Here is a 57,671-nt window from a genome sequence, read left to right on the forward strand (position 1 = left end):
TCAAGCCTACATTGGTCGAATCCATCAGTCTTACGACCGTGTACTTGGTAATAACAACGTCCATGTCATCAAAGGATTTGCCAAATTTGTTGACGCTAAAACGGTAGAAGTAAATGGTGAGCACTATACCGCTGACCACATTCTTATCGCCGTTGGTGGTCGCCCAAGCATTCCAAACATTCCTGGTGCAGAGCACGGCATTGATTCAAACGGCTTCTTTGAGCTTAACGAACAACCAAAACGCGTCGCAGTGATTGGTGCTGGTTATATTGCCGTTGAAATCGCTGGCGTATTGCACGCACTAGGCACAGAAACGCATTTGTTCTGTCGTAAAGAATCCCCACTTCGCAGCTTTGACCCTATGATCATTGAAACCTTGGTTGAGGTAATGAACACTGAAGGTCCAACACTGCATACGCACTCTGTACCAAAAGAAGTCGTCAAAGAAGCCGATGGCAGCCTAACTCTCCATCTAGAAAACGGCAACACACAGAACGTTGATCAACTTATTTGGGCCATTGGCCGTCACCCAGCCACCGATGCCATTAACCTAAGTGCAACCTGACGTGGCAACCAATGACCGCGGTTACATCAAAGTAGATGAATACCAAACCACTAATGTTGAAGGCATTTACTGTGTCGGCGATATTATGGAAGGCGGTATCGAGTTAACTCCAGTGGCAGTAAAAGCTTAGTCGTCAATTGTCTGAGCGTCTGTTCAGCAACAAGCCTGACGCAAAAATGGATTACGACTTAGTGGCAACCGTGGTCTTTAGCCACCCACCTATTGGCACCATCGGTCTGACCACACAAGAAGCGGAAGAGAAGTACGGCAAAGATAACGTTAAGGTGTACACCTCTGGCTTCACAGCAATGTACACCGCAGTGACGAAGCACCGTCAGCCATGCAAAATGAAATTGGTCTGTGCAGGCCCTGAAGAAACCGTCGTGGGTCTCCACGGTATTGGTTTTACTGTCGATGAAATGATTCAAGGTTTTGCCGTTGCGATGAAGATGGGCGCAACCAAAGCGGACTTTGATGCGGTAGTAGCTATCCATCCTACGGGCTCGGAAGAGTTCGTTACCATGCGTTAAGCAACGCCTCTATAGCAGTTTTAAAGCCCAGCATGCTGCTGGGCTTTTTCGTTTTTGAAGCACCCCTCATCATCAAGCAATTATCTAAATCATCATTCAGTAATGCCTTGAGATGCCTCGCAAGGCGTACATTCGAAGCACAGAAATAATGGTTTTCACAGTTACTCGCACATAGCCTTTTCTGAAGAGTTTTGTGCTGACTATTTCTCATTGGTCAGCATGAGACTCTAACTTTTAGCGTCAACCCACTAATTAGAAAAGGAACATCATATGAACCTCCCTCACTGGTTACTCACAGTAGGTGCTGTAAGTACTAGCTTCACGTCTCTCGCCGTCACCCCCCAACCCGACCCACAAAACCCAACCGGATACGTATTACTGCGCTCTGAAGTGATAGCCAGCGAACAAGCACAAACGTCCGACCCTATGTATGCCGTGTGGGCGAATGCGTTAGCCACCGCGCCAAATAGCGCGGTCGACCTTATTGATGCTGGTGCGGCGAATAACCCAAGCAACGTAAAAAGAGCAGAACGCGTATTCCCTCGTAGTGAGTGGGATTTTTTAACCCAAATGGCAGCACCGGAATATACCTATCAACGCTTCTTACAAGCGATTGGTAAGTTTCCTGCTTTCTGTGGTGACTACACTGACGGGCGTAATGCGGACGCTATCTGTAAGCGCTCGATTGTGACCGCCTTTGCGCATTTTTCTCAAGAAACAGGCGGGCATATCGCCATTGATAATACTTGGGATAACCCACTAGCGCTGGAGGAGTGGCAGCAAGCTTTAGTCCATGTGCGCGAAATGGGCTGGTCAGAAGGGCAACCTGGTTACACGACTGGCTGCGGCCAAAATGACTGGCAAAATAAGCGCTGGCCATGTTCGCCAAACCAAGGCTACTTTGGTCGAGGCGCTAAGCAGCTCTCGTATCACTTCAATTACGGGGCATTTTCTGAAGTGATGTACGACGGTGATGCGACGGTCCTATTAAATAATCCCGCTTTAGTGGCTGACTCATGGCTCAATCTTGCCTCCGCTATTTGGTTTTTCTTAACCCCTCAAGCACCAAAACCGGCAATGCTACATGTGATTGATCGTACATGGATACCTTCTCAACGTGAAGGTGATGCGGGTATTGGCTATGGTTTTGGTACCACCATTAACATCATTAATGGCGGTATAGAGTGTGGTGCACAAAACAAAGATAAAGGACAACCCGTTAATCGTATTCGCTATTGGGAGGGGCTATCTGCTCACTACCAAATTCCAATTGAAGCCGATGAAGCCAATACCTGCTGGCAGCAAACCCCTTACGGTAGCCTGAATCTCAATGGTGCCACAGATGTGCTGTACACCAACTGGGAAGCAAGCTGGAAATACCATGCAGACCGCCCTGGTGGCGTATCCTTTGAGTGTAACCTCGTCGGTTATCAAACCGCCTACTCGGCTCTAGTTCCTGGTGACTATGAAAAATGTGTCACCAACTTCTTTGGCTCACACGCCAACTGGCCTGAAGTTCGCATAGTTGATGTCATCGATGGTGGAACTGGTGGAGGAACCGGAGGAGGGACCGATGGCGGCACTGATGGTAACTCCGGAGACACGCCAGTCGGCGTCATCACCTGGGAAACAGGAATCACCAACGTAAATGTGGGTGAGACTGTCATCCATAATGGGAAATGTTTCACGGCTAAAAACGCTCCAGGCGTATGGGAAACCCCGACACAATCCAACTGGTTTTGGGATGAAGTAGCCTGTCCTTAGGCTGTTGTACGAGCAGTGTTTTTACACTGCTCGTATTCCCTCGACCTAATGTGTTCGCGACATGCTGAAAATAATCACACAACTTTTATCAAACACCCCTATCCGTAGCCACATATATTTCTTATAGTTTTCTTTATGCTGTAAGGAGCAATGAACTCATGGACAAAAAACATATCTTTTTCTTTGATGTGATGCGATGCGTTGCCGCGCTGGCGGTCATTATCATCCACGCATTGGGACCCTATCGCCACGAACTCGGGCAAATCCCTATGGGCGAGTGGATCACGGCGATTACCTTCAATGGGTTCAGTCGCTGGGCGGTACCGGTGTTTATTTTGATCACAGGGGCATTGATGCTCAATGACCGACGTCCGTTTGATTTGAAATATTACCTATCACGTCGCTTAGGAAAAGTACTCATTCCCTTTATTGCTTGGTCGTTGTTTTATGCGTATTTGTCCGGCTGGACGATTGCCGGGTTTGATGCGGCAACAGTGAAAAATGTATTGGCTGAGAGCTACCATCATTCCACCTACTACCACCTAGGTTTTTTCTACTACTTTATACCGCTCTACGCCGCGATCCCATTTTTACAAATTTTTGTGCGCCGCTACAACGATAGCGCCCTGTATGCGTTGACCGGTGTGTGGTTACTCACCACTTTGTTATTTTTAATGCGCATTGATGGACCTTGGAGCGAGCAGTTTTGGCTGTACATGGGGCTATTACCGCTAGGCTACATCTTATTCCAAAAGCTGCCGATCAATAACACCACGGTGGTGATCGCGCTTATTCTTGGCTTAGGCGGAATGGCATTGGGGACTTACATGGTGATTGAAAATAGTATTGCCGCAGACCGTTACTCGGTTGGGCGTTGGTTCTCGTACAAAACCACCAATACCATTCTTGCTGCCAGCATGATTTTTATTCTGGCAAAAGCCTATGCCGATAAGATCCATGGCTCATTCAAAAAAGTGATTAGCGTTGTCAGCCAACACAGCTTAGGGATCTATATCCTTCATCCGTTGTTTTTATGGCCAATGAATGAACTCGCCCTGTACCAAGGTCACCCCATCGTGATGATTCCACTCTGGGTTATTATTAGTGGCAGTGGTGCACTATTCACGAGCTGGCTATTGTCTCGCAGCGCGAAAACTCGCTGGTTACTACCTTAAACTATCGCTCTACGAGCACGTTAACAGCGCCTTATTTGCCGACGCAAATGACATTGAGCAAGGTATTACTTTTTAGGGGTGATACCTTGCCATTAGTAAATAACCCTTTCTGACCATCCCCCCAATATGGCATCTGCATTGGCCACTGATTTTTCTGCATCACTTTGGCATTGAGTAGCTTTTGCCATTCACTTGAGTTAACTAAATGCATATTGAGATCGCCACATACTTTAATGGCTGCGCTGTAATCCATTCGATTCCACGCTTTATCATGTTCCATATAAAACTGGTGCTGACTGCCCGCTAAATAAGGTACAACATAGCGCTGGCTGCCAAGCTGGGTTTGTCGCCGTACTGATAAAGATGGTGACACAGACTTGGCTAGAGGCTGAATCGGTTTCACCTTATTGACACTCTTAGCCTGTTTTACGGTGGGCGAACCTATTGCCTGTGCAATAGGCTTAGCCATCGCTTTCATTGGCGGTTTTGGTGTCGATTTAGGGTACTTTTTAGGTTCACTCGCAGCGTGAGTAGCTTGCGGCTTTGAAGGGCCTACCTGACGAATAAAGGCATCTTGGTATCCCTTGATTGATTTAATGTTCGACAGCTCTTTCTTTAACAACTCAACGTCATAATAAGGGCCAATGAGACACCGCTGAACTTCGCCCTCAGGCTTCATCCACACATCCGTTGAAATCTCAGCATACAAGACTTTGGCTGCGTTCAATGACATGGGTTCATCCAATATGCCACACTGAATCCAATACACCGCTGTCTCCGTTTTCGGTACCGTTTGGCTCCAAATCCCCCTCCCTATAGGGCAATCCTGACTGAGTATGGGTAATTGGGTAGAGGAAGGCTGAGACGCATCACACAACACACCTGTCGCAGCGGCAGGCGCTGAAAAGGTACTAACAACAAATAACAAGGTACTCATGATTGCGCTTACCGATAGGCAATGTGATCCCTTAACACCATTTAAAGAGCTCATATACATCCTCAGAACACTCTAGATAAGACTGGCTAGTTTCCATAAGCGGCACTAATAAAAAGAGCCGCACTTATGTGCGACTCTTAGTGTAGTGAGGATTGGGATTAAAAATCAATCTCTCTAGATCACCCTTTGTAGATTTTCGGGTTAAATACGTCTCTTAACCAGTCACCTAATAGGTTGACCACTAGAACTAACGTAATCAACACAATGCCAGGGAAGACCGTAATCCACCACGAACCGGAGAAGATGTAGTTAAAGCCGATGCTAATCAACGAACCCAGTGAGGGTTGGTCAACGGGTAGGCCTAGGCCTAAGAACGACAGCGCTGCTTCCGACATAATGGCGTTAGCAATTTGTACCGTCGAGATCACTAGGATTGGCGACAGACAGTTTGGCAAAATATGACGGAACATGATTTTAGGTGCTTTAAAGCCCATCACTCGCGCTGCTTCTACATACTCTTTCTTTTTCTCGGCCAATACTGAAGCACGAATAGTACGAGCATATTGAGGCCATTCGGCTACCCCGATGATCACCACCAACATGGTCACCGCATACTGGCTATAAAACTCGGTACCAAAACTGGCCTTGAATATCGCCGATACAATGATCGCCACCATCATGGTCGAAAACGACAACTGCACATCGGCAAAACGCATCAAGAAGCTATCAACACGACCACCAAAGTAACCCGCGGACAAGCCAATGATAATACCTAAAAATAGTTGTAGACCAACCGCAAGGAAACCAATCGTCAACGAAAGGCGTGAACCATAAAGGATGGTCGATAAAATATCACGACCTTGGTCATCGGTACCTAAGACGAAATTCGAATCACCATCTTCCATCCAAGACGGAGGAAGCTCTGAATCCATAATATCAATCGAACTGAGATCATAAGGGTCAGCGCGATTGCGATAAGTGGCGCGGCTAACGCCATCACCAAGAAAAACATAAAAATAGTAAAACTCGTCATCGCGACTTTATCGCGCTTAAAGTAGTACAAGAAATCTGATTGCTTAAAACGTTCCCAAGCGGAAGGAACTGTTGCTACATTTGCTTGGCTCATGACTACGCTCCTTTTCCAGTTAGGTTGACAGTTGGGTTAATTAATCCATACAGAAGATCGACGATGGTGTTCGTCACCACGAAGATCAAGCCAACAAAGATAACGTATGCCGTGATCAGCGGAGTATCCACACGGTTAATGGCTTCTAGGAAAAGAAAACCTGTGCCTGGCCACTGGAACACTGTCTCAGTCAAAATGGTGTATGCCACCATGGTGCCGATTTGGACACCACCAACCGTTAACACTGGTAACATGGTGTTTTTCAGAGCATGTTGGTAATAGATTTTGCGTAAAGGTAGCCCTTTGGCTTTAGCAAACTTAATGTATTCTGAACTCAGTACTTCCAGCATTTCAGAGCGTACTAGACGAATAAATAGCGGCAACATAATCGACGCCAATGCGACACATGGCAGGACCAAGTGCTTAATGCCATCAATCGTAAAGAAGCCTGACTGCCATCCAAGAACGTTAGCGGTTTCACCTCGACCAAATGAAGGTAACCAGCCTAATTCAATGGAGAAAACGTACATCAGCATAATCGCGGTTAGGAAAACCGGGATAGAAATACCAATACTACTCCCTGCCATCACGAGCTTTGTGAAAAAGCTTTTAGGGTGTATTGCTGAATAGACGCCTAATGGTATTGATAGGCAGATAATGATTAACGTCGCGCCGAACACCAGTTCGAGAGTCGCCACCAGCTTGTCAAGAATGACATCTACGGCAGGACGTTTGAAAAAGTATGATGTGCCGAGATCACCTTGCAGTGCCGCACCAATAAAACGTGTGTATTTTGTAACGAAAGGATCGTTGAGGCCTAACTCATCACGCAGTGCTTGACGCTCTGCTTCCGAAACCGACTGACCTACAAGCTCACGCAGCGGATCACCCAGGTTATCCTGAATGGCAAATGCCACCAAACTGATCACAAACATCACTATCAGTGCCTGAAACAGGCGCTTGACCAGAAACGAAAACATCCCTTGCCCCTTAACTATCCATATGTCTCTGTGACGAGAACTTATTCAGTCTTAAAATCCACTTAGTCCGACTGAAATAAAACTAAGCAGTATAAAGCGAACAAAGAGGGGAAGGCTTTCCCCTCTTATCAACGTGTACTAAACGAGATTATTCAACCACTAGGTCGCCAAAGTAAGGCATAACCATTGGGTTTACGATGTCTGCTGCTTTCACGTTAGACTTCGCGCCCCACGCTTCACTTTGCCAGTGAAGAGGAACAAATGCTGCGTCGTTATACAGTGTTGCTTCAACGCCTTTTAGCATTTCCGCACGCTTGGCAGGGTCAGTCTCTACGTTTGCAGCTTCAACCACGGCATCCATTTCTGGGTTTGAGTAGTGACCACAGTTGTATTGACCACGACCTGTCTCTTCGTTACGAGTCATTGTTAAGAACTCATTGAAGTTCGCAGAATCTTCTGTATCTGAGTGCCAACCGATCATCATCATATCTGCAGAACAAAGGTCAAACTCAGGCCAGTACTGTGCTTTTGGCAACGTTTTCAGATCAACTTTGATGCCAATCTTAGACAACATCGCCGCCGCCGCTTGTGCCACTTTAGCGTCATTCACGTAACGGTTGTTTGGCGCCATCATAGAAAGAGTAAAGCCGTCTTCGTAGCCCGCTTCTTTCATTAGCTGTTTCGCTTTTTTCACGTCGTAACGTGGAACCAGCGCATCATCATGACCCACGTAACCTGCAGGGCTTTGTTGACCAGCCGCTGTTGCGAAGCCTTTCATGATTTTCTTAACGATGCCTTCGTTGTTGATTGCGTGCACAATCGCCTGACGAACGCGCACATCTTTCAATGCTTCGTTGCTGTTTTGGTTCATTTGGAACGTGATGATACGAGTACCAGGAAGCGTCACAAGATCGATACCGTCAGCCGATGCCACACGTTTGTGGTCATTTGGCGCAACCGGGTGAATCATGTCAACACCACCAGAAAGAAGCGCAGCAACACGTGTTGCATCTTCTTTGATTGGCACCAGTGTTAGCTTATCAACGTTACCTTTTGTTTCGGTATCCCAGTAATCAGCAAAGCGTTCGAAATCAACTTTAACGCCTTGCTCACGTGCCGTAACAACAAATGGACCTGTACCTGATACATGCGTAGAAGCAAACGAGTTACCGTGCTTCACGAGCTCAGATTTGTCTTTACCATCTTCCGTTTTACCTGAATAGAACTTGCTATCCATTGGGAAAATGTACGTTGCTGTTTGCAGTACGAGTGGGTAAGGACCTTTTGTCACTAGATCGAATGTGTAGTCGTCAACCTTAACGATTTTTTCATATGGGTCGAAGATTGCTTTGAAATCTGGTGAATTTTGTAGACGATCGAACGTCCAAACCACGTCATCAGCCGTCAATGCATTGCCAGAGTGGAATTTAACACCTTTACGAAGATTGAAACGAACCGTTGTGTCGTTAACACGTTCCCAGCTTTCCGCTAGGCGAGGTTCAAAGTCCATTTCTTGAGTAAAACGAACCAGTGGGTCAAACACCATGTGTGACATTTGCAGTGTACCACCAGACAATTGCTCATGCGGGTCTAGTGAAACTGGGTCAGCAGCGTAACCAACCTTGATGTCTGCTGCTAGGGTATTAAAGCTTAGGCCTGCGGCCATTAGCGCCACTGCTAGTTTGCTTTTCATGGTTCTCATATTTGCATAACTCCTTCATGCGGGGATCCGGATCCCGTAATTGTTGTGTTTGCTTCTGTTATCAAGTCCCAATAGGGATTTTTTATTGGCTTACGCCATTTTTGCGGTGTCTTCTCTTAAGCCTTTAAACTCAGGCATTAAGGAAATCAAATGCTGGCTGTACTCATGCTGAGGAGCGGTAAAGAGTTGCTCAGTTGGGGCAACCTCAAGCAATGTCCCCATCTGCATCACACCTACCCTGTCGCACATTTGGCGAATAACAGGCAAGTCATGACTGATAAACAGCATGGTTAGATTGAGCTCTTGTTGTAAATCTTTAAGTAGATTCAAGATTTGAGCCTGAACGGATACATCAAGTGCCGACGTAGGTTCATCACAAATCAATAGTCTTGGACGGGTTGCTAGCGCACGCGCAATAGAAATACGCTGACGTTGGCCACCAGAAAATTCATGTGGGTATTTCAACCCTGCCATTTTCCCAAGCCCAACATGCTCTAGCAGATCTTCAACGATTTGCTTGGTTTCATTCTCATTCGCCGTCAGCTTATGAAAACGAATAGGTTCGGCAACAATGTCGAAGACTTTCATACGGGGGTTCATCGAAGTGTACGGGTTTTGGAACACCATCTGCATTTGACGACGCATCGGACGACGCTCTTTTTCAGACTTCAATCCTGTAAGATCAATACCCTCAAAACTGACCTTGCCTGAATTCGGTGCATATAGCCCTGCAATCACACGCGCAATGGTTGATTTACCAGAACCAGACTCCCCCACTAAACCAAACGTTTCGCCTTCATGCACTTCAAAGCTGACATTATTAGACGCTTGCACGTATTCACGACGGCTTTCAAACAACGAATCTTTGGTGATAAATCGCAAGTTGACGTTTTCTACGTTCAACAATGGTCCCGTATACTCTCGCTGATCCTGGCTTTGCCCTAACCAGTGGTTCTTAATATCAAGAGGCTTCATTTCTTTCGCGTCTTCGATATAACTCACCAGCGGGAAACGTCCCAACTTAATATCAGAACGTGGCACGGCTGAAATAAGACTGCGTGTGTATGGATGATCTGGGTCTCCCAATACTTTTGCTGTCGCGCCAAATTCCACTAAGTCACCACGGTACATAACGGCAACACGATCGGTCACGTTAGAAACCACACCCATGTCATGCGTTACCAACATACAACCCACGTTGTTTTTGATACACAAGTCGCGAATCAAACCCAAAATTTGGTCTTGGATCGATACATCCAATGCCGTTGTTGGTTCATCCGCAATAATAAGGTCTGGCTCACCAGCCAAAGCAATGGCAATAACAACACGTTGTCTCATACCACCCGAAAACTGGTGTGGAAACTGCTTAAGACGATTTTCTGGTTGCGGGATGCCCACTTGATTCATTAGGTTAAGCGAGCGCTGATATGCTTCCTCATCCGATACGTCCATATTGGCGTGGATGGTCTCTTTTAATTGTTGCTCAACCGTGAACAGTGGATTGAGAGAGGTCATCGGGTCTTGGAAAATAAACCCAATTTTTGAACCACGGACTTTGCGCATGGCTTCCGGAGAAAGCCCTGATATTTTTTCACCATCCAAGAAAACATCGCCAGCCGCGACAACACCTGGAGGAGAAAGCAGATCAATAACCGCGTTACCAACCGTTGACTTACCAGCACCGGACTCCCCAACCACACCAACTATTTCGCCACGTTCAACATTGAACGACAAAGATTTAACCGCGGCATGTACCCCGTGGCGGGATGGGTATTCGATACGAAGATTTTTTACTTCTAATAATGACATTACCAGACCTCTACTGCTTTGGCAGTTTTCTGCCCCTGTCTGCAAAACTGAATCCATTCGTAGACAGCATTTTCTGCTGACTATTTATAAGGGCATCAATTTGGCAAATCTTTCACAGAAAAGCAACAAAAATAGGATAAAAATTCGAGATCAAGCAAATACAAAGCAGCATGGATACATATATATGCACTTTAATTACATATAGTAGTGCTTCAAACCAGATGAAAAGTTGATACTAGCTCCGAAAAATGTGCGGCAAAACGAAAATAAAACGCCAAGCTTCACGTTATTAGCAATATTAATGACCATAACGTATCGCATAGTTATTCCGGCCAGAATTTAACACACTAGAAACATAAGTATTAAATCACTCCGTAATACAGTACTAAAACCTAGTTTAAGACAACGCTGTTACGCATTACAGCCTAAATAATTTCATAAATTAGCACTTTATTCCGCTCTTGTTTGCAACATATCACCCCATAAGTTTTTAAATAAAAATCTGTATTTCACACGGTTTACAGCGTTAACGGCTATTTCTCATCAAAAGAGAATCGCGTAAATGTTATTCACTTGATTAAAGTTCACACAAATGACTGATTATTTTCGCGAGTAAATGGCTCAATGCCATTAGCATCGGTCACTATCTCCAAGGTCATCTGCGAGCAAGCCACTGAGGTTCGGCGATGTATCAAAGGAAAAAATAGCCTCTAATTTTCCCCAAAGTTGCTCTCCCGCCATAAATAAAGCCACGATAAAAGTCACATCACAAATGGCGCCGATCACCTGCCTAGATTCAACCCAAGCTGGAGACAAGAAAGGCAAATAAAACAGTGCAATATTCATAATAGGTCCCACAATCATCATTAACGCTAATCCCGAGTAATAGCCTAATTTTGTCGACTTGCGCTGCGGTTTTAGCTTTAGCACCTTTTCTACGACCCAATTTTTGATAACAAGTAGTCGGTCTTTACCAAGTAACATCACCGCAGCAAGCGTCGCGAGCTCAGGCACTCCGAAAATCATGGATCCGCTAAGCAGCGCTTTTGAACCACTGCCTATTTTTAAAGTTGAGATTACAGGGATCAATAATGGGCTAGCACAGGCAATAATCAGCATCAGCATACCCAGAAATAACCGAGCACTATCGACAAACCGATCCCGATACGTCGTTATATGTTTCTTCATTGTCACCACCAAAATTGCTCCAGCTATACAACTGGAGCATCATGAAAGGTTAGTTAAGAAAGCTCTCGGCGAGTAACCGATATTTTACAGCGGATACCACCACACAATTTTGCATGGTATTTAAAGGGCACGGTCACAGGCGTAATACCTTTCTCCGCAAGTTGTTGACACAGTATTGGAGCTTCCTCAGGCACTAAAATATGTTGCTCATCAAGCACCACCGCACAAGGCCCCGTCGCGAGCGCTTCCGCTCTATTGACCCAAATAACATCAAAGTCGCGCATAAATTCAGGTAACCCATTTGGGAATGACTCTTCATAAGCAATGACCAATTTGGGCCCAGCAACACACATCACGGCGAATAGATGATGAATACCCACGTCAGGAAGGTTGATAATACAAACCTGATAGCCATCATGTTCGAGCATACGTTTGACCCATTCAGCCCCACGCTGATTGGTGGAAGAAGGGCCTGTAGATACCAAGATTCGTCCGTCACCCAAGTTAAGCACATCTCCACCTTCATAGGCATAATCTCGCGACATCGTCGGTCTCGGCGCTGTGTAGTGTAAGATATTGCTGTCGTTGTCGATGAATGGTTGATGCAGCTCTCTGACTGGCGCTATGCTTGCCCAAGCGATATCGCTTGCCCATACATTCTCTAGCACATTCCGCCCCACGACCCACAGCGGCTCCGCTGCGAATATTTGAGTAAACACCGTAGAATTTTGGCAAAATTGTATTTCACTTTCGGATACACCTCGAGCATGAAGTACGTTCACATCAAAGCGCTGTAGTGCTTTTTCCAGGGCTTCAGTTTCACTCTTTAAGCCTGCGAGATAGTCTGGGTAAGCATCCGATAATAGCTGCCCGCCCGCTTTATCACACATTTCAAATAACTCAGGTTGCATGACACTCTGGTACGTGGCCTTAATATCGTCGGTTAATTTAGGCAAGCGCATATTGTCACTGTGACCCAAAATAACCTCTCGCAGTTTCCCATAGAGGTTAAACTCGCCATAGCTATCGTGAGTTTCAGCTGGTACATGTACTTTTTGGCTTACGCTTGATTTGGGCATGCTATCTCTCCGAACAAGATGATTTTAAAATAGAGAGTCCCTTCTCCAATGAACGAGTTAAGCGTAACGAATCAAAGTCGGCTTCAAAAATCAGTGTCTGAAACAAAATGGAACCACGGCACCGAAAGTAACGCCTTTCATGGGAGAGGATTAGTAAGAGGAAGGCATATCCTTACGCACCACCACTTGATAGTGAATATTGCTTCCATGTTCATCACTGATTTCAACGCCAGCTTCACTATTCACTTCAGTGATCATTGTCGGTAAAACGAGCTGGTTTTGATCTTGTGGGTGGCTTAGTGACTGTTCGACCACGACAAAGTGCAATGTGGCTATATCGTCATTCACACTCGATTGACTATACAATATGACTTGTGTGGTCTCATTTTTCTTGATGACTTGTCTATCTTGTAGCCCTATCTCAACTTTGCCTTGATAAACACCGCGGATCATTAAATTCAATTCCGTGACATATTGAGCGTAGACACTAGGGGAAATAGAAACCACCATCATTACCGCTAAGCGTATAAGCCTTCTCGCCATAGTCACACTCCTTTTTCATTATGTGCCAAGTAAGAGTAAAGGGCTTTCAACGAAAGTAAATACCATATGTGTCATCACTTTATGACACTGGGGACTAGGTATTAAGCGCAAAAGACTGACTGACTTGCTGCATTTTTTCCACCAGCTTCAATTCAGTATTAGCATCACTTTGCCAGATCAATTGGTAACTTAGCTTCGTAGACACTCGCTCAGTAAGTACGAGTTCATGGCCCGCTAGAGCTTCCTCAACCTCCCCTTTTGGCAACCAACCAATCCCATAAAACTCACGCATCGCACTTAACATATCTTGAGGTCGATTAAACGAGATTGCATTTAACGAACTGTCGCTCTCTGAACACCATAACGGCCGCCCCTGACTTCCGTGCACAAACATCTGTCGATGAGCTCGCCCTGATTGCTCTGGCGCTTGTACCTCGACAAATTCACGCCAACCAACCGATTTATATTGAAGGTGAGAGGGTAAGTGCGTAAAAGGTTGAGTGATCGCTATATCGATTTTTTGTTGGATCAATAATTTCTGTATCGCATGTGTATCGACTCGAAATAAATCCAAACTACGCAATGGATTTTCTCGTAATAGCAGTAGCGAAATATCGACCACCTCATAAAAAGACAGACCATAGTCAAAACACACGCTCAATTTTTTGACACGACTTCGGCTAGAAAACGCGTCTGTTAGTTCCAAGATATTCACTAATTCCGTTGCCCGTTTTAAAAATCGCTCTCCAAAACGACTCAACTTTACTCTATCGACTTCCCTGAGCAAAGAGTTCACCGTCAAGACTAATCTCTAAGCGTCTAATGCTCGCAGTGATAGCTGGTTGAGATTTCCCTAAAGCACGTGCCGCGCTTCTCATGCTGCCATGATGGGCAACAGCAACAAACGTTCGGATCTGATCGATGGTCATTGCTGTGCCTCTTGTTGTTGGGATTTATGCATGGCCCAGCCATTGAGCTTTTCCAGCAATTCACTTTTCGCGAGGTGATCACTCCAGAACACCAAGACGCCCCATGCTGCCTTTAAATGAGGCTCATCCTTGACGCTCATTGTCTCTGTTAAATCTATATTGCCAAGAACTGACGATAAATGGCTGGGTACTTTAGCCAAAATAGCCGAAGCCAGATGGTAATCGCTGACTCGAATTTGCCATGGGCAAGGATAGTCAAAACGTTTATAAATAGGTACATCGACTCGATTGGGATGTGAAAGAGACAACTGTGGCAGACTCAATAGCAGACCACTGTCCAAGCGAAGTGGGCCATCAAAAGAGTCAAGCTGTGGACTATTTGTCACTAAATAGCTTTCTATGTGACCGATAGAAAAAAATTGCTCGTTTCAGGCCAAGGCAAATCCGCTAACGTCACAACCCAGTCTACACGCTGCTGATTAAATGCCGTAATTAGCTCATCACTTGGTAACGAATAAAACTGACAACGAATATCAAGATCCATCACGCTCCAAAGCAGCTCCTTCATCCAGTGCCGTGGCAACTGGCTATCAATCCCTATAGATACTTGACTCGGTGAGACCTGGACGGCGGAGTTCTTTAATTCATAATAACTCGCCACGACCGCCTCAGCCCAAGGCAGTAAGGCTTGCCCTTTTTCTGACAACTGTCGCTTTGCCGTATTTTCAACGAATAGCCTGCCCCAACGAGCTTCAAGGCTTTGAATAGCCAACGTAACCGGACCGTGAGTTTTACCTAACTTTTCTGCTGCAGCTACCACAGAGCCTACCTGAGCGACGGCGACGAAACTTTCTAACTGTTCGATAGATGCCAAGTGATAACCTTTTAAACCATAAACAATAGATATTAGTTTATCAAAGATAATTAACATACTCGCAGCTTTCAAGGAGTGGGCTTATTTTTGCTGAGATATCAGGTACGGAGCACTTTGATCATCTAGCACTGTAATAAACGAATTGAATAAGGGTCACCATGAACATTAATGCAATCAAAGCTTTTGTCATTACCACCGAACTTGGGTCTATCTCTGCGGCAGCCAAAGCCATGAACAAAGGTCGCGTCCAAGTCAGTCAATGGATAGCGAATCTCGAGCTCGACTGGGGAATTGAACTGTTTGACCGTGCGGGTCATGTTTGGCTCTTACCGAGCAAGGGCAAGCACTCCTAGATAAAGCATCATCAATCCTAAGACTGTCTGAAAAGCTTGAATCGCAAGTCGAGAAAATTAACGGCTCCGGTACGGATCGAATTCGACTTGGGATCACGACTTTTATCGACCCAAAGATAGTTTCTCTGCTTATTCACCAATTGCGCGAGATAGAACCTGGTATAGAGCTTCAGATTGAGTGTGCAACCTGTGATGACCTAATGGCTTCAGAGCAATACGACTTCATCATCAGCCACTACCCCTATAGTGGAATCGGACAGTGGGAGTTTATGAATGTTACCCAACGTCAGTTTGTTTCTGTCTGCGCACCAGGGCATCCAATAGCCCAACTCGACGAAGTATCCACAGATCAGCTTAGTCAGCACCTCGCGATTGTGATTACCCAACAACAAAATGAATCCGTATGGAGCAACTATAAGTTTGACCACTTGTCCGTCAATAACCTCACCACTGTCAAACAGTTAGCCAAAGACGGTATCGGTTGGATTAGCGTTGATCAGGATTCAATTAAAAATGAACTCAATAACAATGAACTGGTCATCATCAATCATCGCGAGGCCATTCAGCGCAACAAATTTGGCCTAGGATATCGCGATTCAGACCACTCACTCGGCATCCGAGAAATCATCTACAACGTACTCTGCCAGCATGTTTAGTGCCAGCCCCGTCTCCGTATCGAACCTAGACAGTGTCTGATTTTTGAATAACTGCACCTTTAAATATCATACGCATCGACATACACGATAAGGTCAACAGACCAAATTTAATGAGGAAAACATGAAAAAAGTAACGTTAAAAACCGCCACCGCCCTAGCTTTAGTCACCGCTATCTCTGCACCAGTCTTAGCATCAAGTGACTCTGGTTTCTATGTGGGTACGTATTTGGGTGCCATGTCAGCATCAAACACAGATACATCCACCATTAATCCACCTACCAACCCAGGCACAAGCACTGATTATAAAGTTAAAGGCAATTTTCGCTCACTAGGCCTTAAGGCCGGTTATGACTTTAACTCAATGTTTGGCGCCGAACTTCGCCATAGTCGCGACAGCGGTAAAATAGAGACAAATGGGCAAGGTTTAGCGGTTGATCATCAAACAGGTATTTACGGAAAAATGAAATTCAATGTCTCTGACAGCATTGAGCTCTATGGCCTTGCTTGACGTTAATAACATTCGCTTAAAACAAGCTGGCCTTGCCGAAAACAGCAATAAAAAAACCATTAACTCATTTTCTTACGGTGTGGGGGCTCAGTACAACTTCACTAATTCCCTTGGTGCCAATGTTGAATTAATGAAACTATCAAACCACAAGCATTTTGATGCCCAGTCCATCAATTTAGGTCTAAGCTACAAGTTCTAGCTTCCATTTAACTTACCAAGTTTGCACGGATGCAACTTGTTTCGTTTATAGCGGTATTTCCCACTGCCCAACAGCTACCAATCACGTTTCTTCACTCCGTAAAGTACCCCTACATTTAGCAAGAACACCGCAGATAGCTTCACACGTCTTCCAACCCCGATCAGAATGCAGCTTGTTTCTCGCTTCGTCATCAAATTTCAGACGAAAAAAAACCTCGTCTTTCGACGAGGTTTCTTAATGGTGGTCGGTGAAGAGGGATTCGAACCCCCGACCCTCTGGTCCCAAACCAGATGCGCTACCAAGCTGCGCTATTCACCGACAATGTTTTCTACGATAATATCGTAAGAGGAAGCGATGCTACCTAATTAATGGGGTGGCTAACGAGATTCGAACTCGCGACCACCGGAATCACAATCCAGGGCTCTACCAACTGAGCTATAGCCACCACTAATTTTGCTTGGTTAAAGCACTAAGCTTTAACTGAAATAGTGGTCGGTGAAGAGGGATTCGAACCCCCGACCCTCTGGTCCCAAACCAGATGCGCTACCAAGCTGCGCTATTCACCGACAATGTTCTTTCGAACGTTTCGTCCCGATTGTAACAATCGAAACTGGAAACCGAGGTTACCAAATAATGGGGTGGCTAACGAGATTCGAACTCGCGACCACCGGAATCACAATCCAGGGCTCTACCAACTGAGCTATAGCCACCATTATATCTTTCGCCAATTTGTTAATCCGGATGGCGCGCCTGAAAGGATTCGAACCTTCGACCTTTGGCTCCGGAGGCCAACGCTCTATCCAGCTGAGCTACAGGCGCATGCCCTATCGGCGGAGTGGAATAATACGGATATCACACTATGGCGTAAAGCACTTTTTTACTTTTTTTTATTGTTTGCCGTCTTTTTCAGCAGTTATTGGCTTAAAAGAACCAGTATGCGATGTGATTCACCCCGTGAAGCTGAAAACTTGTTGTTTATTGCAACAAGTTAACAGGATATAATCACCCAATATTTACATTGATTTAACAGCCGTTAAGTCTCAATGCAGAATAAACCTAGAATCATAATAAACCCAAGCAAGCTACGACTTGCCACCTTTGGATAGTAAAGTGAGTTTAATGGATATGTCTCGTCAAATCTTAACGGTGTTGTGCGCCGCTCTAACTTTTTCTACCGCTAGCTTTGCAGCGGATGTCAACCAAGCTGAATACGATGCCATTGCTGAACGTATTAAGCCAGTTGGAAATGTATACCTAGCAGGCAGTGAACCTGTAGTAGCAGAACCAACAGGACCTAGGGACGGTGCCGCTGTTTATGGCATGTTCTGTACCGCTTGCCACTCTACAGGCATTAGCGGCGCCCCTAAAACGGGTGACGCTGCAGATTGGGCTCCACGAATCGCCCAAGGTAAGGATGTACTAAAAGACCACGCAATTAATGGTTTCAACGCCATGCCAGCGAAAGGGTCATGTATGGACTGCTCAGATGACGAGATTGTCGATGCAATCGAACATATGATTGCTGGTTTATAGGCAAAATAAAAAGGCAGCTCCACGGAGCTGCCTTTTGCTTCTTGATGCTCCCCTTTTTTGTCAATAAGGGAAGCCATGCTATTTTTTGTTAAACATGGCCCGAATGTTGGCGATGTGTGTTTGACCTTTTTCCATTCTTTCTTCTTGTGATACAGGCTTTTTGGTTTGCTCCCAGTCCACATCGTCAAAAGGCAGCTCGTCAAGAAAACGGCTGTGTTCTGGTTTAATGAGCTCTCCATACTGCCGTCTTTCTTTACACAACGAAAACGTCAGTTCTTTTTGCGCTCGAGTAATACCGACATACATCAAACGACGCTCTTCTTCGACATTCTCTTCATCAATACTGGTTTGGTGAGGCAAAATACCTTCTTCTGTACCCAGTAAGTAGACGTAAGGAAATTCGAGTCCTTTCGATGAATGCAATGTCATTAACTGAACCGCATCGCTGTCATCGTCATCTTCACCACGCTCCATCATGTCTCGCAGAGTTAAGCGCTGCACCACTTCTTTCAGCGATTTCTCTTCTTTGTCATAGTTGTCCCCTTCTAGGTCAGCGACAATCCACGAGTAAAGGTCAGACACGTTCTTCATGCGCATTTCTGCAGCCTTTGCACTTGAGGAGGTTTCATACAGCCAATCTTCGTATTTAATATCACGCACCAGTGATCGAACCGCTTCAACCGTATTCCCTCGCTCAGCATTATCACTAATCTTCACTATCCATTGAGTAAAGCGGCGCAGATTTTCTAGCCCTCGCCCTGACAAGTGATGTTCCAACCCCAGTTCAAAGCTTGCCTCAAACAAGCTTTTGCCACGCATATTGGCGTAACTGCCTAGCTTCTGTAGGGTAACAGGACCAATTTCACGTCGCGGCGTATTCACAATACGCAAGAAAGCATTATCATCAGCTGGGTTCACTAAAATTCGCAGATAAGCCATGATGTCCTTTATTTCTGCGCGTGCAAAAAACGACGTGCCGCCTGAAATTTTGTATGGCACCCGGTTTTGCATCAATACCTTTTCAATCAGTCTCGATTGATGGTTTCCTCGGTACAAAATGGCATAATCTTTATAATTGGTTCGATTGACAAAACGATGACCAATCAACTCACCCGTGATGCGCTCTGCTTCATGATCTTCATTTTTAGCTTTTAATACTTTTAGCTTTTCACCATCAGGAATTTCGGAAAATAGCGATTTATCAAAAATATGCGGGTTATTCGCAATTAAGATATTCGCCGCACGCAAGATTCGACTCGTTGAACGATAATTTTGCTCGAGCTTGACTACCTTTAAGCTCGGAAAGTCTTTACTCAATAAGATAAGGTTTTGTGGTTTCGCCCCTCGCCAAGAGTATATCGATTGGTCGTCATCACCCACGACAGTAAACCGAGAACGCTCACCTACCAGTAATTTCACCAATTCATATTGGCTAGTATTGGTATCTTGGTATTCATCCACTAAAAGATACTGGATTTTTCTCTGCCAACGCTGACGCACTTCTTCATTATTTTTTAACAGTAGAACGGGCATCGCAATCAGATCATCAAAATCCAATGCGTTATATGCTTTCATTTGTTCTAGATACATTTCGTAGCAAAAAGCAAAGAGTTGCTCTTGCTCTGAGCGAGCGGCTCCTTTGACATGTTCTGCCGATAACATGTCATTCTTCCAGTTTGAAATAGCACTCATCAGGGAACGTAACAGATCTTTATCACCGTCAAGCTGCTGCTCTGTGAGCTCTTTCAATAGTGCGAGCTGATCCTGATCGTCGAATAACGAAAAACCGGCCTTGAGACCCAGCGCTTTGTACTCTCGACGAATAATGTTGAGACCCATGGTGTGAAAGGTCGACACGAGTAACCCTTTGGACTCATTTTTCCCCAACGTCTGGCCAACTCGCTCTTTCATTTCTCGAGCCGCTTTATTGGTAAAGGTCACTGCCGCGATATTTCTCGCCTTGTAACCACAGTTTTGTACCAAATGAGCTATCTTATTAGTAATCACACGAGTTTTACCCGAACCTGCGCCAGCAAGAACGAGACAAGGTCCAGAGACGTATTTTACAGCCATATCTTGCTGTGGATTCAGCTTCATTATTGCACTCACTACTACGGATTTGTAACGGGCACATAATAGACCGCTGTAAGATAAGATGCCACGCTATGTCTGTCTTTCTTTGATTTTATAGAACATAGCTTAAAAATAAGTTGCATAAATATAGGGCAATTGCTTTATAATGAATGAACGTTCATTCACTAATTGCGGATGATTGATGAGCATAATGAACCAAAAAGACAAACGGCTACAAATACTAGAAGCGGCGCAACGAATGGTCGCAGAGGTTGGCATCCAAGGCATATCCATGCAAAAACTTGCCAACGAGGCTGGCGTCGCTGCGGGAACGATTTATCGCTACTTTAATGACAAAGATCATCTGCTTGATGAACTTCGTCTTCATGTCGTTTCTTGCATGGCTGAAGCCGTACAAGTTGGCGTTGAAGCCGATAAACCACTCAAGGTGCAATATCGAACCATGTGGTTAAACATATGGCGGATTGCGGCCTCAAATAACGATTCACTGCAGACTCGTGCCCAATACGATTCTATTCCTTCAAAGAATAATCAGGCAACTCGGGAACAAGAACGAAAATTGTTTGCCCAAGTAGACAACCTATTCACCGATGGAAAGAAACAAGGGGTTTTCAAAGACCTCGATAATGAAATCCTTTCGGGGTTAAGCTTAGAAGCCAGCGTTTCGCTTGCAAGAAAGCATGCTCTCGGATTATATCAACTGGATGACAACGCACTAGAGTCCGCGATTGAAGCCAGTTGGGATGCAATAATAAAACACTAATTTGGAGTTTTCGTCAGAATGAAAAAGTGGACATTTTTCATGCTTCTTATCGCCGTACTACTGTTCGGTAGCGTGATAGGATTTAACATGTTTAAGCAACAAAAAATTGCCGAGTACTTGGCTAACCGACCGGAGCCTGAGTTCCCTGTCACAGCAACCACCGTCAAGCCTGTTGATTGGGTTCCTGTTATTGAAGTCATCGGCTTTGTTGAACCAAACCAAGGTGTCACGCTAACGACAGAAACAAGCGGTGTGATCGACAGTATTTCATTCACATCGGGCTCTCAAGTTGAAGTTGGCCAAGAGCTATTGAAACTCGATTCTGATGTTGAGAAAGCCAACCTGAAAAGCTCTGAGGCTCGCTTACCAAGCAGCTCAAGCTAAATATAAACGCTATCAAGGCCTTTATAAGAAAGGGTCTATTTCTCGAGAAGCGTATGATGAAGCGGAAGCGAACTACTATTCACTTTCGGCTGACATTGAAAGCTTAAAGGCATCCATTGACCGCCGTGAAATCAAAGCACCATTTGCTGGTGTTGTCGGTATCCGTAATGTATTCCTCGGTCAATACCTGCAACCAAGTGACAAAATTGTTCGCTTGGAAGATATCAGTGTTATGAAACTACGCTTTACCGTGCCACAAACTGACTTTTCAAGAATCTCAATTGGACAAGATGTCGATATCTTTGTGGATGCATACCCTGATCAAGCCTTTAAAGGCTCTATTAGCGCGATTGAACCTGCGGTTAGTATTCAAAGCGGTTTGATTCAAGTGCAAGCTGACATTCCGAACAATGACGGTCGTCTACGTAGCGGCATGTTTGCTCGTGCCAACATCATTTTGCCAAAACTAGAAAACCAAGTCACTCTGCCTCAAACCGCGATTACTTTTACGCTCTATGGTGACAATGTCTACATTGTTGAAGACGTCGACGGTGAAAAGCGCGTTAAGCAGCAAGTGATTGAAGTGGGTGAACGCACTGGTGATATCGCTCATATCCTTGAAGGGGTGAAAGCCAATGACGTTGTGGTCACCTCTGGCCAAGTTCGCTTGAACAATGATGCTAAAGTTCGCATTGTTGAAAGTGACGCAACCGTTCCCCCTGCTAAAACACCGATGCTGTAATTGGAGGCAAAATGCGTTTTACTGATATTTTCATAAAACGTCCTGTTCTTGCGGTATCTATCAGCTTTTTGATTGCCCTGCTTGGCTTACAAGCAGTATTCAAAATGCAGGTACGTGAATACCCAGAAATGACGAATACCGTAGTCACTGTGACAACCAGTTACTACGGTGCAAGTGCCGACTTAATTCAGGGCTTTATTACGCAGCCTCTGGAGCAAGCCGTCGCGCAAGCCGATAATATTGACTACATGACATCACAGTCTGTATTGGGTAAATCCACCATTACAGTCACGATGAAACTCAATACTAATCCCAATGCAGCGCTGTCTGATATCTTGGCGAAAACCAACTCGGTTCGTTCCCAGCTCCCGCGTGAGTCTGAAGATCCAACCGTCACCATGTCTACCGGCTCTACAACCGCGGTACTCTATATTGGTTTTACCAGTGATGAGCTTGCATCAAGCCAAATTACCGATTACCTAGAGCGAGTGATCAACCCTCAGCTCTTTACGGTAAATGGTGTGTCTAAAGTCGACATGTACGGTGGTATGAAATACGCGTTACGCGTTTGGCTGGATCCGCTAAAAATGGCGGCGCTCAAGCTAACCGCAACGGACATCATGAACGTCCTTAACGCGAACAACTACCAGTCGGCTGCAGGTCAAGCGACTGGTGAGTTTGTACTTTACAACGGCAGTGCCGACACCCAAGTATCGAATACTGAAGAGTTAAGTAACTTGGTCGTCATGGCTGACGATGGTGAAGTAACTCGTTTAGGCGATATCGCTAAGGTGACGCTAGAAAAGAGTCACGATGTCTATCGTGCGAGTGCTAACGGACAAGAAGCGGTGGTTACCGCTATCAATGCCGCGCCAAGTGCTAACCCAATTAACATCGCTGCAGATGTGCTGAAGCTTCTTCCTGAACTCGAGAAGAACTTACCAAGCAATATCAAAATGAACGTCATGTACGATTCAACCGTGGCCATTAACGAATCCATTCAAGAGGTAATAAAGACTATCCTTGAAGCGGCGTTAATTGTTTTGGTCGTTATTACATTGTTCCTAGGTTCATTCCGCGCGGTATTGATTCCAATCGTGACGATTCCACTATCGTTGATTGGTGTGGCTATGATCATGCAAGCTATTGGGTTCTCATGGAACTTGATGACGCTACTTGCGATGGTGCTTGCAATCGGCCTGGTGGTTGATGATGCGATCGTTGTACTAGAGAACGTCGATCGACACATTAAGCTTGGTGAATCACCTTTCCGTGCCGCGATCATTGGTACACGTGAAATTGCGGTACCCGTCATCGCAATGACATTAACACTAGGTGCCGTATATGCCCCGATCGCACTGATGGGTGGTATTACTGGTTCCTTGTTTAAAGAATTTGCTTTGACTCTTGCTGGGGCAGTATTCATTTCAGGGATTATCGCGTTAACCCTATCGCCAATGATGTGTTCTAAGCTACTAAAAGCCAACGAAACCCCAAGTAAGTTTGAGCAAAAGGTGCATCATGTTTTAGACAAGATGACTGCACGCTACGAAAAAATGCTGTCGGCGGTAATGCTACATAGACCTGTCATCATTGGTTTTGCGATCATTGTATTTGCTAGCCTCCCGTTATTGTTCAAGTTCATTCCTAGTGAACTGGCACCATCGGAAGATAAAGGCGTAGTCATGTTGATGGGTACTGGCCCGTCTAACGCTAACCTCGACTACTTGCAAAACACCATGAACGACGTCAATAAGATCTTAACGGAACAGCCTGAAGTTCAGTTTGCCCAAGTATTTACCGGTGTGCCTAATTCAAACCAAGCATTTGGTATCGCTTCCATGGTTCCTTGGAGCCAACGTGAAGCGAGTCAGGCAGAAGTAGCGAACCGTGTAGGTCAACTGGTCAGCAATGTTCCTGGAATGGCGGTGACTGCCTTCCAAATGCCTGAACTGCCTGGTGCAGGCTCTGGTCTGCCGATTCAGTTTGTCATTACTACGCCAAACAGCTTTGAGAGCCTATTTACCATCGCTTCTGATGTTTGGACTGATGTTCAACAGAACGCTCAGTTCGTATATTCAACGCTAGATCTTAACTATGACTCTGCCACGATGAAAATCAATATCGATAAAGATATGGCAGGTGCCTATGGCGTAACGATGCAAGATATTGGTGTAACGCTGAGTACAATGATGGCTGATGGATACGTTAACCGTATCGATTTAAATGGTCGTTCGTATGAAGTTATTCCACAAGTAGAGCGTAAATATCGTCTAAATCCTGAATCGATGAACATGTACTTTGTTCGTTCTGCTGACGGGCAAGCTATTCCTCTAGGAAGTCTTATTTCCATTGATGTCGTTGCCGAGCCTCGTTCGCTTCCTCACTTCAACCAACTAAACTCCGCAACGGTGGGCGCTGTTCCGGCTCCAGGTGTAGCGATGGGGGATGCCATTACTTGGTTTGAGTCAGTAGCAGAGAACAAGCTGCCAAATGGTTACAGTCATGACTATATGGGTGAAGCACGACAATACGTAACTGAAGGTAGCGCACTGTATGCCACCTTTGGTCTTGCTCTTGCGATCATCTTCCTAGTGCTTGCCATCCAATTTGAGTCCATTAAAGACCCGTTCGTTATCATGGTTTCAGTACCATTAGCGATTTGTGGGGCCTTGATTGCGCTTGCTTGGGGTGCTGCAACAATGAATATCTACTCCCAAGTAGGTCTCATTACTCTTGTCGGCTTAATCACTAAGCACGGTATCTTGATTTGTGAAGTAGCAAAAGAAGAGCAACTGCATAACAAACTCAACCGTATGGATGCAGTAAAAGAAGCAGCAAAAGTGCGTCTACGTCCAATACTGATGACGACTGCAGCGATGATTGCTGGCCTTATTCCACTCATGTATGCAACAGGTGCAGGGGCAGCACAACGCTTCAGTATCGGTATTGTTATCGTATCTGGATTGGCTATCGGTACGCTGTTTACTCTGTTTGTTCTTCCAGTAATTTATACGTACCTTGCAGAGAAACACAAACCTCTACCGACATTTGTTGAGGACAAAGATCTAGAAAAGTTAGCTCGTGTTGATGAAGCGAAAGCCGCTCATCGAGAACTTGCTGACAACAAATAGTCTTCTCTACAAATGACCAAACTCTAAAAGGCCACATTGTGGCCTTTTTTATTGCCTAAATTGGCGACAATCTTAACTTAATTACATAAAATGTTGAGTAACTGCAAAGGAGCTAATTGAAATGTTTGACCCAAAGAAACTAGAACAAATTGCCAGACAGATCCACGACTCTATGCCTCAGCCTGTCAAAGAGCTCGGCACCGATGTTGATCAAAAAGTTCGTCAGGTTATTCAAGGCCAACTCAACAAGCTTGATGTTGTAAGCCGTGAAGAATTTGATGTACAAACCCAAGTATTGCTACGCACTCGCCAAAAACTTACCGAAATGGAACAGAAGCTTGCAGAGTTAGAGCAAAAGCTATCTGAAAAATAACATCACTGTCCGAGCTATCGATGCCATCTCTGTGGTTTCAGATAAATAAAAAAGGCTTACCTCTCGGTAAGCCTTTTTTATTACTTAATACTAGGTAGTCACTTAACCACCAACAGCAATACGCTTCATGTCAGTCATGTAACCACGTAGCTCTTCACCAATGTATTCTACTGGGTGATTACGTACAGCGTCATTTACTTCAATCAGCTTGCCGTTGTCCACTTGGTTAGATGCTTCACCTAGACCACGACCAATTACATCCGTTTCTACGCTAGGCATGAACTTCTCGCGAAGTAATGGTGTTGCAACGTTGGCAAATAGGTAGTTGCCATATTCTGCTGTATCAGAGATAACAACGTTCATCTCATACAGACGCTTACGAGCAACAGTATTAGCAATAAGTGGTAACTCATGTAGCGATTCGTAGTATGCAGACTCATCAATAATGCCCGACGCTGTCATCGCTTCAAATGCAAGCTCAACACCAGCACGAACCATCGCTACCATCAAAATACCGTTATCGAAGTACTCTTGCTCTGAAATTTCAATATCGCTTGATGGGTAGTTTTCAAATGCTGTTTCACCTGTTTCTTCACGCCAGCCAAATAGATTCGCATCATCATTTGCCCAGTCTGCCATCATCGTGCTAGAGAAGTGACCAGAAATAATGTCGTCCATATGCTTGTTATACAATGGGCGCATTAGGTCTTTAAGTTCTTCTGATAAATCAAAAGCTTTTACTTTTGCAGGATTCGACAGACGATCCATCATGTGAGTAATGCCGCCAAACTTAAGGGCTTCTGTAATAGTTTCCCAACCATACTGTAGCAACTTACCCGCGTAGCCTTCTTCGATGCCATCTGCGATCATTTTTTCATAACAAACAATCGAACCATAGCTTGAAGCATGCCACATAGGATAGTTTGCTCACCCATAAGGTCAGATTTAACTTCAGCAACAAAAGAAGACTCAAGAACACCTGCACGATGTCCGCCTGTTGCCGCAGCCCAGGCTTTAGCAATCTCTAGACCATCACCTTGAGGGTCATTCTCAGGGTGAACAGCAATAAGTGTTGGAACACCAAAGCCACGCTTATACTCTTCACGAACTTCGGTACCAGGGCATTTAGGTGCAACCATTACTACCGTCAAATCTTCACGGATCTGCATGCCTTCTTCAACAATATTAAAACCGTGAGAGTAACCTAGAGAAGCACCTTGCTTCATAAGCGGCATCACCGTTTCAACGACGTTAGAGTGCTGTTTGTCTGGTGTTAGGTTCACCACGAGGTCTGCTTGAGGAATAAGATCTTCATAGCTACCAACAACAAAGCCATTATCTTTCGCATTCTTAAACGACTGACGCTGTTCATCAATCGCGGCTTGACGAAGAGCGTAAGAAACATCAAGCCCAGAGTCACGCATGTTAAGACCTTGGTTAAGACCTTGCGCACCACAACCGACAATAACTACTTTTTTACCTTTCAGGTAATCCGCTTCAGAAGCAAATTCAGAACGATCCATGAAACGACAACGACCTAGTTGATCCAATTGTTGACGCAAGTTTAGAGTATTAAAATAGTTAGCCATAGTTGGGCTCTCCTGTTGAATTCTATCCATAGTGCCGATGCTTATCATCGAATAACTTCATACTAAAACAGACTTTGAGTTGCTTAAAGTGAAATATTCACAAGTTGTGATTGCAATTAATGCAACTACATTTATCCTAAGTAATATGAATATAAAAAGTCTCCAAGCTTTTATTCACCTCTGTGAAAGTAAAAGCTTTAGCAAAACCGCAACAGCAATGCACATCAGTGCATCGGCTTTAAGTCGACAAATTCAAAAGCTAGAACAAGACACACATCAAAGCCTATTCTTGCGTGACAACCGCTCGGTAGAACTGACACCAGCTGGCAAGAAATTATTGCCTATCGCCGTCAACATCGTGAGCGAATGGCAACAGTTTCAATCAGACAGCCAACATGGTGAACAAGAACTTCGCGGCAAGTTACGACTGTTTTGTTCAGTCACCGCAAGTTACAGCCATCTGCCCGAACTATTGGCAGAGTTCAGGCTGCTCTATCCCTACATCGAGTTTGAGCTCTCAACAGGCGATCCCGCGCAAGCAATAGACAAGGTCATGAATGATGAGACCGACATTGCTATCTCTGCTTTGCCCGAACTGCTTCCGGCACGACTAGAGTTTGAGACCATCAGTGAGATCCCACTATCCGCCATAGCACCAGCAGGAGTCAGCAGCTTTGGTTCTGAGCTTGCTGATGGCATGCCTGACTGGAGTAAGATCCCGTTTATCGTCCCAGAAGCGGGTACCGCTCGCGAAAGAGCTAATCTCTGGTTTAAAAAGATGCGCATTAAGCCCAACATCTATGCGCAAGTATCGGGTCACGAAGCCATTGTAAGCATGGTGGCACTGGGGTGTGGCGTGGGCATTGCACCAGAGGTCGTTATCGTCAACAGTCCGGTTAGAGACAAGATCCAGCGTCTGAAACTGGAGCCCATTAAGCCATTCAAGCTAGGAGTGGTGTGTAAACGTTCGAATCTCGATAACCCACTGCTTTCCGCATTCTGGAAAGTCGCAGAGAAGGTCTATATTCAACCTTAATAAGGCTCAGTGGGATAACACAGTTGGGATACTTTATTACCCAAGTTATCGATACTATATAGTTAGTTTTCTGCTCAATAGGCTCATTGTCTTATGCTCACATTCAAAAAAACAGTTCTCGCTTGTACATCCATAGTGCTAATAGGTTGTGCGTCTGCTCCAGATAGTGTGCCCTTATCTGAGAAGGACTATTGCGCAGAACTCTCCAACAAAGAGCACCTGCCGCTATCTCACTATACTCAACCTTTCGAGGCTGAAATAAAGAGCAGCACAGGTGTTTATGTCCTGGAGCAGGGGGCAGAAGCGATGATGTCTCGAGCTTGGTTGACCGAGCGGGCAGAGACTTCCATCGATGTGCAATACTTTATCTTCTCAATCGATAACGTCGGTTTAATTGCCACCGACTACCTTGTCAGAGCGGCTGAACGAGGTGTTAAAGTTCGAGTATTGGTGGATGACATCATGCTCGACGCTAAAGGGGATGAGCTACTCATGTTGGCTGCTCATGACAACTTTGAGATAAAAATATACAACCCTAACGTGAATATTGGCAAAAACATCGTGCAGAAGATGACGACAGTCTTAACTGATTTCCACGGTATCAATCAGCGAATGCACAACAAGGTCTTTTTAGTCGATGACCAAGTGGCCATTACTGGGGGCAGAAACATTGCTGACGAATACTTCGGCTTCGACCACGAGTATAACTTCCGCGATAGAGATGTGTTTCTCGCGGGCAAAGCGGTTGAAGAGATCGATACCTCCTTTGAGCAGTACTGGAGTAGCCCGCTCAGTGTCCCTGTCGAAGATCTATTCAAATCCAATCCCTATGACAGCAACCCAGACTTTTCACGGTTGCACTCCTATGCCTGTAATCCGAAACATTTTCATCCTGAGATAAGAGCTGAAATAGATAAGGTACCAGAGACCTTTAAGGCACTGTCTAAAGAGGGAAAATTCTTATTCGTTGATAAAGTTGAATACATCGCCGATAAGCCAGGTAAGAACGATCGTCAGACCTTCTTAGGTGGGGGTAGCATTACTCGCGACAAGCTAATTGATCTCGCTGAAAGCGCACAAGCATCAATTTTGATCCAAACTCCCTATCTGGTGACGACTAAAAAAGGATCGTGAGTTTCTACGCAGTTTGGTTGAAAAGGGCATTTCAATAAAGATCTTAACCAATAGCCTAGCTTCCAATGACAACCTCGCCGCGTTTAGTGGTTACCAGAGAAACCGGAAGCAGCTTTTGGCCACGGGTGTAGAGGTTTATGAGTTTAAACCTGATGCCGAGGTTAGGCAGCGGGTAATGACCGAGCATATGTACAAGAAACTGCCAACCACACCTATCTTTGGTCTCCACGCTAAAAGCATGACGATTGACGACACTGTTACCGTTGTTGGCACCTACAATCTTGACCCACGTAGCGCTCATTTGAACACAGAGAGCTTTGCTATTATCTACTCATCAGAAATCACCGAGCACGTGTCAAAAGCGATGAAGGTGGAAATGGAACCTGAAAATGCATGGCGGATAACGAAAGACTTTAACCCTGATAATGAAGTCAGCGTAACCAAAAGGGTTGGCGTAAAGCTGCATCGCATCGTTCCTAAGAACATTCTTTAGCTTTAGTATCGCTTGAAGGGTTAGAACGACATAGGGATAAAACAAAAAAGGCTCCAACCTAAGTCAGAGCCTTCACGCATTACAGATGCAAAAAAGCCTCGTCATTTGACGAGGCTTTAAATATGGCAGGGGTGGAGATATTTGACCGCGCTGGCGACCCAGCTCCCAACACATCGCTTTGAAAAAGTGAAAATAAAAAGGCTCCGACCTAAGTCAGAGCCTTTGAATATGGCAGGGGTGGAGAGATTCGAACTCCCAACACGCGGATTTGGAATCCGCTGCTCTGCCAATTGGAGCTACACCCCTAAACTGTTTCTAATCTATGCCAATTGACTCAATAAATCAACATGATAGATTCAAAAAAGCCTCGTCATTTGACGAGGCTTTTTTAATAAATGGCGGAGTGGACGGGACTCGAACCCGCGACCCCCGGCGTGACAGGCTTCGGTATTCTAACCAACTGAACTACCACTCCGCAGTGGCTCTATCTAAAAGTCTTACCTAAGTTGTGCTTCAAATAGATGTCTGTTCAAAGCCTGGCGATGTCCTACTCTCACATGGGGAAACCCCACACTACCATCGGCGCTACTGCATTTCACTTCTGAGTTCGGCATGGGATCAGGTGGGTCTGCAACGCTATGGTCGCCAAGCAAATTCTTAAAATTCGGAAAGCTTAATAAAAGTTCTTAATACACATTCAATCTGTTCTTGCTTTGAGTCCAATCAAAACCCTTTGGGTGTTGTATGGTTAAGCCTCACGGGCAATTAGTACAGGTTAGCTCAATGCCTCGCAGCACTTACACACCCTGCCTATCAACGTTCTAGTCTTGAACAACCCTTTAGGACACTTAAAGTGCCAGGGAAGACTCATCTCAGGGCTCGCTTCCCGCTTAGATGCTTTCAGCGGTTATCGATTCCGAACTTAGCTACCGGGCAATGCCATTGGCATGACAACCCGAACACCAGAGGTTCGTCCACTCCGGTCCTCTCGTACTAGGAGCAGCCCCTTCAATCTTCCAACGCCCACGGCAGATAGGGACCGAACTGTCTCACGACGTTCTAAACCCAGCTCGCGTACCACTTTAAATGGCGAACAGCCATACCCTTGGGACCGACTTCAGCCCCAGGATGTGATGAGCCGACATCGAGGTGCCAAACACCGCCGTCGATATGAACTCTTGGGCGGTATCAGCCTGTTATCCCCGGAGTACCTTTTATCCGTTGAGCGATGGCCCTTCCATTCAGAACCACCGGATCACTATGACTCTACTTTCGTACCTGCTCGAATTGTCATTCTCGCAGTCAAGCGGGCTTATGCCATTGCACTAACCACACGATGTCCAACCGTGTTTAGCCCACCTTCGTGCTCCTCCGTTACTCTTTGGGAGGAGACCGCCCCAGTCAAACTACCCACCAGGCACTGTCCGCAATCCCGATTAGGGACCAACGTTAGAACATCAAGCATACAAGGGTGGTATTTCAAGATTGCCTCCACACACACTAGCGTGCATGCTTCAAAGGCTCCCACCTATCCTACACATGTAGGGTCAATGTTCAGTGCCAAGCTGTAGTAAAGGTTCACGGGGTCTTTCCGTCTAGCCGCGGGTACACTGCATCTTCACAGCGATTTCAATTTCACTGAGTCTCGGGTGGAGACAGCGTGGCCATCATTACGCCATTCGTGCAGGTCGGAACTTACCCGACAAGGAATTTCGCTACCTTAGGACCGTTATAGTTACGGCCGCCGTTTACCGGGGCTTCGATCAAGAGCTTCGACCTAAGTCTAACCCCATCAATTAACCTTCCGGCACCGGGCAGGCGTCACACCGTATACGTCATCTTACGATTTTGCACAGTGCTGTGTTTTTAATAAACAGTTGCAGCCACCTGGTATCTGCGACTCCTAGTAGCTCCATCCGCAAGGGACTTCACCGCCAAGAGCGTACCTTCTCCCGAAGTTACGGTACCATTTTGCCTAGTTCCTTCACCCGAGTTCTCTCAAGCGCCTTGGTATTCTCTACCCGACCACCTGTGTCGGTTTGGGGTACGATTTCTTATAATCTGAAGCTTAGAGGCTTTTCCTGGAAGCATGGCATCAATGACTTCACTACCGTAGTAGCTCGACATCGTATCTCAGCGTTAGTAGCGGTCCGGATTTACCTAAACCACCCGCCTACGTACTTGAACCTGGACAACCATCGCCAGGCCCACCTAGCCTTCTCCGTCCCCCCATCGCAATTATAAGAAGTACGGGAATATTAACCCGTTTCCCATCGACTACGCCTTTCGGCCTCGCCTTAGGGGTCGACTTACCCTGCCCCGATTAACGTTGGACAGGAACCCTTGGTCTTCCGGCGAGGAGGTTTTTCACCCCCTTTATCGTTACTCATGTCAGCATTCGCACTTCTGATACCTCCAGCAAAACCTTACAGTCCACCTTCAACGGCTTACAGAACGCTCCCCTACCCAATATGATAAATCATATTGCCGCAGCTTCGGTGTATAGCTTAGCCCCGTTACATCTTCCGCGCAGGCCGACTCGACTAGTGAGCTATTACGCTTTCTTTAAATGATGGCTGCTTCTAAGCCAACATCCTAGCTGTCTAAGCCTTCCCACATCGTTTCCCACTTAGCTATACTTTGGGACCTTAGCTGGCGGTCTGGGTTGTTTCCCTCTCCACGACGGACGTTAGCACCCGCCGTGTGTCTCCCGGATATTACTTACTGGTATTCGGAGTTTGCAAAGGGTTGGTAAGTCGGGATGACCCCCTAGCCTTAACAGTGCTCTACCCCCAGTAGTATTCGTCCGAGGCGCTACCTAAATAGCTTTCGGGGAGAACCAGCTATCTCCAGGTTTGATTGGCCTTTCACCCCTAGCCACAAGTCATCCGCTAATTTTTCAACATTAGTCGGTTCGGTCCTCCAGTTGATGTTACTCAACCTTCAACCTGCCCATGGCTAGATCACCTGGTTTCGGGTCTATATCCAGAGACTGAACGCCCAGTTAAGACTCGGTTTCCCTACGGCTCCCCTAAACGGTTAACCTTGCCACTGAATATAAGTCGCTGACCCATTATACAAAAGGTACGCAGTCACCCAACAAGTGGGCTCCTACTGCTTGTACGTACACGGTTTCAGGTTCTATTTCACTCCCCTCACAGGGGTTCTTTTCGCCTTTCCCTCACGGTACTGGTTCACTATCGGTCAGTCAGTAGTATTTAGCCTTGGAGGATGGTCCCCCCATATTCAAACAGGATATCACGTGTCCCGCCTTACTCGTTTTCACTGATTATGATGTGTCGGTTACGGGGCTATCACCCTTTACTGCGGCACTTTCCAGAGCCTTCACCTGCATCATTAAAAGCTTAAGGGCTAGTCCAATTTCGCTCGCCGCTACTTTCGGAATCTCGGTTGATTTCTCTTCCTCGGGGTACTTAGATGTTTCAGTTCCCCCGGTTTGCTTCATTAACCTATGTATTCAGTTAATGATACGTGCTTATGCACGTGGGTTTCCCCATTCGGAAATCCCAGACTCACAGGTTATTACTACCTAATCTGGGCTTATCGCAAGTTATTACGTCCTTCATCGCCTCTGACTGCCAAGGCATCCACCGTGTACGCTTAGTCACTTAACCATACAACCCCAAAAGGTCTTATGTATGGCAAACAACCAAAGTCGCTATCTCATTATTTGAATGAGCGAGATAGCATTCGATTTTGCCGGACTCAAATATAAACGTCACAACCGAAGTTGTGCTGTTTCCAAGAACACTTGAATGTGTGTTGGTACCTACATCTTAAAGACATAGGATTTGAGAACTTTTATTTGAACAACATTAAATCAAATGTTGTTCGTCAGCTTTCCAAATTGTTAAAGAGCATGTGTTTACTTTAGTTAAAACTAATTAAACCATTTTTAAATACACTTCATAAATGTCTTTAAAGATGGTGGGCGATACCGGGCTCGAACCAGTGACCCCCTCCTTGTAAGGGAGGTGCTCTCCCAACTGAGCTAATCGCCCACATTAGTTTTAATTCCTTCGTGGGAAAGAATATTTCAAGAATGGTGGAGCTATGCGGGATCGAACCGCAGACCTCCTGCGTGCAAGGCAGGCGCTCTCCCAGCTGAGCTATAGCCCCGAGATCTTGAAATGGTGGGTCGTGCAGGATTCGAACCTGCGACCAATTGATTAAAAGTCAACTGCTCTACCAACTGAGCTAACGACCCAATGGTATCCCGTAGGGGAGTCGAACCCCTGTTACCGCCGTGAAAGGGCGGTGTCCTAGGCCTCTAGACGAACGGGACACTAAGTAGTAAGTGTTGGGCACTTACTTATCTCTTTGACATCATAAACCTAATCAATCTGTGTGAACACTCATCAAGACAATCTTTCGTATAAGGAGGTGATCCAGCCCCAGGTTCCCCTAGGGCTACCTTGTTACGACTTCACCCCAGTCATGAACCACAAAGTGGTGAGCGTCCTCCCGAAGGTTAAACTACCCACTTCTTTTGCAGCCCACTCCCATGGTGTGACGGGCGGTGTGTACAAGGCCCGGGAACGTATTCACCGTGGCATTCTGATCCACGATTACTAGCGATTCCGACTTCATGGAGTCGAGTTGCAGACTCCAATCCGGACTACGACGCACTTTTTGGGATTCGCTCACTATCGCTAGCTTGCTGCCCTCTGTATGCGCCATTGTAGCACGTGTGTAGCCCTACTCGTAAGGGCCATGATGACTTGACGTCGTCCCCACCTTCCTCCGGTTTATCACCTAAGCAGTCTCCCTGGAGTTCCCACCATTACGTGCTGGCAAACAAGGATAAGGGTTGCGCTCGTTGCGGGACTTAACCCAACATTTCACAACACGAGCTGACGACAGCCATGCAGCACCTGTCTTAGAGTTCCCGAAGGCACACCTGCGTCTCCGCTGGCTTCTCTAGATGTCAAGAGTAGGTAAGGTTCTTCGCGTTGCATCGAATTAAACCACATGCTCCACCGCTTGTGCGGGCCCCCGTCAATTCATTTGAGTTTTAATCTTGCGACCGTACTCCCCAGGCGGTCTACTTAACGCGTTAGCTCCGAAAGCCACGGCTCAAGGCCACAACCTCCAAGTAGACATCGTTTACGGCGTGGACTACCAGGGTATCTAATCCTGTTTGCTCCCCACGCTTTCGCATCTGAGTGTCAGTATCTGTCCAGGGGGCCGCCTTCGCCACTGGTATTCCTTCAGATCTCTACGCATTTCACCGCTACACCTGAAATTCTACCCCCTCTACAGTACTCTAGTCCGCCAGTTTCAAATGCAGTTCCGAGGTTGAGCCTCGGGCTTTCACATCTGACTTAACGAACCACCTGCATGCGCTTTACGCCCAGTAATTCCGATTAACGCTCGCACCCTCCGTATTACCGCGGCTGCTGGCACGGAGTTAGTTGGTGCTTCTTCTGCAGCTAACGTCAAATCCATACGCTATTAACGTATGAACCTTCCTCACTGCTGAAAGTACTTTACAACCCGAAGGCCTTCTTCATACACGCGGCATGGCTGCATCAGGCTTGCGCCCATTGTGCAATATTCCCCACTGCTGCCTCCCGTAGGAGTCTGGACCGTGTCTCAGTTCCAGTGTGGCTGATCATCCTCTCAGACCAGCTAGGGATCGTCGCCTTGGTGAGCCATTACCTCACCAACTAGCTAATCCCACCTGGGCATATCCTGACGCGAGAGGCCCGAAGGTCCCCCTCTTTGGCCCGAAGGCATTATGCGGTATTAGCCATCGTTTCCAATGGTTATCCCCCACATCAGGGCAATTTCCCAGGCATTACTCACCCGTCCGCCGCTCGACGCCCAACAAATCACCCGAAGGGTCAATGTTGTCGTTTCCGCTCGACTTGCATGTGTTAGGCCTGCCGCCAGCGTTCAATCTGAGCCATGATCAAACTCTTCAATTTAAGATTTTGTCGGCTCAATGAATACTGACTTCAAAACTGTCCCTTACTTAAAAAGTAAGAAGTAATTTTAAAGCTATTATCGTTCCAACAGAACGATAATGAATTTTGACTGTGTGACAGTAAGCGAGCTTACTACCCTTAGGTCACGTGTTCATTGAAAACCATTTTACTTCCGAAGAAGTGGTTCGTTTCTACTTTGCAGCAGAAGCAAACATAATGATTATCATCAACAAGTGTCCACACAGATTGATATAGGTCTATATTGTTAAAGAGCTTGTTTTGAGGCTTGCTCAAAACGGACGGCCATTTTAGCTAGATAAGCTTCAGTGTCAAACACTTTTTAAAACTTATTTTGCTAAGCTCATTGAGCTTGATAGCCTTCTGACTCGTTCTTGGTTTTTGTTGAACCGTTCCCGTGTCAGCGAGGGTGCATTATAGAGATCGGCGTCTCATTGGCAACCCTTTTTTCGTATTTTTTCTATTTTATTTTCGTTCGGTCAGAAACAATACAAAGTGATTTAAAAGTATACTTTGAATGGCTAAAGTTGATGGAATTTGTCAGCAAACAATGCCACTTTATCCCAGTTGGTATACTCAACCTCTTTCGTTGTATCGGTTTCTCCCCCAGTCATCTTCATAATGAACTTAATCATGAACCGATCGAAGACATTATATCGAGGGTAATAGAGGGCACCTGCAAACACACCAATTAATGAAGGCTGCCAAGGTGATTTTTTTCAAGAAGGTTTTGATGTATGCACTCCCTTCCGGCGTATCCTTTCCTTGGTCTTCTTTTCTAGCCGTGAGGTTGACACAAAAAATGCAACCTGACTCTGGTCTAATTGCTTGCAATGGCGCTCAATAAACTGATAGAGCTTTTTGTTTAAATGGCCGTAACGAATAGAGGCGCCAATCAGGACTCGCTCGTAATTAGACAGATCTCATATCACCCACGGTATTTAGATCGATAAATTCAGCCTCACTGTCACTGCATTGCGTCGCAATACGTTCAATGATTTTTTGAGTTTGTCCTTCTCTTGTCGAGTACAGATAAAGCACCTTCGCCATAAGACTTCCTTAGCTACGCCAAAATGCAGGCGTTAATAAAATAAGTAGTGTGAATATTTCTAATCGACCGAAGAGCATGGAGACAATCAATATCCATTTGGCACTGTCATTAACTTCGCCAAAATGAACCGCAACCTCACCCAGACCTGGGCCTAAATTGTTCAGCGTCGCCGCAACGGCAGAGAAAGCACTTAATTCATCCATACCTGTCGCAATCAACGCAAGCATACAAACAACAAACACCAGCGCGTAAGCAGAAAAGAAGCCCCATACCGCATCAACAACCCGTTGCGACAGTGCGGTTCCACCAACCTTAATGGTGTATACCGCTCTCGGGTGTACTAAGCGTTTCATTTCACGAGCGCCCTGCAATGTTAGCAACAAGATACGAATAACTTTCATACCTCCTCCCGTTGAACCTGCACAACCACCTATAAAAGAAGAGAACAGCAGTAACACTGGTAAAAAGAGCGGCCACTCTGAAAAACCTAGTGGTGGTAAACCCTGCTGTCGTCGATATAGAAACAGATTGGAACAAAGCCTGATCAAACGCGTCATAGAAGGATTGATACGAATGGTGTTCAAGGAGAATCAAAAAGCACACCAAGAACAATACTAACTGAATGAATAAGAAAGCGCGGAATTCAGGGTCCTTCCAGTAGTACTTGGGATGAACACCACCAGATGAAAAAGCGGCAAAGTGCAGGGAGTAGTTACAAGCAGAAATTAATAGAAACACAACGGTGATCATATTAATAGCATGACTATCAAAATAACCCATACTGGCATCATGTGTCGAAAAGCCACCAATAGCGATGGTTGAGAAACTATGAGCAATAGCATCAAATGGTGTCATCCCTGCCACCCAAAACGCTGCAGCACAAGCAATGGTCAAACTTAAGTAGATATACCATAGCGCCTTTGCAGTTTCAGCAATACGTGGGGTCATCTTACTATCTTTCACTGGACCTGGAATTTCAGCGCGATATAACTGCATGCCCCCGATACCCAATACTGGCAAAATAGCGACGGCAAGAACGATGATTCCCATCCCACCAAACCACTGCAGCAATTGACGATAAAACAAAATTGCCTTGGGTAATTCATCGAGACCAACAATTACGGTCGCCCCTGTTGTCGTTAATGCAGAGAATGATTCAAAGAAAGCATCGGTTATCGACACATTGGGATAGTCTGAAATCAGGAAGGGTAACGCGCCTGCGCTACCAATTACCGTCCAAAACAACACAACAATAAGAAAGCCATCTCGCGCTTTTAACTCATGTTTATGTCTTCTATTGGGTAACCAAAAAAACGCCCCACATATAAGGAGGACAAAAAATGTGGTAACAAAAGGAACGCCCGCACCATCACGGTAAATTAATGCGACGAGTGCAGGCGCTAACATAGAGACACTAAAAAGTGCTAGTAGCAGCCCAACAATGCGGATAATGGATCGAAATTGCATAGTGTATTGAATGAAGCAAAGCTTCTATTACTTCCTAGTTGTTTTCAAATAAGGAGACCATCGCCTTGGCTCCACTCTTATTAATAATGCTAAGCGTGAGTGCATCAACTTGATTCACTTCAACTTCAACAATCAATACGACTTTTTCACTGTACTCTGAAGCAATCTCTAATGCACCAAACTTACTTAATTCAGACTGAGCAATCGCTATGAATCCATAGTCTAACTCTACTCGTAAACGAGTGGTTATTTTTTTTCTATTGTTTGAATTAACTTCAGTGCTTGCTGAACGCCGCCGCCATAAGCTCTCACTAGGCCACCAGTACCCAGTTTTATGCCACCAGAATAACGAGTCACGACTGCCGTTAGTTCACCAATACCAGAACCGCTGAGCTGAGCCAAAATCGGCTTCCCCGCCGTGCCAGATGGTTCGCCGTCATCACTAAAGCCCCACATCATCGAATTTTCAGGCCTACCTGCGACAAAGCCCCAGCAATTGTGGCGAGCACCACTGTGCTGAATCTTCACCTGTTGAACAAACGCTTTTGCTTCGTCAATACTTGGGGTATGGCTAATTTGAGTAATAAAGACACTTTTCTTAATCTCTTCTTCAAAAATAACCGACTGCTCTGGAACTGGGTATGCGCTTGAGTTCATTGGTTTTTAAAGCCGTGTCGCCTAAAAGGGGTATTCTATCACGCAAGGATTCGATTGACTCCAAGAACGGACATTGCTCATAATGTTAAACAGTTGTTTAAAAAATGTATTGAAATTTATTCGATACGCGTTCACACTGAAGCAACTGGTCTAACCAGATCCATAATAATTACCGCTTCACTCAATCATGGATTGTCTGTCACGGAGAACGACAATGATTTACCAATCTGACACCCTACAGGTAAAGGAAGTACGCAACGGCATTGCTGAGCTGTGCTTCAGTGCATCAAATTCAGTCAATAAACTGGATCTCGCTACGCTAGAATCGCTTGATAAAGCCCTCGATTCGGTGGCGCAATGGGACGGTTTAAAAGGCTTAATCCTAACCACTGACAAGAACGCCTTCATCGTTGGCGCTGATATCACCGAATTTTTAGGCCTGTTCGCGAAACCAAAAGCAGAGCTTACAGAGTGGCTACAGTTTGCGAACAACATCTTTAACAAGCTTGAAGATTTACCCGTACCTACTCTTGCCGCGTTAAAAGGACATGCACTAGGTGGCGGCTGTGAATGTGTACTTGCTGCCGATTTCCGCATTGGTGACAAGACCACCAGCATTGGCTTACCCGAAACCAAGCTTGGTATCATGCCGGGCTTTGGCGGCACGGTTCGACTGCCAAGAGTTATTGGTGCCGACAGTGCCATGGAAATCATTACCCAAGGCAAAGCATGTCGAGCACCTGAAGCATTAAAGCTTGGCTTGCTAGATGCCATTGTCGAGACCGATTCATTACATGACTCAGCAATTAACACCATTGAACTTGCCATCAATGAAAAAATTGATTGGAAAACTCGCCGCCAACAAAAACTCTCACCTCTGACGTTAAGTAAGCTCGAATCTATGATGAGCTTTACTATGGCGAAAGGGCTTGTGGCACAAAAGGCGGGCCCACATTACCCTGCACCGATCACAGCAGTAAAAACCATCGAAAAAGCGGCACGTTGTCATCGAGATGAAGCACTGAAAATTGAAGCCGACTACTTTGTTAAGCTTGCTTGGTTCCGATGTATCAAATGCCCTTGTCGGTATTTTCCTCAACGATCAATACATCAAAGGGCTTGCTAAAAAAGCCGCGAAGTCAGGTAAAGAAACGCAGCGGGCCGCCGTGCTGGGCGCTGGCATTATGGGGGGTGGCATTGCATACCAATCCGCCTTAAAAGGCGTGCCTGTGATAATGAAAGACATCGCCCAAGCTTCCCTAAACCTTGGTATGGAAGAGGCTTCTAAATTACTCAATAAGCGTCTAAAGCGTGGACGTCTTGATGGGTTTAAAATGGCTCGGCGATTCTTTCTTCTATTACACCAAGCCTACACTATGCCGGTATTGAGCAATCCGATGTTATCGTTGAAGCGGTAGTTGAAAACCCAAATATTAAAGCCGCGGTATTAACGGAAGTTGAAAAATTGGTTTCTGACAACACCGTCATAGCTTCAAACACCTCTACCATCCCGATTGATGTGTTAGCTAAGTCCTTATCACGTCCAGAAAACTTCTGTGGCATGCACTTTTTTAACCCCGTGCATCGAATGCCTTTAGTCGAAATTATTCGTGGTAAACAGACCTCAGAGGAAACCATCAACCGTGTTGTCGCTTATGCCGCGAAAATGGGTAAATCTCCGATTGTCGTCAACGACTGTCCTGGGTTCTTCGTCAACCGAGTACTGTTCCCTTACTTTGGCGGCTTTAGTCAACTCGTCCAAGACGGCGCTGATTTTATCCAGATAGATAAGGTGATGGAGCGTAAATTTGGCTGGCCAATGGGACCTGCCTATTTACTTGATGTCGTTGGCATCGATACCGCTCACCATGCACAAGCGGTAATGGCCGAAGGCTTCCCTGAACGCATGGCAAAAGAGAGTCGAGATTCGATAGACGTGCTCTTTGAACAACAGCGCTTTGGGCAGAAAAATGGGTCTGGCTTTTACACCTACACTACAGACAAACGTGGTCGTCCGAAAAAAACACCAAGCCCTGATGTCGCTAGCCTTCTTGAAGCGGTATCTCAACCAAGCCAATCCTTTGATGATGACACCATCATTCAACGCATGATGATTCCAATGATCAATGAAGTGGTGCTATGTCTAGAGCAAAACATTATTGCTTCTCCTCAAGAAGCCGATATGGCGCTAGTGTACGGTTTAGGATTCCCTCCTTTCCGAGGTGGCGTATTCCGTTACTTAGATACTATTGGCATTGCTAACTATGTTGAGATGGCAAAACAATATGAGTCGCTCGGTGCGATGTACCAAGTACCAAGTACCCTGATTGATATGGCGGCCTCTGGTGAGTCATTTTATAGTCAGCAACAAGCAAACTCACTGTAGCCACCAACTGGAAGAGGAATTATCAAAATGAAAAATGTTGTCGTTGTTGATTGTCTTCGTACACCCATGGGGCGCTCCAAGGGTGGTGCATTTAGACACACGAGAGCTGAAGATCTGTCAGCTCATTTGATGAAAGGAATTCTTGCTCGCAACCCTGCCGTCAATCCGCATGAAATAGAAGATATTTACTGGGGATGTGTACAACAGACCCTTGAACAAGGCTTCAACGTGGCTCGTAACGCTGCATTGCTTGCTGGTCTACCAATTGAGATCGGTGCCGTTACGGTAAACCGATTGTGTGGTTCATCTATGCAAGCTCTGCATGATGCTACACGCTCTATTATGGTTGGAGATGCTGACATCTGTCTGATCGGTGGTGTGGAGCATATGGGTCACGTGCCTATGAATCACGGGGTTGATTTTCACCCACAGCTCTCTAAGAACGTTGCGAAGGCAGCTGGCATGATGGGACTTACCGCTGAAATGTTAGGCAAGCTTCATGGTATCAGCCGTGAACAGCAAGATGAATTTGCCGCTCGAAGCCACCAGCGTGCACAAGCGGCTACCGTAGAAGGACGCTTTAAAAATGAAATTCTACCGATAGAAGCACACGCCGAAGATGGATCTTTGTTTACCCTAGATTTTGATGAAGTGATTAGGCCAGAAACCAACGTAGAAGGTCTATCTAAGCTGCGCCCGGTCTTCGACCCTGCGAATGGAACTGTGACAGCAGGCACGTCTTCAGCTCTCTCTGACGGCGCTTCCATTATGCTAATTATGAGTGAAGAGAAAGCCAAAGAGCTTGGCGTTAAAATCCGCGCGAAAATACGCTCAATGGCTATTGCTGGTTGCGATCCTTCTATTATGGGATACGGTCCTGTTCCAGCAACGCAGAAGGCGCTAAAACGTGCTGGTCTGCATATGGAAGACATCGATATAGTTGAACTTAATGAAGCTTTCGCCGCGCAATCCCTACCTTGTGCGAAAGATCTCGGTCTACTCGATGTCGTTGACGACAAAGTGAACCTGAATGGTGGTGCGATTGCACTCGGGCACCCACTAGGGTGTTCAGGATCTCGCATCTCCACAACACTGATCAATATTATGGAAGACAAAGACGCAAAATATGGCCTAGCCACTATGTGTATTGGTCTAGGCCAAGGTATTGCCACTATCTTTGAACGACCGTAAACATTACCACTCGAAAAAGGCCCCTTTATGGGGCCTTTTTATATTTCAACATGCACAAAACGCATAGACTGAATGTTCAAGTTTCATTGTTTTTTTTTATCATTCTCACCTAGACTCAATGACAGTTTAAAAGACCAATCCATTTGGAGCACACTATGTTCAAAGCACTTGTACTAAATCAAGAAGACAAAAAAACCATCGCTTCTGTGTCGCAGATTGATGAATCTCAACTTCCTGAAGGCAACGTAAAGATAGATGTAAAATATTCATCACTAAACTACAAAGATGGATTGGCAATTACCTGTAAAGGGCGCATTGTTCGTAACTTCCCTATGGTTCCTGGTATTGATTTATCTGGTGTTGTCTCACAATCCGATGATCCTCGTTACAAAGAAGGCGACGAAGTTGTTCTTACTGGATGGGGCGTTGGTGAAGGTCACTGGGGTGGCATGGCAGAAAAAGCAAGCCTGAATGGTGACTGGCTGGTTCCAATGCCTCAAGGTTTAGATGCCCATAAAGTCATGGCGATCGGTACGGCAGGTTTCACAGCGATGCTTTGTGTTCAAGCCATTGTAGATGCTGGCGTAAAACCAGAAGATGGTGAAGTCTTAGTGACGGGTTCAAGTGGCGGCGTTGGTAGCGTAGCCATTACACTATTAAGTCAACTGGGTTACAAAGTCGCAGCCGTCACTGGTCGCGCAAGCCAAAACGGCACGTTACTCACCTCGCTTGGTGCTTCACGCATTGTTGAGCGTAGCGAACTAGAAGAGCCAGCAAAGCCTCTAGAGCGCCAAGTTTGGGCTGCAGCCGTAGATACTGTTGGTAGCAGCATGCTTGCTAAAGTACTTGCTCAAATGAATTATAACGGTGTGGTTGCAGCATGTGGTTTAGCTGGCGGTTTTGACCTGCCAACAACCGTGATGCCGTTTATTCTACGTAATGTTCGCTTACAGGGTATTGATTCTGTTATGTGCCCACGAGAAAAACGCATTAAAGCTTGGGAGCAACTGTCTGAACTACTCCCTGAAACTTACTATGCACAAGCAAGCAAAACCGTCGATTTAGAGCACGCCATTCAAGCGGCTGAAGATATTACCAATGGTGCCATTACTGGCCGCGTAATCATTAAGCTTTAAACAGCTCCTCTCGACGAGAAAATATAAAGCTCGCTATCATATAGCGAGCTTTTCGTTACTAGACACACATAAAACGCCGTCAAAACCTCGCGCTCATTGACGACCCAATGCCTATCACTTAAGCCAAACCCACATCATCAATACGTTTGGTAATTAATTTGCCGCACTCTTCCTTCACAATGGTTCTCAACCATTGCTGAGATTCCGATGTATGACACCGTGAATGCCAAATTAATGAATAATCAAAAGGCGTAAACGCAAACGGAAGCGGTTTTATCACGAGATCATAACGCTCTGCTACCAAATAAGCTAAATCGGCAGGAACGGTAATAACAAGCGGCATGCGATCGACGATCGCTAGAGCGGCCTCTAAATGGTATGCACGTAGCACCATTTTTCGAGGGTTCTGATTGATCAACGCAGCATCCAACAGCGCTTTGACACCATCACTAATCGCAATCATGGCATGAGGAGCATGCACATAGTCTTCCAAAGATAGTGGTCGATCAGCAAGAGGATGCTGTTTAGATACTAAACATGATACGCCAACAGGTCCTAACACATCTTGGTGCAAGGGGGAAACTAGCCCTGCGGGACGACAAATTGCCATATCCACTTTATCCGTGCTCAACTGCTTAAATAAATTCTCATGCTGCAGTGGTGCAAATTCTAACGAAATATTAGGAGCAAGCTCGTAAATTTTTGGCAACGCATACGGCAGGATAGTCTGCATCGCATAATCCGTTGTCGCGATCAAAAATCGCTCATTGCAATAATACGGGTCAAACTCACTCGGTGTCAGCAATTGTCGAAACGACTCGAGTGGCTGCTCAATCTGTTTGCAGATCTCCAACGCCTTACTTGTGGGGATAATCCGCTGTCCCTGACGAGTAAATAAAGGGTCATCAAGTAACTCACGCAAACGTCCTAGTACTCGGCTGGTTGCCGACTGACTTAAATTTAATCGAATCGCCGCCTGGCTGACGCTCCCCTCTTCCACCAGCACTTTTAATGCGACTAACAAATTCAAATCGCGACGATAAATATCTTCGAGTTCCATTGATGAGCTCCTAACTAGGTCTCCCTATAGTCTACACCTGCTCATAGTGGGTTTATCAAAATTTAGGCAAAAAAATCCCGCCTTTCAGCGGGGAAGCCCAAGAAATTGGGGATAGTGTCGGAATTCATTTGTCATTAATAAACATCGAGCAACAATGTTAACTGTTATTCTCTTCTGCCACGTCTTGCCATTGTCTCATCTCAATCCACATCGCTAGAATAGAAGCGCTTAATCCAATAAGCGGCATCAGAGTGGGCTCTCCTGACGTCTTTAGTACCAAGGCACAAAAAGAAATAAAACACAGTAAAGCATAAATCGTTAGTCTATCTAAAATGGTTAACATGGCTACTCCTTAGCGCTTTGTTACCAACTTGTTAAATTAAGTTAAAGCAAAAAAAGCCATTTGCCAAGAGTTATTGCATATTTTTTCGTCGTAAGTAGAATTCAAGCTGATTTTAGACAAGAAAGAGCCCCCTAATGACAATCAATACCCTACTCGCCACGCACACACTCGCAGCCGAAGGCTTGCGCTGTCCGGAGCTGGTTATGATGGTCAGGAAGACAATTCGAAAAATGGATGATGGTGATGTATTGCTTGTCAGTGCCGATGACCCATCAACGACTCGCGACATTCCGAGTTTCTGTCGTTTTATGGATCATCAGTTAATTGGTGAACAAACCGAATCTCTGCCCTACCTCTACCTAATCAAAAAAGGCACGAAGTAGCGTTAAGTTAGGACATAAAATGTAAAAAGGCTGCCCAAGGCAGCCTTTAATTATTCATCATATTCCAGCGTTCTTATTTCAGACTGAAGCGCTTTGATCTGCTTTTGCATGGCTCGAATGTCACTGTGCATCGGTATCAAGTGCTGCACCCGAATCCAAGATTCAACGGCTAATGCCGTCATGATAATCGCACCCACCACCATAGGTAGCCACATATCAGTCAATACCATGCCTAACAATGTCAGCACCAAACCTACGGTAAATAAAGCGCTTTGACTTTTAGCGGTCATTCCTGTGTAACGTGTCAGCATATGTCGCCCTCTCGCTTAGGATCCACACTGTTAAATTACCATGACAAGCATGACACTAATATGTCAGTCATCACGGTTTTCAGCAGAAGAAAATACTCAACAAACCAAACGAGTCCACACCACACTATTGATATAATTCACTAAAATAATGCCGCCCCACAAGCGAGTCCAACAAATAGTAGAGCGGTGACTCTGCGTATCCAATTTAAAGGTAATCTATCTGCAGAAAACTGACCCAGAAGCACCACTGGTACATTCGCCAATAACATACCAATAGTAGTACCAAGAATGACCCACACTAACGCATCCGCATACTGCGCCCCTAAAATTGACGTCGCTATTTGCGTTTTATCACCAATCTCTGCAATAAAAAACGCAATAAAGCTCGCGACAAAAGGCCCCCGGCTAGACACCTCTTCATCTTCATCTAATTTGTCTGGAATGAGAACCCAACCTGCCATCGCAAGGAAACTCACAACCAATACCCACTTTAGTATTTCCGGCGACAAATAGTCCGCCACCACAACGCCTAACCACGCCGCTAAAGCATGGTTCGCAATGGTTGCAAAAAAATAGCGGCAATAATAGGTATGGGTTTTCGATACTCAGCTAGCCAGTAGTAACGATAATAGCTGGGTCTTGTCACCGATTTCGGCTAAAGCTACTGTAGTAATAGATAATGCTAAGACACTCACGACATGCTCTAAGGGGTAGGGATTATAATTATTAACCATAGATAAACCTCGCGCCCCACCCCGGTTCACGATGCTTATCTAAGGTCTTGCTAAACGAATTCGCTATTCGTCTCATACACCATGGTGAATGTGCACCAATTATGTTGACGTATGAATCAAAGCTGTGTGACAGACTTTGATAAGCTACTCCCCAAAGATGGGCGCATTCTAAACATTCAACTCATAAAATTCAATAATCTCTGTCCCTAGGCTGCGGCGATCATTAAGTAAATAGGAAAAAGTCTGGTTTTTTGCATGCCTGATGATTAATTAACCATCTTTTCCCCTACTCCCGTTGAGAATAACTCGGTATACTTGATCGTTATTTTTATCCGTTTTCAGACAAAACTTTCATTTAGAGAATTGCGCGAACAAACTATGCAAAAATACGATATCAAAACCTTCCAGGGAATGATCCTCGCGCTGCAGGATTATTGGGCTCAAAATGGTTGTACGATTGTTCAACCGCTAGATATGGAGGTAGGTGCTGGCACCTCTCACCCAATGACATGTCTACGTGCACTTGGCCCAGAGCCAATGTCCACAGCATACGTTCAACCTTCACGTCGTCCGACCGATGGTCGCTACGGTGAAAACCCGAACCGCCTGCAGCACTACTATCAATTCCAAGTAGCGCTAAAGCCTTCTCCAGATAACATCCAGGAGCTGTATTTAGGTTCACTTGAAGTACTTGGTGTCGATCCGCTGGTTCACGATATTCGTTTCGTAGAAGACAACTGGGAAAACCCAACGCTAGGCGCATGGGGTCTTGGTTGGGAAGTATGGCTGAACGGCATGGAAGTGACTCAATTCACTTACTTCCAACAAGTTGGCGGCCTTGAGTGTAAGCCAGTCACTGGTGAGATTACTTACGGTATCGAGCGTCTAGCGATGTATATCCAAGAAGTCGATTCTGTTTACGACCTCGTATGGAACGTTGCACCTGACGGTTCTAACGTAACTTACGGTGACATCTTCCACCAGAACGAAGTTGAGCAATCCACCTACAACTTCGAGCACGCTGATGTAGATTTCCTCTTCACTTTCTTCGACCAGTGCGAAAAAGAGTGTAAAGAACTCCTTGAGCTTGAGAAGCCACTGCCACTTCCTGCTTACGAACGTATTCTAAAAGCGGGGCACGCCTTCAACATTCTTGATGCGCGCAAAGCTATCTCTGTAACAGAGCGTCAACGTTACATCCTTCGTATCCGCAACCTGACTAAATCCGTTGCAGAGGCGTACTACGCGTCACGTGAAGCACTTGGCTTCCCAATGTGTAAGAAGAGCGAGGAGAAGTAATCATGGCGAAAAATTTTCTAATTGAACTGGGCACGGAAGAGCTTCCACCCACAGCACTTCGTTCCCTAGCGGAAGCCTTTGCTGCTAACTTTGAAGCGGGTCTTAAAACGGCTGAGCTTTCTCACGAAGGCATCAAGTGGTACGCGGCACCTCGTCGTCTAGCACTTAAAGTCACTGCACTGGCTGAAGGCCAAGCAGACAAAGTGGTTGAGAAGCGCGGTCCTGCAATTTCTGTGGCATTCGATGCTGAAGGCAACGCGACTAAAGCTGCACAAGGTTGGGCTCGTGGTAACGGTATTACTGTTGAGCAAGCTGACCGCCTGAAAACAGACAAAGGCGAGTGGCTTCTTTTCAAACAAGAAGTCGCAGGCAAACCGAGTGCAAGAATTGGTAATGGACATTGCAGCGAAAGCACTAGCGGGCTTGCCAATTCCTAAAGCCATGCGCTGGGGTAACTCAGACATTCAATTTATCCGTCCAGTGAAAACACTGACAGTACTACTTGGTGATGAGCTTGTTGAAGGCGAGATCCTAGGTGTCGCTTCTGCGCGTACTATCCGTGGCCACCGTTTCATGGGCGAACAAGAGTTCACCATCGACTCTGCTGACCAATACCCTGCGATCTTAGAAGAACGCGGTAAAGTCATGGCAGATTACGATGCGCGTAAAGCGATCATTCTTGCGGATGCTAAAAAAGCAGCCGACGCGGTTGGCGGTATTGCTGACCTAGAAGATGACCTTGTTGAAGAAGTTACCTCTTTGGTTGAATGGCCAGTGGTGCTTACAGCTAAGTTTGAGCAAGAGTTCCTAAAAGTCCCTTCTGAAGCGTTGGTTTACACCATGAAAGGCGACCAGAAGTACTTCCCAGTGTATGACGCTGATAAGAATCTTCTGCCAAACTTCATCTTCGTTTCGAACATCGAGTCTAAAGAGCCTCGTCACGTTATCGAAGGTAACGAGAAGGTGGTACGTCCACGTCTTGCTGATGCAGAGTTCTTCTTCAACACCGACCGTAAGCGTCCGCTGATCGACCGTCTTGCTGAACTAGACCAAGCTATCTTCCAGAAGCAGCTTGGTACGATCAAAGACAAAACCGACCGCATCACAGAGCTTGCTGGCTACATCGCTGAGCAAATCGATGCTGATGTTGAGAAGTCTAAGCGCGCAGGTCTACTGGCTAAGTGTGACCTAATGACCTCTATGGTATTCGAATTCACCGATACACAAGGTGTAATGGGCATGCACTACGCGACTCACGATGGTGAAGACGAGCAAGTAGCACTAGCCCTTTACGAGCAGTACATGCCTCGTTTCGCTGGTGACGATCTACCAAGTACTGGTATCTCTTCTGCAGTAGCAATGGCAGACAAGCTAGACACTATCGTCGGTATCTTCGGTATTGGCCAAGCTCCAAAAGGTTCTGACCCATTCGCGCTACGTCGTGCATCACTCGGTGTGCTGCGTATCATCGTTGAAAACGGCTACAACCTAGACCTGACTGATCTGATCGGTAAAGCGAAAGAACTGCTAGGTGACAAGCTGACTAACGACAACGTAGAAGCTGATGTTATCGACTTCATGCTAGGTCGTTTCCGCGCATGGTACCAAGATGCTGGTTTCAGCGTTGATATCATCCAAGCGGTACTCGCACGTCGCCCAACTAAGCCTGCGGACTTTGACCAACGTGTTAAAGCGGTTTCTCACTTCCGTGAATTAGAAGCAGCTGAAACTCTAGCGGCGGCGAACAAGCGTGTTGGTAACATTCTTGCTAAATTTGATGGCGAGTTAGCTCAAGATATTGATTTAACATTGCTTCAAGAAGATGCAGAAAAAGCACTCGCGGAAGAAGTTGAAGTGATGACGGAAGCGCTTGAGCCAGCTTTTGCTACGGGTAACTATCAAGAAGCGTTGAGCAAGCTTGCGAACCTACGTGAGCCTGTTGATGCCTTCTTTGATAACGTAATGGTCATGGCAGAAGACGAGGCACTGAAAAAGAACCGCCTCACTCTACTGAACAACTTACGTAATCTATTCTTGAAAATCGCAGATATTTCGCTTCTTCAGAAGTAATCCTCTTTGTTTCAAGCAAAACCCGGTCTCATGACCGGGTTTTTTATCATCCCCCTAATTCATCACCTTGATTAGATCTAATTCTCCCATTTCAATAAATAGTGCTTTGCCTCACATTATCATTACGGTATGTTCAAAAGACTCCCTTGCCACCAGCAAGGTCGATAAAGGTAACTCATACAAGTGAACGTAATGAACTAGGGACAACAATGCAATTTTCTAAGTTTGGTGAAAAATTTAATCGTTACTCAGGGATCACCCAGTTAATGGATGATCTAAATGATGGACTGCGCACGCCTGGCGCCATCATGCTCGGTGGAGGCAACCCTGCTGCTATTCCCGCCATGCTCGAGTATTTTCATCAAGCCAGTGCCTCAATGCTTGCCAGCGGCGAACTTGTTGCAGCGATGTCAAACTATGATGGTCCACAAGGTAAAGATGCTTTCGTTAAGTCGCTGGCCAATCTATTAAGAGACACTTATGGCTGGGACATTTCTGAAAAAAATATTAGCCTGACCAATGGCAGTCAAAGCGGCTTCTTTTATCTATTCAACCTTTTTGCAGGGCAATATCAGGATGGCAGTAAAAAGAAAATACTATTACCACTCGCGCCAGAATACATAGGCTACGGTGATGCAGGTCTTGAAGACGACATTTTTGTTTCTTATCGCCCTGAAATAGAGATGCTCGACAATCGTCAGTTTAAGTACCACGTCGACTTTGAGCGCTTAGAAGTCGATGACTCTGTCGCAGCGATCTGTGCCTCAAGACCAACGAATCCAACCTACAACGTTCTTACTGACGATGAGATTCGCAAGCTAGATAAACTGGCGAGAGACAACGGCATTCCGCTGATTATTGATAACGCTTACGGTACACCTTTCCCCAATATCATCTTTGAGGATGTCACCCCATTTTGGAATGACAACACCATCTTGTGCATGAGCTTATCAAAACTAGGGCTACCAGGGCTTCGCTGTGGCATCGTGATTGCGAGTGAAGAAATCACCCAAGCATTGACCAATATGAATGGCATTATTAGTCTTGCGCCAAGTGGTATGGGACCTAGCTTTAGCTCACCATATGATTGAAAATGGCGATTTATTGCCATTAAGCGAAAACGTCATCAAGCCCTATTACCAACAGAAGTCGCAACGTGCAGTAGAACTACTCCAACAAGCCATTCCGGATCCTCGTTTTCGAGTCCATAAGCCAGAAGGGGCTATCTTTTTATGGCTATGGTTTGATGAATTGCCAATTACAACAATGGAATTATACCAACGGTTAAAAGCTCGAGGGGTGCTTATTGTCCCGGGTGAGTATTTCTTTATTGGACAAGAAGACAATTGGGATCACGCCCATCAATGCTTACGTATGAACTACGTTCAACCAGATGAAGCGATGCAAAAAGGCATCAACATTATTGCCGAAGAAATTAGTAAAGCTTACCAAAATAACTGATGTCTAAGCTGGATCGAAAAGAGCGCTAATAAGCGCTCTTTTTTATACCTATACCTAAAGAAACTAACTATTGTCTAGCAAACTTTTACCATTAATCGCAATCTTACGTGGTTGCATCGCTTCCGGGATCTCTCTTTCCAAATCCACATGCAGCAAGCCATTTTCCATGGTTGCGCCTATCACTTTCACGTAATCCGCCAATTGGAATTTACGCTCAAAGTCTCGCTCAGCAATGCCTTGGTAGATATAATTTTTACTTTCTTCTGCTTGGCGCTCTCCACGCACAATCAACATATTCTCTTTTTGAGTAATATCTAACTGTTCGTCAGCAAAACCCGCCACTGCCATCGTAATGCGGTATTTATTTTCGTCTTGCTGTTCAATGTTATACGGTGGGTAACCACCAGAAGAGTTCTTAGATGTGTTGGCTTCCATCAAGTTAAACAGACGGTCAAAACCAATAGCGTTACGGTATAGGGGGGCAAAATCTACAGTTCTCATCATACTATCCTTTCATTAAGCAATAGCCTTAGCCAGCATCAATAGAGTGACTAAGTTATCCAAATATCATGTCCGAAATGGTGTACATCGGCATGCATGATAATTGGCTATATCAAGTTGTGGGCGGCGTATGTCATCCTCTCATGAGCGATGTTACGCCAGCGGTATCAAAGGCCCAATAATTTGGCATCCTCTTCACTAAAAGATATAAGGGCGATAGAAGGAAGATTCAAGCCAATATTCAAAAAATATCCATCCTACGTTTTGGCCCCCCTCACAAAAGGCGGCCTCGCTAAAGAAAATAAACCGTGAGTAAACGATAGAAATACCTAGCAACTAGAAACCCGCCCCCAGAAACAAAAAACGCCACCCAAAGGCAGCGTTTTCTCAATCACTATCAATGTAAACTAACTACACATCCAAGTTTGCTACTTTTAGCGCATTTTCTTCAATGAAGTTACGACGCGGTTCAACTTGATCACCCATTAATGTGGTAAACAGAAGATCAGCGCCAACGGCATCTTCAATCGTCACTTGCATCATGCGGCGAGTTTCAGGATCCATGGTTGTTTCCCAAAGTTGATCGGGGTTCATCTCACCCAGACCTTTGTATCGTTGTAGGCTAAGACCACGACGAGACTCTTTCACCAACCACTCTAATGCTTCAACAAAGCTAGAAACAGGCTGAGTACGCTCACCACGCTTAATGTAAGCGCCCTCTTCAATTAAGCCTTCTAGCGCTTCTGATAGATCCGCTAGTTTGCTAAATTCCTTCGAGTTAATGAGATCAACACTCAAGACATGCTCGTAAGTCACACCGTGAGTACGAACAACAACCTTCGGTACACTCAGACCCAGCTCTTCATGTTTTTCAACTTCTAAGCTGTACTGGCTCGCGCCCGCTTCTTTGGCATTCAGTTGCTCAACAAGCTGTTTGCCCCACGCTTCAACCGCGGCATCATCATGACATTGCTCTGCCGTTAGGCGAGGTACGTAAATCAATTCGTGTACCAACGCACGCGGGTAACGACGACTCATACGATCAACCAGTTTAATGCCTGCATTGTACTGCTGCACTAATTTCTCTAGCCCTTCACCAGCAAAAGCGGGTGCTTCAGGGTTAACATGCAACGCGGCATTATCCAAAGCCAACGCCACCTGATACTGGTTCATGGCGTCTTCATCTTTGATGTATTGCTCTTGCTTACCTTTCTTCACTTTGTAAAGTGGCGGTTGTGCAATATAGATGTAGCCACGCTCAATAAGCTCTGGCATTTGACGATAGAAGAACGTCAAAAGTAGTGTACGGATGTGCGATCCATCCACGTCGGCATCGGTCATGATGATGATGTTGTGATAACGCAGTTTATCTGGGTTATATTCATCTCGGCCAATACCACAGCCCAACGCAGTAATCAGCGTCGCGACTTCTTGAGAAGACAACATCTTGTCAAAGCGCGCTTTCTCAACGTTTAGAATTTTACCTTTCAGTGGCAAAATTGCTTGGTTCTTACGGTTACGCCCCTGCTTGGCTGATCCGCCAGCAGAGTCCCCTTCCACAATGTATAGTTCAGACAATGCAGGGTCTTTTTCTTGGCAATCGGCAAGTTTACCTGGCAAACCTGCTAAATCTAACGCGCCTTTACGACGAGTCATTTCACGAGCTTTACGCGCGGCATCACGAGCACGTGCTGCATCAATAATTTTTGAACAGACAATCTTTGCTTCACCTGGATTTTCCGCCAGGAATTCAGACAACTTTTCGTTCATTGCCGATTCAACCGCTGACTTCACTTCTGAAGAAACCAGTTTATCTTTCGTTTGGCTTGAGAATTTAGGATCCGGTACTTTCACAGAAACAATCGCGGTCAAACCTTCACGAGCATCATCGCCAGATGTCGATGTTTTGGCTTTCTTAGAGAAGCCCTCTTTGTCCATAAAGGTATTAAGCGTACGTGTTAGTGCTGAACGGAAACCCGCTAAGTGGGTACCACCATCACGCTGAGGAATGTTGTTGGTGAAGCAGTAGATGTTCTCTTGGTAACCATCATTCCATTGCATTGCAACTTCGACGGTAATGCCATCTTCACGTTCAAAATCGAAGTGGAAGATTTTTTGAATGATAGGCGTTTTATTGGTGTTTAGGTGCTCAACAAACGCTTGGATACCACCTTCAAACTCGAAGTGATCCATTTTATCTTCTTCGCGCTTATCAATCAGCTTGATAGACACACCAGAGTTCAAGAAAGAGAGCTCTCGAAGACGCTTCGCCAAAATATCATAATGGAATTCGATATTCGTGAACGTCTCTTCACTTGGCCAGAAACGAATCTCAGTACCCGTTTTATCGGTATCTCCTACCACCGCTAGTGGCGCTTGCGGCTCACCGTGATGATACGTTTGAGTATGAATTTTACCACCACGATGGATAGTTAATGTCACTTGCTTAGACAGTGCGTTTACTACTGAAACACCAACGCCGTGCAAACCACCAGATACTTTGTATGAGTTATCATCAAATTTACCATTGGCATGTGAAGTACCGTCATGATAACTTCGGCAGCAGAGACTTGCTCTTCTGGATGCAGTTCCGTTGGGATACCACGGCCATCATCGCGAACCGAAACAGAGCTGTCCTCATGAATAGTCACAATGATGTCATTACAGTGACCAGCCAACGCTTCATCAATTGAGTTGTCAACCACCTCAAAAACCATGTGGTGCAGACCTAGGTTCCATCGTCCGTGTCGCCGATGTACATTCCTGGACGCTTACGTACCGCATCCAGACCCTTTAGTACTTTAATACTCGATGAATCGTAATTTTCTGACATGAGTTTCTCTCACTATTTATCTGGTTCTATTGTGCCATGTTCCACATGAAACATCTTGCCATTTTCGTCAACCATATCGGCAACTTGACTTTGGGTAATAGAACTTACAAAAACTTGAGCCTTCGTCTCTTTTAAGTAATCCGCTAAGCGTTTACGACGGAGGCTATCTAATTCTGAAGCAAAGTCATCAATTAAATAGATGCACTGCTTTCCTGTTAATTCTGCTAGATGTTGACCTTGAGCTAAGCGCAACGCACACATCATTAATTTCAACTGGCCACGTGATAACACATCCTCAACAGGCGTGTTGTTCACTTTGATCCGTAAATCGGCCTTATTGGGTCCACTAAAGGTATACCCCAATGCTTGGTCTCGCTCAAAACTTCGCTCTAACAACTCGCTGTAAGGTGTGCCTTTCTCCCAACCACGATAATAGCCGAGCTTAATGTCCAATTCTGGCAAAAAGGACTGACACATCGTTTCAGCTAATGGCTGCATTTGTTCAACGTAGCAACGACGCCAATCGTCTATTTGAGTGGCCAGTAACGCAAGGTCCTTATCCCAAAACCGCATCTCTCGATAGCTGGTGGCAGATTTAAGTAACGCATTACGTTGCTTATTCAGACGCTTAAAACGCCCCCAGGCTTCATGAAAGCCAGGTTCAGAGTGAAACACACCCCAGTCGATAAATGCACGTCTAAATTTGGGTCCATCGGTCAGTAATTCAAAACCTTCGGGATGAATTAACTGCAAAGGTAACACCTTAGCAAGCTGAGCGAGTTTTTGCCCAGATTGACCGCCTATTTTAACCTCTGTTGACCCATCACGCTGCTTATTAATGCCAATAGGTAGCTCAAATTGATCCGAGTTCAAAAAACGACCATGCACAAACAGTTCTTGGCAGTCATTTTGAATCACTCGTCCCGTTAAAGTACTTTTAAATGAGCGGCCATGACCTAGCAAATAAATGGCTTCAAGCAAGCTTGTTTTGCCACTTCCATTGGGGCCAATAATAAAGTTAAAGCCTGTGGATAGTTCAATATCACAGGCTTTAATATTACGAAACTGCTGTACGATTAGACGCGAAAGCGGCATAAAGCGATGCTCATATTAGAGACGGATTGGCATCACCACATACATGGCGCTTTCATCTTCACTATTTTCAATAAGCGCACTGGCGTTCGCATTAGACATCGAAATGCGTACCTGATTACAACGTAAACTGTTCAATACGTCCAAAACATAAGAAACATTGAAACCAATTTCTAGCGCATCACCTTCAAAGTTCACGTCTAGCATTTCTTCCGCTTCTTCTTGCTCTGGGTTATTCGCAGTAATTCGCATTTCACTGCCATCGAGGTTCACTCGAACACCACGGAATTTTTCATTCGACAAAATCGCAGCGCGAGAGAAGGCCTGACGTAGTTCACCACAATCTGCTTCTAGCGTTTTATCGGTATTTTGCGGTAATACTCGACGATAGTCAGGGAAGCGACCATCCACTAACTTAGACGTGAAGATAAAGTTGTTCACTTCTGCTCGAATGTTAGAGCTGCCAATTTGTAATGTCACTGGTTGCTCTGGCGCATCTAACAATTTAGACAGCTCTTGCACCCCTTTTCTAGGCACAATAATTTGTTGGTTCTCAAAGCTACCTTCTAAGGTAACAGTCGCGACCGCCATGCGGTGGCCATCAGTCGCCACAGAACGCAAAGTATTATCATCGAGCTCAAATAGCATACCGTTAAGGTAATAACGAACGTCTTGGTTCGCCATTGAGAATTGTGTTTTCTCTATCAAAGATTTCATTTCAGCCTGAGTCACCGTCACGGCGACCTCTTGTTGCCAATCTTCAATATTAGGAAAATCACTTGCTTGTAATGTCGTTAATGAAAAACGACTACGACCAGAGCGCAACTGAACACGATCACCTTCCAGCACAATGGTGATCATGGCATCATCAGGCAAACCGCGACAGATATCGAGAAACTTTCGTGAAGGCACGGTCACACTGCCCGCTTCAAAATCACTTTCCAGCGTTACTTTACTGATCAGTTCAACTTCGAGATCAGTCGCGGTGATAGAAAGCACACCATCGGATACTTTTAGTAGTAAGTTACCCAAAATAGGCAAAGTTGGTCTACCACCCAACGCGCCAGAGACTTGCTGTAGCGGCTTAAGAAGGTGATTACGCTCGATAGTAAATTTCATAGATAACTCTTCGCAAAGATGGCAATCCATGCCACTTAGATTCGAAATATAATAGATTGATGCTAATTATAGTGATTCTGACACTATTAGGAAGAAAGCGTGCGAATTAAGTTGGAGTAGTCTTCCTTAATATCGTGACTTTCTTCTCTGAGCTGGGCTATTTTACGACATGCATGAAGCACTGTGGTATGGTCACGACCACCAAACGCATCACCAATTTCAGGCAAGCTGTGGTTGGTGAGTTCTTTCGCAAGCGCCATCGCCAGCTGACGAGGACGCGCTACAGAGCGTGAACGACGCTTAGAAAGCAAATCCGCGACTTTAATTTTGTAATATTCTGCGACCGTTTTTTGAATATTATCGATGGTCACTAATTTTTCTTGTAAAGCCAGCAAGTCGCGTAACGCTTCACGAAC

The 57,671-nt window shown here is 45.5% G+C and carries 36 protein-coding genes, 11 tRNA genes, 3 rRNA genes, 13 pseudogenes and 1 riboswitch (2 of these 64 running past the window's edge); of the genes and pseudogenes, 22 read left to right on the plus strand and 41 right to left on the minus strand.

What is annotated here, in order from left to right:
* The 3 genes and pseudogenes from gorA to AC0L66_RS00595 all read left to right on the plus strand — a co-directional run.
* Nucleotides 1–1,095, plus strand: a pseudogene (gene gorA / locus AC0L66_RS00585) (glutathione-disulfide reductase) (it extends 263 nt beyond the left edge of the window).
* Nucleotides 1,096–1,365: 270 nt separating this feature from the next.
* Nucleotides 1,366–2,859, plus strand: coding sequence for a chitinase (locus AC0L66_RS00590; RefSeq protein WP_473568064.1), 1,494 nt, complete (start codon nucleotides 1,366–1,368; stop codon nucleotides 2,857–2,859).
* Nucleotides 2,860–3,017: 158 nt separating this feature from the next.
* The gene (locus tag AC0L66_RS00595; RefSeq protein WP_265675137.1) at nucleotides 3,018–4,034 is read left to right on the plus strand and encodes an acyltransferase; all 1,017 of its coding nucleotides are present in this window, start codon (nucleotides 3,018–3,020) and stop codon (nucleotides 4,032–4,034) included.
* A gap of 31 nt (nucleotides 4,035–4,065) precedes the next feature.
* Here AC0L66_RS00595 and AC0L66_RS00600 read toward each other — a convergent pair whose 3' ends face one another.
* The 12 genes and pseudogenes from AC0L66_RS00600 to AC0L66_RS00655 all read right to left on the minus strand — a co-directional run bounded on the left by AC0L66_RS00600 (nucleotide 4,066) and on the right by AC0L66_RS00655 (nucleotide 15,201).
* Entirely contained in the window at nucleotides 4,066–5,025 is a 960-nt protein-coding gene (locus AC0L66_RS00600; protein ID WP_473568066.1) for an SPOR domain-containing protein, read from the minus strand.
* Nucleotides 5,026–5,150: 125 nt separating this feature from the next.
* Nucleotides 5,151–6,097: pseudogene (locus AC0L66_RS00605) on the minus strand (ABC transporter permease).
* A 2-nt stretch (nucleotides 6,098–6,099) separates the two neighbouring features.
* Nucleotides 6,100–7,077 (minus strand): ABC transporter permease, encoded by a 978-nt coding sequence (locus AC0L66_RS00610; RefSeq protein WP_265675134.1) that lies wholly within the window; start codon nucleotides 7,075–7,077, stop codon nucleotides 6,100–6,102.
* A gap of 148 nt (nucleotides 7,078–7,225) precedes the next feature.
* Nucleotides 7,226–8,779 (minus strand): ABC transporter substrate-binding protein, encoded by a 1,554-nt coding sequence (locus tag AC0L66_RS00615; RefSeq protein ID WP_265675133.1) that lies wholly within the window; start codon nucleotides 8,777–8,779, stop codon nucleotides 7,226–7,228.
* Nucleotides 8,780–8,869: 90 nt separating this feature from the next.
* Nucleotides 8,870–10,588, minus strand: coding sequence for a dipeptide ABC transporter ATP-binding protein (locus AC0L66_RS00620; protein WP_473568068.1), 1,719 nt, complete (start codon nucleotides 10,586–10,588; stop codon nucleotides 8,870–8,872).
* A gap of 630 nt (nucleotides 10,589–11,218) precedes the next feature.
* Entirely contained in the window at nucleotides 11,219–11,776 is a 558-nt protein-coding gene (locus tag AC0L66_RS00625; protein WP_473568070.1) for a hypothetical protein, read from the minus strand.
* A gap of 53 nt (nucleotides 11,777–11,829) precedes the next feature.
* Nucleotides 11,830–12,855 (minus strand): hypothetical protein, encoded by a 1,026-nt coding sequence (locus tag AC0L66_RS00630; RefSeq protein WP_473568071.1) that lies wholly within the window; start codon nucleotides 12,853–12,855, stop codon nucleotides 11,830–11,832.
* A 150-nt stretch (nucleotides 12,856–13,005) separates the two neighbouring features.
* A complete protein-coding gene (locus tag AC0L66_RS00635; protein WP_265675129.1) occupies nucleotides 13,006–13,398 on the minus strand; it encodes a hypothetical protein in 393 nt (130 codons plus the stop codon).
* A 94-nt stretch (nucleotides 13,399–13,492) separates the two neighbouring features.
* Nucleotides 13,493–14,158, minus strand: a complete 666-nt coding sequence (locus tag AC0L66_RS00640; RefSeq protein ID WP_473568073.1) for a hypothetical protein — start codon at nucleotides 14,156–14,158, stop codon at nucleotides 13,493–13,495.
* 7 nt (nucleotides 14,159–14,165) lie between these two features.
* Nucleotides 14,166–14,327, minus strand: a complete 162-nt coding sequence (locus AC0L66_RS00645; RefSeq protein ID WP_473568075.1) for a LysR family transcriptional regulator — start codon at nucleotides 14,325–14,327, stop codon at nucleotides 14,166–14,168.
* The gene (locus AC0L66_RS00650) at nucleotides 14,324–14,713 is read right to left on the minus strand and encodes a hypothetical protein (protein ID WP_473568076.1); all 390 of its coding nucleotides are present in this window, start codon (nucleotides 14,711–14,713) and stop codon (nucleotides 14,324–14,326) included. Before AC0L66_RS00650 ends, AC0L66_RS00645 begins: the two co-directional genes overlap by 4 nt.
* 11 nt (nucleotides 14,714–14,724) lie before the next feature.
* Complete coding sequence (locus AC0L66_RS00655) at nucleotides 14,725–15,201, minus strand: LysR family transcriptional regulator (protein WP_473568078.1); 477 nt, start codon at nucleotides 15,199–15,201, stop codon at nucleotides 14,725–14,727.
* 158 nt (nucleotides 15,202–15,359) lie between these two features.
* On the opposite strand from AC0L66_RS00655, the gene AC0L66_RS00660 reads away from it, so the two are divergent.
* The 4 genes from AC0L66_RS00660 to AC0L66_RS00675 all read left to right on the plus strand — a co-directional run bounded on the left by AC0L66_RS00660 (nucleotide 15,360) and on the right by AC0L66_RS00675 (nucleotide 16,917).
* On the plus strand, nucleotides 15,360–15,554 hold the full coding sequence (locus tag AC0L66_RS00660) for a LysR family transcriptional regulator (RefSeq protein ID WP_473568080.1): 195 nt from the start codon (nucleotides 15,360–15,362) through the stop codon (nucleotides 15,552–15,554).
* Nucleotides 15,521–16,210, plus strand: coding sequence for a LysR family transcriptional regulator (locus AC0L66_RS00665; protein ID WP_473568082.1), 690 nt, complete (start codon nucleotides 15,521–15,523; stop codon nucleotides 16,208–16,210). The genes AC0L66_RS00660 and AC0L66_RS00665 overlap by 34 nt, the downstream gene beginning before the upstream one ends.
* A 121-nt stretch (nucleotides 16,211–16,331) precedes the next feature.
* Nucleotides 16,332–16,718 (plus strand): outer membrane beta-barrel protein, encoded by a 387-nt coding sequence (locus AC0L66_RS00670; protein ID WP_473568083.1) that lies wholly within the window; start codon nucleotides 16,332–16,334, stop codon nucleotides 16,716–16,718.
* Nucleotides 16,681–16,917: an outer membrane protein gene (locus tag AC0L66_RS00675; RefSeq protein WP_473568085.1), complete on the plus strand. Its 237-nt coding sequence runs from the start codon at nucleotides 16,681–16,683 to the stop codon at nucleotides 16,915–16,917. Before AC0L66_RS00670 ends, AC0L66_RS00675 begins: the two co-directional genes overlap by 38 nt.
* Before the next feature lie 241 nt (nucleotides 16,918–17,158).
* Here AC0L66_RS00675 and AC0L66_RS00680 read toward each other — a convergent pair.
* From AC0L66_RS00680 to AC0L66_RS00700, 5 genes are all read right to left on the minus strand, one after another.
* Nucleotides 17,159–17,235: transfer RNA gene (locus tag AC0L66_RS00680), tRNA-Pro, on the minus strand.
* Between the two features lie 51 nt (nucleotides 17,236–17,286).
* Nucleotides 17,287–17,362 (minus strand) — tRNA-His (locus AC0L66_RS00685).
* A gap of 44 nt (nucleotides 17,363–17,406) precedes the next feature.
* A tRNA-Pro gene (locus tag AC0L66_RS00690) sits at nucleotides 17,407–17,483 on the minus strand.
* Between the two features lie 68 nt (nucleotides 17,484–17,551).
* A tRNA-His gene (locus AC0L66_RS00695) sits at nucleotides 17,552–17,627 on the minus strand.
* 32 nt (nucleotides 17,628–17,659) lie between these two features.
* Nucleotides 17,660–17,736, minus strand: a tRNA-Arg gene (locus AC0L66_RS00700).
* A 300-nt stretch (nucleotides 17,737–18,036) separates the two neighbouring features.
* On the opposite strand from AC0L66_RS00700, the gene AC0L66_RS00705 reads away from it, so the two are divergent.
* Complete coding sequence (locus AC0L66_RS00705; protein WP_265675124.1) at nucleotides 18,037–18,450, plus strand: c-type cytochrome; 414 nt, start codon at nucleotides 18,037–18,039, stop codon at nucleotides 18,448–18,450.
* Nucleotides 18,451–18,528: 78 nt separating this feature from the next.
* On the opposite strand, the gene rep is transcribed toward AC0L66_RS00705, so the two are convergent.
* Nucleotides 18,529–20,547: a DNA helicase Rep gene (gene rep, locus AC0L66_RS00710; protein ID WP_265675123.1), complete on the minus strand. Its 2,019-nt coding sequence runs from the start codon at nucleotides 20,545–20,547 to the stop codon at nucleotides 18,529–18,531.
* A 178-nt stretch (nucleotides 20,548–20,725) separates the two neighbouring features.
* Between rep and AC0L66_RS00715 the strand changes: the two genes are divergently transcribed.
* From AC0L66_RS00715 to ubiK, 4 genes and pseudogenes are all read left to right on the plus strand, one after another.
* Complete coding sequence (locus tag AC0L66_RS00715; protein ID WP_265675122.1) at nucleotides 20,726–21,307, plus strand: TetR/AcrR family transcriptional regulator; 582 nt, start codon at nucleotides 20,726–20,728, stop codon at nucleotides 21,305–21,307.
* Between the two features lie 18 nt (nucleotides 21,308–21,325).
* A pseudogene (locus AC0L66_RS00720) lies at nucleotides 21,326–22,433 on the plus strand (efflux RND transporter periplasmic adaptor subunit).
* Between the two features lie 11 nt (nucleotides 22,434–22,444).
* Nucleotides 22,445–25,567, plus strand: coding sequence for a multidrug efflux RND transporter permease subunit (locus AC0L66_RS00725; protein ID WP_265675120.1), 3,123 nt, complete (start codon nucleotides 22,445–22,447; stop codon nucleotides 25,565–25,567).
* 121 nt (nucleotides 25,568–25,688) lie between these two features.
* Nucleotides 25,689–25,940: a ubiquinone biosynthesis accessory factor UbiK gene (gene ubiK, locus AC0L66_RS00730; protein ID WP_265675119.1), complete on the plus strand. Its 252-nt coding sequence runs from the start codon at nucleotides 25,689–25,691 to the stop codon at nucleotides 25,938–25,940.
* A gap of 102 nt (nucleotides 25,941–26,042) precedes the next feature.
* On the opposite strand, the pseudogene ilvC reads toward ubiK, so the two are convergent.
* Nucleotides 26,043–27,529 (minus strand): annotated as a pseudogene (gene ilvC / locus AC0L66_RS00735) (ketol-acid reductoisomerase).
* Between the two features lie 145 nt (nucleotides 27,530–27,674).
* On the opposite strand from ilvC, the gene ilvY reads away from it, so the two are divergent.
* The 3 genes from ilvY (at nucleotide 27,675) to AC0L66_RS00750 (ending at nucleotide 30,192) form a co-directional block, all read left to right on the plus strand.
* Entirely contained in the window at nucleotides 27,675–28,565 is an 891-nt protein-coding gene (gene ilvY, locus AC0L66_RS00740) for an HTH-type transcriptional activator IlvY (RefSeq protein ID WP_265675218.1), read from the plus strand.
* A 93-nt stretch (nucleotides 28,566–28,658) separates the two neighbouring features.
* On the plus strand, nucleotides 28,659–29,699 hold the full coding sequence (locus AC0L66_RS00745; RefSeq protein WP_473568087.1) for a phospholipase D-like domain-containing protein: 1,041 nt from the start codon (nucleotides 28,659–28,661) through the stop codon (nucleotides 29,697–29,699).
* A 13-nt stretch (nucleotides 29,700–29,712) separates the two neighbouring features.
* Nucleotides 29,713–30,192: a phospholipase D-like domain-containing protein gene (locus tag AC0L66_RS00750; RefSeq protein WP_473568088.1), complete on the plus strand. Its 480-nt coding sequence runs from the start codon at nucleotides 29,713–29,715 to the stop codon at nucleotides 30,190–30,192.
* Nucleotides 30,193–30,421: 229 nt separating this feature from the next.
* Here the strand turns inward: AC0L66_RS00750 and AC0L66_RS00755 are convergent.
* The 13 genes and pseudogenes from AC0L66_RS00755 to AC0L66_RS00815 form a co-directional block, all read right to left on the minus strand.
* Nucleotides 30,422–30,498: transfer RNA gene (locus AC0L66_RS00755), tRNA-Trp, on the minus strand.
* A gap of 90 nt (nucleotides 30,499–30,588) precedes the next feature.
* Nucleotides 30,589–30,667 (minus strand) — tRNA-Asp (locus AC0L66_RS00760).
* Nucleotides 30,668–30,726: 59 nt separating this feature from the next.
* Nucleotides 30,727–30,842: ribosomal RNA gene (gene rrf, locus AC0L66_RS00765) — 5S ribosomal RNA — on the minus strand.
* A gap of 94 nt (nucleotides 30,843–30,936) precedes the next feature.
* Nucleotides 30,937–33,827, minus strand: a 23S ribosomal RNA gene (locus AC0L66_RS00770).
* Between the two features lie 311 nt (nucleotides 33,828–34,138).
* Nucleotides 34,139–34,214 (minus strand) — tRNA-Val (locus AC0L66_RS00775).
* A 42-nt stretch (nucleotides 34,215–34,256) separates the two neighbouring features.
* A tRNA-Ala gene (locus AC0L66_RS00780) sits at nucleotides 34,257–34,332 on the minus strand.
* A 12-nt stretch (nucleotides 34,333–34,344) separates the two neighbouring features.
* A tRNA-Lys gene (locus tag AC0L66_RS00785) sits at nucleotides 34,345–34,420 on the minus strand.
* Between the two features lie 2 nt (nucleotides 34,421–34,422).
* A tRNA-Glu gene (locus AC0L66_RS00790) sits at nucleotides 34,423–34,498 on the minus strand.
* A 91-nt stretch (nucleotides 34,499–34,589) separates the two neighbouring features.
* A 16S ribosomal RNA gene (locus AC0L66_RS00795) occupies nucleotides 34,590–36,143 on the minus strand.
* Together the 16S, 23S and 5S rRNA genes with 6 tRNA genes alongside form the textbook arrangement of a ribosomal RNA operon.
* Nucleotides 36,144–36,811: 668 nt before the next feature.
* Nucleotides 36,812–37,081, minus strand: a pseudogene (locus tag AC0L66_RS00800) (flavodoxin domain-containing protein); the annotation flags it as partial.
* The gene (locus AC0L66_RS00805) at nucleotides 37,074–37,211 is read right to left on the minus strand and encodes a flavodoxin domain-containing protein (RefSeq protein WP_473568090.1); all 138 of its coding nucleotides are present in this window, start codon (nucleotides 37,209–37,211) and stop codon (nucleotides 37,074–37,076) included. The pseudogene AC0L66_RS00800 and the gene AC0L66_RS00805, both read right to left, overlap by 8 nt.
* 9 nt (nucleotides 37,212–37,220) lie before the next feature.
* Nucleotides 37,221–38,679 (minus strand): annotated as a pseudogene (locus AC0L66_RS00810) (TrkH family potassium uptake protein).
* A gap of 34 nt (nucleotides 38,680–38,713) precedes the next feature.
* A pseudogene (locus AC0L66_RS00815) lies at nucleotides 38,714–39,336 on the minus strand (YigZ family protein).
* 214 nt (nucleotides 39,337–39,550) lie between these two features.
* Here AC0L66_RS00815 and fadB point away from each other — a divergent pair.
* The 3 genes and pseudogenes from fadB to acuI all read left to right on the plus strand — a co-directional run bounded on the left by fadB (nucleotide 39,551) and on the right by acuI (nucleotide 44,049).
* Nucleotides 39,551–41,722, plus strand: a pseudogene (gene fadB / locus AC0L66_RS00820) (fatty acid oxidation complex subunit alpha FadB).
* A 27-nt stretch (nucleotides 41,723–41,749) separates the two neighbouring features.
* Nucleotides 41,750–42,913 carry an acetyl-CoA C-acyltransferase FadA gene (gene fadA / locus AC0L66_RS00825; RefSeq protein WP_265677711.1) on the plus strand — a complete coding sequence of 388 codons (1,164 nt, stop codon included), beginning with the start codon at nucleotides 41,750–41,752 and terminating at the stop codon, nucleotides 42,911–42,913.
* 155 nt (nucleotides 42,914–43,068) lie between these two features.
* Nucleotides 43,069–44,049 (plus strand): acrylyl-CoA reductase (NADPH), encoded by a 981-nt coding sequence (acuI, locus tag AC0L66_RS00830; RefSeq protein ID WP_473568092.1) that lies wholly within the window; start codon nucleotides 43,069–43,071, stop codon nucleotides 44,047–44,049.
* A 118-nt stretch (nucleotides 44,050–44,167) separates the two neighbouring features.
* On the opposite strand, the gene AC0L66_RS00835 is transcribed toward acuI, so the two are convergent.
* Nucleotides 44,168–45,109: a LysR family transcriptional regulator gene (locus AC0L66_RS00835; RefSeq protein ID WP_265677713.1), complete on the minus strand. Its 942-nt coding sequence runs from the start codon at nucleotides 45,107–45,109 to the stop codon at nucleotides 44,168–44,170.
* A 157-nt stretch (nucleotides 45,110–45,266) separates the two neighbouring features.
* Nucleotides 45,267–45,452 carry a hypothetical protein gene (locus tag AC0L66_RS00840; protein WP_265677714.1) on the minus strand — a complete coding sequence of 62 codons (186 nt, stop codon included), beginning with the start codon at nucleotides 45,450–45,452 and terminating at the stop codon, nucleotides 45,267–45,269.
* 134 nt (nucleotides 45,453–45,586) lie between these two features.
* Here AC0L66_RS00840 and tusA point away from each other — a divergent pair, with 134 nt between their 5' ends.
* The gene (tusA, locus tag AC0L66_RS00845) at nucleotides 45,587–45,835 is read left to right on the plus strand and encodes a sulfurtransferase TusA (protein ID WP_473568094.1); all 249 of its coding nucleotides are present in this window, start codon (nucleotides 45,587–45,589) and stop codon (nucleotides 45,833–45,835) included.
* Nucleotides 45,836–45,885: 50 nt separating this feature from the next.
* On the opposite strand, the gene AC0L66_RS00850 is transcribed toward tusA, so the two are convergent.
* On the minus strand, nucleotides 45,886–46,146 hold the full coding sequence (locus AC0L66_RS00850; protein WP_265677716.1) for a hypothetical protein: 261 nt from the start codon (nucleotides 46,144–46,146) through the stop codon (nucleotides 45,886–45,888).
* A 140-nt stretch (nucleotides 46,147–46,286) separates the two neighbouring features.
* Nucleotides 46,287–46,841: pseudogene (locus AC0L66_RS00855) on the minus strand (TMEM165/GDT1 family protein).
* Nucleotides 46,842–46,932: 91 nt separating this feature from the next.
* Nucleotides 46,933–47,045, minus strand: a riboswitch (yybP-ykoY riboswitch).
* A gap of 213 nt (nucleotides 47,046–47,258) precedes the next feature.
* On the opposite strand from AC0L66_RS00855, the gene glyQ reads away from it, so the two are divergent.
* The 3 genes and pseudogenes from glyQ (at nucleotide 47,259) to AC0L66_RS00870 (ending at nucleotide 51,710) form a co-directional block, all read left to right on the plus strand.
* The gene (gene glyQ, locus AC0L66_RS00860) at nucleotides 47,259–48,179 is read left to right on the plus strand and encodes a glycine--tRNA ligase subunit alpha (RefSeq protein WP_265677718.1); all 921 of its coding nucleotides are present in this window, start codon (nucleotides 47,259–47,261) and stop codon (nucleotides 48,177–48,179) included.
* Between the two features lie 2 nt (nucleotides 48,180–48,181).
* Nucleotides 48,182–50,249: pseudogene (gene glyS, locus AC0L66_RS00865) on the plus strand (glycine--tRNA ligase subunit beta).
* Between the two features lie 209 nt (nucleotides 50,250–50,458).
* A pseudogene (locus AC0L66_RS00870) lies at nucleotides 50,459–51,710 on the plus strand (valine--pyruvate transaminase).
* A gap of 63 nt (nucleotides 51,711–51,773) precedes the next feature.
* On the opposite strand, the gene AC0L66_RS00875 reads toward AC0L66_RS00870, so the two are convergent.
* The 5 genes and pseudogenes from AC0L66_RS00875 to dnaA form a co-directional block, all read right to left on the minus strand.
* The gene (locus AC0L66_RS00875; RefSeq protein ID WP_473569160.1) at nucleotides 51,774–52,211 is read right to left on the minus strand and encodes an Hsp20 family protein; all 438 of its coding nucleotides are present in this window, start codon (nucleotides 52,209–52,211) and stop codon (nucleotides 51,774–51,776) included.
* Between the two features lie 411 nt (nucleotides 52,212–52,622).
* Nucleotides 52,623–55,044 (minus strand): annotated as a pseudogene (gyrB, locus tag AC0L66_RS00880) (DNA topoisomerase (ATP-hydrolyzing) subunit B).
* 12 nt (nucleotides 55,045–55,056) lie between these two features.
* The gene (gene recF, locus AC0L66_RS00885; protein ID WP_473568097.1) at nucleotides 55,057–56,139 is read right to left on the minus strand and encodes a DNA replication/repair protein RecF; all 1,083 of its coding nucleotides are present in this window, start codon (nucleotides 56,137–56,139) and stop codon (nucleotides 55,057–55,059) included.
* A gap of 15 nt (nucleotides 56,140–56,154) precedes the next feature.
* Nucleotides 56,155–57,255 carry a DNA polymerase III subunit beta gene (gene dnaN, locus AC0L66_RS00890; protein ID WP_473568098.1) on the minus strand — a complete coding sequence of 367 codons (1,101 nt, stop codon included), beginning with the start codon at nucleotides 57,253–57,255 and terminating at the stop codon, nucleotides 56,155–56,157.
* A gap of 86 nt (nucleotides 57,256–57,341) precedes the next feature.
* Nucleotides 57,342–57,671, minus strand: a pseudogene (dnaA, locus tag AC0L66_RS00895) (chromosomal replication initiator protein DnaA); it runs 1,078 nt beyond the window's last position.

Source organism: Vibrio sp. GJ43-1 (assembly GCF_055808835.1).

What these genes read in the sequence shown, in the direction of transcription:
- AC0L66_RS00625 (WP_473568070.1), bottom strand. Translation starts at nt 11,776, where the DNA reads ATGAAGAAACATATAACGACGTATCGGGATCGGTTTGTCGATAGTGCT.
- AC0L66_RS00600 (WP_473568066.1), bottom strand. Translation starts at nt 5,025, where the DNA reads ATGAGCTCTTTAAATGGTGTTAAGGGATCACATTGCCTATCGGTAAGC.
- AC0L66_RS00725 (WP_265675120.1), top strand. Translation starts at nt 22,445, where the DNA reads ATGCGTTTTACTGATATTTTCATAAAACGTCCTGTTCTTGCGGTATCT.
- AC0L66_RS00635 (WP_265675129.1), bottom strand. Translation starts at nt 13,398, where the DNA reads ATGGCGAGAAGGCTTATACGCTTAGCGGTAATGATGGTGGTTTCTATT.
- AC0L66_RS00850 (WP_265677716.1), bottom strand. Translation starts at nt 46,146, where the DNA reads ATGCTGACACGTTACACAGGAATGACCGCTAAAAGTCAAAGCGCTTTA.
- AC0L66_RS00610 (WP_265675134.1), bottom strand. Translation starts at nt 7,077, where the DNA reads ATGTTTTCGTTTCTGGTCAAGCGCCTGTTTCAGGCACTGATAGTGATG.
- AC0L66_RS00630 (WP_473568071.1), bottom strand. Translation starts at nt 12,855, where the DNA reads ATGCCCAAATCAAGCGTAAGCCAAAAAGTACATGTACCAGCTGAAACT.
- dnaN (WP_473568098.1), bottom strand. Translation starts at nt 57,255, where the DNA reads ATGAAATTTACTATCGAGCGTAATCACCTTCTTAAGCCGCTACAGCAA.
- AC0L66_RS00805 (WP_473568090.1), bottom strand. Translation starts at nt 37,211, where the DNA reads ATGGCGAAGGTGCTTTATCTGTACTCGACAAGAGAAGGACAAACTCAA.
- ubiK (WP_265675119.1), top strand. Translation starts at nt 25,689, where the DNA reads ATGTTTGACCCAAAGAAACTAGAACAAATTGCCAGACAGATCCACGAC.
- recF (WP_473568097.1), bottom strand. Translation starts at nt 56,139, where the DNA reads ATGCCGCTTTCGCGTCTAATCGTACAGCAGTTTCGTAATATTAAAGCC.
- glyQ (WP_265677718.1), top strand. Translation starts at nt 47,259, where the DNA reads ATGCAAAAATACGATATCAAAACCTTCCAGGGAATGATCCTCGCGCTG.
- AC0L66_RS00620 (WP_473568068.1), bottom strand. Translation starts at nt 10,588, where the DNA reads ATGTCATTATTAGAAGTAAAAAATCTTCGTATCGAATACCCATCCCGC.
- AC0L66_RS00835 (WP_265677713.1), bottom strand. Translation starts at nt 45,109, where the DNA reads ATGGAACTCGAAGATATTTATCGTCGCGATTTGAATTTGTTAGTCGCA.
- AC0L66_RS00675 (WP_473568085.1), top strand. Translation starts at nt 16,681, where the DNA reads ATGTCTCTGACAGCATTGAGCTCTATGGCCTTGCTTGACGTTAATAAC.
- AC0L66_RS00590 (WP_473568064.1), top strand. Translation starts at nt 1,366, where the DNA reads ATGAACCTCCCTCACTGGTTACTCACAGTAGGTGCTGTAAGTACTAGC.
- AC0L66_RS00670 (WP_473568083.1), top strand. Translation starts at nt 16,332, where the DNA reads ATGAAAAAAGTAACGTTAAAAACCGCCACCGCCCTAGCTTTAGTCACC.
- AC0L66_RS00840 (WP_265677714.1), bottom strand. Translation starts at nt 45,452, where the DNA reads ATGTTAACCATTTTAGATAGACTAACGATTTATGCTTTACTGTGTTTT.
- AC0L66_RS00645 (WP_473568075.1), bottom strand. Translation starts at nt 14,327, where the DNA reads ATGACCATCGATCAGATCCGAACGTTTGTTGCTGTTGCCCATCATGGC.
- rep (WP_265675123.1), bottom strand. Translation starts at nt 20,547, where the DNA reads ATGAAGCTGAATCCACAGCAAGATATGGCTGTAAAATACGTCTCTGGA.
- AC0L66_RS00745 (WP_473568087.1), top strand. Translation starts at nt 28,659, where the DNA reads ATGCTCACATTCAAAAAAACAGTTCTCGCTTGTACATCCATAGTGCTA.
- ilvY (WP_265675218.1), top strand. Translation starts at nt 27,675, where the DNA reads ATGAATATAAAAAGTCTCCAAGCTTTTATTCACCTCTGTGAAAGTAAA.
- fadA (WP_265677711.1), top strand. Translation starts at nt 41,750, where the DNA reads ATGAAAAATGTTGTCGTTGTTGATTGTCTTCGTACACCCATGGGGCGC.
- acuI (WP_473568092.1), top strand. Translation starts at nt 43,069, where the DNA reads ATGTTCAAAGCACTTGTACTAAATCAAGAAGACAAAAAAACCATCGCT.
- AC0L66_RS00705 (WP_265675124.1), top strand. Translation starts at nt 18,037, where the DNA reads ATGGATATGTCTCGTCAAATCTTAACGGTGTTGTGCGCCGCTCTAACT.
- AC0L66_RS00595 (WP_265675137.1), top strand. Translation starts at nt 3,018, where the DNA reads ATGGACAAAAAACATATCTTTTTCTTTGATGTGATGCGATGCGTTGCC.
- AC0L66_RS00615 (WP_265675133.1), bottom strand. Translation starts at nt 8,779, where the DNA reads ATGAGAACCATGAAAAGCAAACTAGCAGTGGCGCTAATGGCCGCAGGC.
- AC0L66_RS00715 (WP_265675122.1), top strand. Translation starts at nt 20,726, where the DNA reads ATGAGCATAATGAACCAAAAAGACAAACGGCTACAAATACTAGAAGCG.
- AC0L66_RS00875 (WP_473569160.1), bottom strand. Translation starts at nt 52,211, where the DNA reads ATGAGAACTGTAGATTTTGCCCCCCTATACCGTAACGCTATTGGTTTT.
- AC0L66_RS00660 (WP_473568080.1), top strand. Translation starts at nt 15,360, where the DNA reads ATGAACATTAATGCAATCAAAGCTTTTGTCATTACCACCGAACTTGGG.
- tusA (WP_473568094.1), top strand. Translation starts at nt 45,587, where the DNA reads ATGACAATCAATACCCTACTCGCCACGCACACACTCGCAGCCGAAGGC.